This is a genomic window from Macellibacteroides fermentans (genome assembly GCF_013409575.1).
Lineage (GTDB): Bacteria > Bacteroidota > Bacteroidia > Bacteroidales > Tannerellaceae > Macellibacteroides > Macellibacteroides fermentans.
The window spans coordinates 634,387-692,057 of the sequence record NZ_JACCCY010000001.1 but is presented as its reverse complement, the minus strand read 5'-3'; the positions used below and the strand labels follow the sequence as shown (position 1 = coordinate 692,057).

General features: G+C 39.4%; 51 protein-coding genes and 3 pseudogenes (2 of these 54 only partly in view). 31 read left to right on the top strand and 23 right to left on the bottom strand.

All coding sequences use genetic code 11. The features are described 5' to 3' along the window. The 6 genes from F5613_RS02880 to F5613_RS02855 form a co-directional block, all read left to right on the top strand. Window positions 1-1,017, top strand: the 3' portion of a protein-coding gene (locus F5613_RS02880; protein ID WP_179398618.1) for an aminotransferase class V-fold PLP-dependent enzyme. Its footprint begins 111 nt before the window's first position; only the last 1,017 of its 1,128 coding nucleotides appear in the window; its start codon lies off the left edge, out of view; it ends in the stop codon at window positions 1,015-1,017. Continuing rightward, the gene (locus F5613_RS02875) at window positions 1,001-1,231 is read left to right on the top strand and encodes a DUF3343 domain-containing protein (protein WP_079683542.1); all 231 of its coding nucleotides are present in this window, start codon (window positions 1,001-1,003) and stop codon (window positions 1,229-1,231) included. The genes F5613_RS02880 and F5613_RS02875 overlap by 17 nt, the downstream gene beginning before the upstream one ends. Beyond that, window positions 1,212-2,261: a selenide, water dikinase SelD gene (gene selD, locus F5613_RS02870; RefSeq protein WP_179398617.1), complete on the top strand. Its 1,050-nt coding sequence runs from the start codon at window positions 1,212-1,214 to the stop codon at window positions 2,259-2,261. Before F5613_RS02875 ends, selD begins: the two co-directional genes overlap by 20 nt. Window positions 2,262-2,330: 69 nt before the next feature. Then, on the top strand, window positions 2,331-2,726 hold the full coding sequence (locus tag F5613_RS02865; protein WP_179398616.1) for a thiol-disulfide oxidoreductase DCC family protein: 396 nt from the start codon (window positions 2,331-2,333) through the stop codon (window positions 2,724-2,726). A gap of 147 nt (window positions 2,727-2,873) precedes the next feature. Then, on the top strand, window positions 2,874-4,964 hold the full coding sequence (locus F5613_RS02860; RefSeq protein WP_179398615.1) for a KamA family radical SAM protein: 2,091 nt from the start codon (window positions 2,874-2,876) through the stop codon (window positions 4,962-4,964). 46 nt (window positions 4,965-5,010) lie between these two features. Beyond that, window positions 5,011-5,550 carry a ferredoxin domain-containing protein gene (locus tag F5613_RS02855; protein WP_179398614.1) on the top strand — a complete coding sequence of 180 codons (540 nt, stop codon included), beginning with the start codon at window positions 5,011-5,013 and terminating at the stop codon, window positions 5,548-5,550. Window positions 5,551-5,670: 120 nt separating this feature from the next. Here F5613_RS02855 and F5613_RS02850 read toward each other — a convergent pair whose 3' ends face one another. Beyond that, window positions 5,671-6,291 (bottom strand): HU family DNA-binding protein, encoded by a 621-nt coding sequence (locus tag F5613_RS02850; RefSeq protein ID WP_179398613.1) that lies wholly within the window; start codon window positions 6,289-6,291, stop codon window positions 5,671-5,673. Between the two features lie 331 nt (window positions 6,292-6,622). Between F5613_RS02850 and F5613_RS02845 the strand changes: the two genes are divergently transcribed. Then, window positions 6,623-8,656, top strand: a complete 2,034-nt coding sequence (locus tag F5613_RS02845; RefSeq protein ID WP_179398612.1) for a VapE domain-containing protein — start codon at window positions 6,623-6,625, stop codon at window positions 8,654-8,656. 385 nt (window positions 8,657-9,041) lie between these two features. Here F5613_RS02845 and F5613_RS02840 read toward each other — a convergent pair whose 3' ends face one another. Next, a complete protein-coding gene (locus F5613_RS02840; RefSeq protein ID WP_179398611.1) occupies window positions 9,042-10,187 on the bottom strand; it encodes an ATP-binding protein in 1,146 nt (381 codons plus the stop codon). A 253-nt stretch (window positions 10,188-10,440) separates the two neighbouring features. Between F5613_RS02840 and F5613_RS02835 the strand changes: the two genes are divergently transcribed. Together F5613_RS02835 and F5613_RS02830 are read left to right on the top strand one after the other, a co-directional pair. Further along, window positions 10,441-11,010, top strand: a complete 570-nt coding sequence (locus F5613_RS02835) for a plasmid pRiA4b ORF-3 family protein (protein WP_179398610.1) — start codon at window positions 10,441-10,443, stop codon at window positions 11,008-11,010. A gap of 469 nt (window positions 11,011-11,479) precedes the next feature. After that, window positions 11,480-12,496: a 6-bladed beta-propeller gene (locus tag F5613_RS02830; protein ID WP_179398609.1), complete on the top strand. Its 1,017-nt coding sequence runs from the start codon at window positions 11,480-11,482 to the stop codon at window positions 12,494-12,496. Window positions 12,497-12,651: 155 nt separating this feature from the next. On the opposite strand, the pseudogene F5613_RS16480 reads toward F5613_RS02830, so the two are convergent. Beyond that, window positions 12,652-12,765, bottom strand: a pseudogene (locus F5613_RS16480) (IS4 family transposase); the annotation flags it as partial. 34 nt (window positions 12,766-12,799) lie between these two features. Here F5613_RS16480 and F5613_RS02825 point away from each other — a divergent pair. Then, a complete protein-coding gene (locus F5613_RS02825; protein WP_179398608.1) occupies window positions 12,800-13,270 on the top strand; it encodes a DUF3874 domain-containing protein in 471 nt (156 codons plus the stop codon). A 412-nt stretch (window positions 13,271-13,682) separates the two neighbouring features. Then, the gene (locus F5613_RS02820; RefSeq protein ID WP_179398607.1) at window positions 13,683-14,699 is read left to right on the top strand and encodes a 6-bladed beta-propeller; all 1,017 of its coding nucleotides are present in this window, start codon (window positions 13,683-13,685) and stop codon (window positions 14,697-14,699) included. Window positions 14,700-15,095: 396 nt separating this feature from the next. Here the strand turns inward: F5613_RS02820 and F5613_RS02815 are convergent, their stop codons facing one another. Both F5613_RS02815 and F5613_RS02810 read right to left on the bottom strand, forming a co-directional pair. Then, complete coding sequence (locus F5613_RS02815) at window positions 15,096-15,620, bottom strand: hypothetical protein (protein WP_179398606.1); 525 nt, start codon at window positions 15,618-15,620, stop codon at window positions 15,096-15,098. An 11-nt stretch (window positions 15,621-15,631) separates the two neighbouring features. Further along, window positions 15,632-16,030, bottom strand: coding sequence for a hypothetical protein (locus F5613_RS02810; protein WP_179398605.1), 399 nt, complete (start codon window positions 16,028-16,030; stop codon window positions 15,632-15,634). A 90-nt stretch (window positions 16,031-16,120) separates the two neighbouring features. On the opposite strand from F5613_RS02810, the gene F5613_RS02805 reads away from it, so the two are divergent. The 3 genes from F5613_RS02805 to F5613_RS02795 all read left to right on the top strand — a co-directional run bounded on the left by F5613_RS02805 (window position 16,121) and on the right by F5613_RS02795 (window position 18,591). Next, the gene (locus F5613_RS02805) at window positions 16,121-16,315 is read left to right on the top strand and encodes a DUF3874 domain-containing protein (RefSeq protein WP_218858856.1); all 195 of its coding nucleotides are present in this window, start codon (window positions 16,121-16,123) and stop codon (window positions 16,313-16,315) included. A 214-nt stretch (window positions 16,316-16,529) separates the two neighbouring features. Next, on the top strand, window positions 16,530-18,191 hold the full coding sequence (locus F5613_RS02800) for an IS1182 family transposase (protein WP_246303322.1): 1,662 nt from the start codon (window positions 16,530-16,532) through the stop codon (window positions 18,189-18,191). Window positions 18,192-18,420: 229 nt separating this feature from the next. Then, a complete protein-coding gene (locus tag F5613_RS02795) occupies window positions 18,421-18,591 on the top strand; it encodes a hypothetical protein (protein WP_179398603.1) in 171 nt (56 codons plus the stop codon). Between the two features lie 26 nt (window positions 18,592-18,617). Here the strand turns inward: F5613_RS02795 and F5613_RS02790 are convergent, their stop codons facing one another. Beyond that, window positions 18,618-19,211: a DUF3575 domain-containing protein gene (locus F5613_RS02790; protein WP_179398602.1), complete on the bottom strand. Its 594-nt coding sequence runs from the start codon at window positions 19,209-19,211 to the stop codon at window positions 18,618-18,620. A 10-nt stretch (window positions 19,212-19,221) separates the two neighbouring features. Continuing rightward, window positions 19,222-20,277 carry a hypothetical protein gene (locus F5613_RS02785; protein ID WP_179398601.1) on the bottom strand — a complete coding sequence of 352 codons (1,056 nt, stop codon included), beginning with the start codon at window positions 20,275-20,277 and terminating at the stop codon, window positions 19,222-19,224. 785 nt (window positions 20,278-21,062) lie between these two features. On the opposite strand from F5613_RS02785, the gene F5613_RS02780 reads away from it, so the two are divergent. From F5613_RS02780 to F5613_RS02745, 8 genes are all read left to right on the top strand, one after another. After that, on the top strand, window positions 21,063-21,632 hold the full coding sequence (locus F5613_RS02780) for a plasmid pRiA4b ORF-3 family protein (protein ID WP_179398600.1): 570 nt from the start codon (window positions 21,063-21,065) through the stop codon (window positions 21,630-21,632). A 331-nt stretch (window positions 21,633-21,963) separates the two neighbouring features. Continuing rightward, window positions 21,964-23,352 (top strand): Gfo/Idh/MocA family protein, encoded by a 1,389-nt coding sequence (locus tag F5613_RS02775; protein WP_179398599.1) that lies wholly within the window; start codon window positions 21,964-21,966, stop codon window positions 23,350-23,352. Between the two features lie 17 nt (window positions 23,353-23,369). Then, a complete protein-coding gene (locus F5613_RS02770; RefSeq protein WP_179398598.1) occupies window positions 23,370-24,812 on the top strand; it encodes a tagaturonate reductase in 1,443 nt (480 codons plus the stop codon). Continuing rightward, the gene (locus tag F5613_RS02765; protein WP_179398597.1) at window positions 24,809-26,296 is read left to right on the top strand and encodes a UxaA family hydrolase; all 1,488 of its coding nucleotides are present in this window, start codon (window positions 24,809-24,811) and stop codon (window positions 26,294-26,296) included. Before F5613_RS02770 ends, F5613_RS02765 begins: the two co-directional genes overlap by 4 nt. Window positions 26,297-26,800: 504 nt before the next feature. Further along, a complete protein-coding gene (locus F5613_RS02760; RefSeq protein WP_179398596.1) occupies window positions 26,801-28,240 on the top strand; it encodes a DUF5687 family protein in 1,440 nt (479 codons plus the stop codon). A 12-nt stretch (window positions 28,241-28,252) separates the two neighbouring features. Beyond that, complete coding sequence (locus tag F5613_RS02755; protein ID WP_179398595.1) at window positions 28,253-28,954, top strand: ABC transporter ATP-binding protein; 702 nt, start codon at window positions 28,253-28,255, stop codon at window positions 28,952-28,954. A 141-nt stretch (window positions 28,955-29,095) separates the two neighbouring features. Further along, on the top strand, window positions 29,096-29,671 hold the full coding sequence (locus tag F5613_RS02750) for a sugar O-acetyltransferase (protein WP_179398943.1): 576 nt from the start codon (window positions 29,096-29,098) through the stop codon (window positions 29,669-29,671). A gap of 10 nt (window positions 29,672-29,681) precedes the next feature. After that, window positions 29,682-30,230: a GNAT family N-acetyltransferase gene (locus F5613_RS02745; protein ID WP_179398594.1), complete on the top strand. Its 549-nt coding sequence runs from the start codon at window positions 29,682-29,684 to the stop codon at window positions 30,228-30,230. 186 nt (window positions 30,231-30,416) lie between these two features. Here the strand turns inward: F5613_RS02745 and F5613_RS02740 are convergent, their stop codons facing one another. After that, complete coding sequence (locus tag F5613_RS02740; RefSeq protein ID WP_179398593.1) at window positions 30,417-31,079, bottom strand: ATP-binding cassette domain-containing protein; 663 nt, start codon at window positions 31,077-31,079, stop codon at window positions 30,417-30,419. 454 nt (window positions 31,080-31,533) lie between these two features. Here F5613_RS02740 and F5613_RS02735 point away from each other — a divergent pair, with 454 nt between their 5' ends. After that, on the top strand, window positions 31,534-32,511 hold the full coding sequence (locus tag F5613_RS02735; protein ID WP_034753041.1) for an IS982 family transposase: 978 nt from the start codon (window positions 31,534-31,536) through the stop codon (window positions 32,509-32,511). A gap of 26 nt (window positions 32,512-32,537) precedes the next feature. Here F5613_RS02735 and F5613_RS02730 read toward each other — a convergent pair whose 3' ends face one another. Next, window positions 32,538-33,239: a hypothetical protein gene (locus tag F5613_RS02730; RefSeq protein WP_179398592.1), complete on the bottom strand. Its 702-nt coding sequence runs from the start codon at window positions 33,237-33,239 to the stop codon at window positions 32,538-32,540. Between the two features lie 191 nt (window positions 33,240-33,430). Between F5613_RS02730 and F5613_RS02725 the strand changes: the two genes are divergently transcribed. The 4 genes and pseudogenes from F5613_RS02725 to F5613_RS02710 form a co-directional block, all read left to right on the top strand. Beyond that, window positions 33,431-35,188, top strand: a complete 1,758-nt coding sequence (locus F5613_RS02725; RefSeq protein ID WP_179398591.1) for a S41 family peptidase — start codon at window positions 33,431-33,433, stop codon at window positions 35,186-35,188. 97 nt (window positions 35,189-35,285) lie between these two features. Beyond that, entirely contained in the window at window positions 35,286-37,061 is a 1,776-nt protein-coding gene (locus F5613_RS02720) for a right-handed parallel beta-helix repeat-containing protein (RefSeq protein ID WP_179398590.1), read from the top strand. Window positions 37,062-37,320: 259 nt separating this feature from the next. After that, window positions 37,321-37,587 carry an RNA recognition motif domain-containing protein gene (locus F5613_RS02715; RefSeq protein WP_068180992.1) on the top strand — a complete coding sequence of 89 codons (267 nt, stop codon included), beginning with the start codon at window positions 37,321-37,323 and terminating at the stop codon, window positions 37,585-37,587. 262 nt (window positions 37,588-37,849) lie between these two features. Beyond that, window positions 37,850-38,137: pseudogene (locus tag F5613_RS02710) on the top strand (transposase); the annotation flags it as partial. A gap of 97 nt (window positions 38,138-38,234) precedes the next feature. On the opposite strand, the gene istB reads toward F5613_RS02710, so the two are convergent. From istB to F5613_RS16660, 4 genes are all read right to left on the bottom strand, one after another. Continuing rightward, on the bottom strand, window positions 38,235-39,008 hold the full coding sequence (gene istB / locus F5613_RS02705; RefSeq protein ID WP_179398589.1) for an IS21-like element helper ATPase IstB: 774 nt from the start codon (window positions 39,006-39,008) through the stop codon (window positions 38,235-38,237). Between the two features lie 2 nt (window positions 39,009-39,010). Beyond that, the gene (istA, locus tag F5613_RS16475) at window positions 39,011-40,540 is read right to left on the bottom strand and encodes an IS21 family transposase (RefSeq protein ID WP_179398588.1); all 1,530 of its coding nucleotides are present in this window, start codon (window positions 40,538-40,540) and stop codon (window positions 39,011-39,013) included. A gap of 224 nt (window positions 40,541-40,764) precedes the next feature. Continuing rightward, window positions 40,765-42,051 (bottom strand): ISL3 family transposase, encoded by a 1,287-nt coding sequence (locus F5613_RS02695; protein ID WP_179398942.1) that lies wholly within the window; start codon window positions 42,049-42,051, stop codon window positions 40,765-40,767. A gap of 9 nt (window positions 42,052-42,060) precedes the next feature. Then, window positions 42,061-42,486, bottom strand: a complete 426-nt coding sequence (locus F5613_RS16660) for a transposase family protein (protein WP_179398587.1) — start codon at window positions 42,484-42,486, stop codon at window positions 42,061-42,063. A gap of 174 nt (window positions 42,487-42,660) precedes the next feature. Between F5613_RS16660 and F5613_RS02685 the strand changes: the two are divergent. Continuing rightward, window positions 42,661-44,037, top strand: a pseudogene (locus F5613_RS02685) (IS1182 family transposase); the annotation flags it as partial. Window positions 44,038-44,124: 87 nt separating this feature from the next. On the opposite strand, the gene F5613_RS02680 reads toward F5613_RS02685, so the two are convergent. The 10 genes from F5613_RS02680 to F5613_RS02635 form a co-directional block, all read right to left on the bottom strand. Further along, a complete protein-coding gene (locus F5613_RS02680; protein ID WP_179398586.1) occupies window positions 44,125-45,828 on the bottom strand; it encodes an acyl-CoA dehydrogenase family protein in 1,704 nt (567 codons plus the stop codon). Window positions 45,829-45,836: 8 nt separating this feature from the next. After that, on the bottom strand, window positions 45,837-46,856 hold the full coding sequence (locus tag F5613_RS02675; RefSeq protein WP_179398585.1) for an electron transfer flavoprotein subunit alpha/FixB family protein: 1,020 nt from the start codon (window positions 46,854-46,856) through the stop codon (window positions 45,837-45,839). Window positions 46,857-46,881: 25 nt separating this feature from the next. Then, window positions 46,882-47,754: an electron transfer flavoprotein subunit beta/FixA family protein gene (locus tag F5613_RS02670; RefSeq protein WP_179398584.1), complete on the bottom strand. Its 873-nt coding sequence runs from the start codon at window positions 47,752-47,754 to the stop codon at window positions 46,882-46,884. 198 nt (window positions 47,755-47,952) lie between these two features. Next, the gene (locus tag F5613_RS02665; RefSeq protein ID WP_179398583.1) at window positions 47,953-48,492 is read right to left on the bottom strand and encodes a carbonic anhydrase; all 540 of its coding nucleotides are present in this window, start codon (window positions 48,490-48,492) and stop codon (window positions 47,953-47,955) included. Window positions 48,493-48,621: 129 nt separating this feature from the next. After that, entirely contained in the window at window positions 48,622-49,728 is a 1,107-nt protein-coding gene (locus F5613_RS02660; RefSeq protein WP_179398582.1) for a glycoside hydrolase family 10 protein, read from the bottom strand. Between the two features lie 95 nt (window positions 49,729-49,823). After that, the gene (locus F5613_RS02655) at window positions 49,824-50,333 is read right to left on the bottom strand and encodes a ferritin (RefSeq protein ID WP_079684290.1); all 510 of its coding nucleotides are present in this window, start codon (window positions 50,331-50,333) and stop codon (window positions 49,824-49,826) included. A 40-nt stretch (window positions 50,334-50,373) separates the two neighbouring features. Beyond that, the gene (gene gcvP / locus F5613_RS02650; RefSeq protein ID WP_179398581.1) at window positions 50,374-53,226 is read right to left on the bottom strand and encodes an aminomethyl-transferring glycine dehydrogenase; all 2,853 of its coding nucleotides are present in this window, start codon (window positions 53,224-53,226) and stop codon (window positions 50,374-50,376) included. A 30-nt stretch (window positions 53,227-53,256) separates the two neighbouring features. Beyond that, entirely contained in the window at window positions 53,257-53,895 is a 639-nt protein-coding gene (locus F5613_RS02645) for an MBL fold metallo-hydrolase (RefSeq protein ID WP_179398580.1), read from the bottom strand. Then, on the bottom strand, window positions 53,892-54,512 hold the full coding sequence (gene rsmG / locus F5613_RS02640; protein WP_179398579.1) for a 16S rRNA (guanine(527)-N(7))-methyltransferase RsmG: 621 nt from the start codon (window positions 54,510-54,512) through the stop codon (window positions 53,892-53,894). The genes F5613_RS02645 and rsmG overlap by 4 nt, the downstream gene beginning before the upstream one ends. Before the next feature lie 40 nt (window positions 54,513-54,552). Next, complete coding sequence (locus F5613_RS02635) at window positions 54,553-55,398, bottom strand: DUF3298 and DUF4163 domain-containing protein (protein WP_179398578.1); 846 nt, start codon at window positions 55,396-55,398, stop codon at window positions 54,553-54,555. Window positions 55,399-55,564: 166 nt separating this feature from the next. Here F5613_RS02635 and F5613_RS02630 point away from each other — a divergent pair, with 166 nt between their 5' ends. The 3 genes in view from F5613_RS02630 to rimM are tightly spaced (at most 19 nt apart) and all read left to right on the top strand, a layout consistent with a single transcriptional unit that may run on beyond the window. After that, window positions 55,565-56,161: a DUF4290 domain-containing protein gene (locus tag F5613_RS02630; protein WP_179398577.1), complete on the top strand. Its 597-nt coding sequence runs from the start codon at window positions 55,565-55,567 to the stop codon at window positions 56,159-56,161. Window positions 56,162-56,180: 19 nt separating this feature from the next. Further along, the gene (murA, locus tag F5613_RS02625) at window positions 56,181-57,485 is read left to right on the top strand and encodes a UDP-N-acetylglucosamine 1-carboxyvinyltransferase (protein ID WP_179398576.1); all 1,305 of its coding nucleotides are present in this window, start codon (window positions 56,181-56,183) and stop codon (window positions 57,483-57,485) included. 9 nt (window positions 57,486-57,494) lie between these two features. Next, on the top strand, window positions 57,495-57,671 hold the 5' end (the start) of the coding sequence (gene rimM, locus F5613_RS02620; RefSeq protein WP_179398575.1) for a ribosome maturation factor RimM. 342 nt of this gene lie beyond the right edge of the window; the window shows 177 of its 519 coding nt (coding positions 1-177); it begins with the start codon at window positions 57,495-57,497; the stop codon falls past the right edge of the window.

Below are 57,671 nucleotides of genomic sequence, written 5' to 3'. Positions count from 1 at the left end.
TACCAACGGGTTCACGAAGCAACCCGGCAGGTAGAACAATGCCGCGATGCCTTGTCGGCTTTACTCGGTGTGGCTGATCCCGAAAAAATAGCTTTTGCAAGCAATGCCACTAGTGCACTCAATACCCTGTTGCTGGGAATATCCTCGCGACCAACTGTTATATGGGTATCTCCCATGGAGCACAATGCCGTGATGCGTCCTTTATGGCATCTGCACCGCACACTGGGAATCCGCATGGAGGTACTGCCGGCAATGGAAGACGGCTCCATCGACACGGATGCGCTTGGTAAACTGCCGGCGGGAGAAGACAGCCTCTTTGTAATAAACCACCTCAGTAATGTGAACGGGGTAATACAGCCTATGTCCGAAATAAGCAGACTGGCTACCTCCAGGGGATGGAAGATCATACTGGATGCAGCACAGTCGTTGGGCGAAATACCGGTAGAAGCGGTAAACTGGAATATTGATTGTGTTGCTTTTACAGGTCATAAGGCGCTGATGGGACCTACCGGCACAGGTGGATTCTATTGTAAGTCACCCCAGGAACTCACCCTCACGCACTTCGGAGGAACAGGCAGCTTGTCCGATTCCTACGAAATGCCCGCCGAGATGCCGGACCACTTTCAGGCGGGAACACCCAACGTGGCTGGAATAGTGGGGCTGCTTTCTGCCCTTGAGAACAGACCTGCAGCCTGTCACACTCCATCGGATGTACTGGCATGTATGCGTGAGTTGTCCAAACTTCCGGGAATAAAGATTTACGGAGCCAAACAATCCGACCAGCAAGGCGAGCTGTTTTCCTTTACCCATCAAAGTCAGCCGCCCGCAACCATTTCTCAAAAGCTGTTCGAACGGCACGGAATCGAAACCCGGTCGGGATTGCATTGCGCACCGCTTGCCCACCGTACCCTGGGAACCTTTCCGTCGGGTACCGTACGTATCGCCCTGTCGCCCTACCATACGGTAGCCGATTTAGAAAACCTGATTAAAGCAATAGCCGATGTCGCAACCAACTAAGACAGCTGTTTTTAAGACAGCCCGAATGGTAATCAAGGCCGACAATGCCTGCAGGCAGTCCGGATTAGCCGTAAAGGTTATACCGGTACCTCCCTCGGTATCGTCGGATTGTGGTATGTGCCTCGAAATTGCAGCTGCCGAAGTAGAGCCGTTCAAGGCTCTGATGGCATCCCTAAACATTGAAATGAAGATCTATGACAACAACCTCATTTGACTTATTAAGCACCTCCGCCTACGGAGGCTGTTCGGCAAAACTTTCGCCTACAGCACTTTCCGAACTTTTATCGGACATCCCTCTTATAAAGGATGCCCGTATCATGGTGGATATCGAAACGCACGACGATGCCGGAGTCTACAAACTAAACGACGATACCGCACTTATTGTAACCACCGATTTCTTTCCGCCGGTCTGCTCCGATGCCTACACTTTCGGACAGATTGCGGCAGCTAACGCCCTGAGCGATGTGTATGCCATGGGAGGTACCCCTTTGCTGGCTCTCAATATCACCCTCTTTCCATCCAAAGACATACCCCTCGGGGTACTTGGCCGTATTCTGGAAGGCGGTCAGGACAAAATAAACGAATCCGGAGCCTTCACCATGGGAGGACACACCATAGACGACACTCCGCCAAAATACGGACTGGCTGTGGTAGGTACCGTTCATCCCGATAAACTGATAACCAACGCCGGACTTACACCCGGGCAGCTGCTTATCCTGACCAAACCTCTGGGAGTAGGAGTGCTGATGGCGGCACAACGTATGGGCATGGCGGACGAGGAGGCCTATAATGAAGCCATCCGGCAGATGAAACTCCTTAACAAAGCCGGGGCATCCTGTATGCAATTGGCCGGAGTGAAAGGCGCAACTGATGTAACGGGCTTCGGGTTGCTGGGACATGCCCTTAAAATGGCGGAAGCATCCCATGTAACTTTGCAACTGTCGCTGGCTTCGCTTCCTGCAATACCACAGGCACTGTCGCTATTGCAGTCGGGTTGCATCCCCGGAGCCGCCTTCCGTAATGCCGACTTTGTAAAAGAGCATGTCTTTTATGCCCCCTCCTGTACGGTAGAACAAAAGATGCTGGCCTGCGATGCCCAAACCTCCGGCGGATTGCTGATCGGGGTGGATGCTCATAAAGCCGATTGGTTGTTGCAGGAGCTTCAGGCTACTTCGCTTCATCCCCAGGCAGCTATTATTGGAGAAGTGCTTCCCCGCCGCAACAAAGCCATCTATTGTCAGTGATGGATTGAACATATGGCTTTTCCCATCTGTTTTTGAATTACTTGCCATTTCAGGTGGCGACAAAAACATATGGGAATAGTTTTATTTGACGGTGTCTGCAACCTATGCAACGGAGCGGTGCGGTTTATTATTAAACGCGACCGTTTCGGTAAATTCCGTTTCGCCTCTTTACAGTCGGATGCCGGCAGAGCTTTGCTTGAGCGATACGGGGTTACGCATTGGGGAACAGACAGCATCGTGTATATACCACAACAGGGAGATGCGTTCCGCGAATCTTCGGCCGTACTTTATATACTGAAAGAGCTCGGGCGGGGCTGGCAATTGTTCTTTCCGCTCATTCATTTACCCACCTTCCTGCGGGACGGAATCTACCGTTTTATTGCCCGAAACCGCTACAGATGGTTCGGGAAAAAAGAAAAATGCATGCTGCCTTCGGATACCACCCGTTCACGCTTTATTGAGTGATGAAATTACAAAAGGTGACTTTTTCCGCTATTTAATGCCGTTATTATACATTTCTGTTCGGGATTATGCATTATTTTATGTATATTTGTTGACAAACGTGCATTTTGTATGTACATACATCCACAAAACAAATAACAAAAATAGCGTATGACGAAAAAGAATTTGACGACTTCAGACATTACCCGTTTAAAAAAAATGTATGCGAAACACCTCCCGTGGCTGGTAAGTCTGGCGGAAGGATCTGCAGCCTGTAATGATTTTAAAAACCGTTTACAGGCCGCACTGAACACACATCAGACCGATAATGCCGTAGTGCGTACAATTTCACGTCTTATCAGCTACGATGGATCAGTTATAAATGAACTTTCTACCGGACAAGAGATCCGGGTAGAGACCCTTTCTAATCTCTGGCAGTTCCTTAGGGGAGAGATTATCTGTGATACTCATACCGATCTGCTACTTGATCTGTATCACCAGTTTGCAGCTCTTACCGAAAAACCGGAGATTAAGGATGATATAGCCTGGATGAAAAGACAGATGAATCGATGGCAGACGGGCCTCGATAAAGAGGTGCTGGCCATCCGTGTAGCCAACCGCGAACGGATTATTAAGGAGCTTATCAAAAAAATTGAGCGCCAGCATGGAGGAAGTTCCAGGTACCAGTTTGAAGAAAGTTTTAATTTCGAACAAAAGTATGCCAAAGTTTGCGAATGGTGGAAACTAAGTCATTTCCACTTGTCTATGGCTATCAAGTCACCAACGGAACTCAACACCTTTCTTGGCAACTCATTGCCGGAGCATACCATGCGGTTGCTTACCGATGCCCGCAAAAAGAAGATGCCTTTTTTCGTAACACCCTACTACCTCTCGCTGTTGAATCCCACAGACGCAGGCTACGACGATGCCACTATTCGTACCTACATCCTCTATTCGCAGGAGTTGGTGGATACCTACGGAACAATCAAGGCCTGGGAGAAGGAGGATATCGTGGAGGCTGGCAAGCCCAATGCGGCCGGATGGATGCTTCCCGAAGGACATAATATCCACAGACGCTATCCCGAAGTGGCCATTCTGATACCCGACTCCATGGGAAGAGCTTGCGGGGGACTATGTTCCGTTTGTCAGCGGATGTACGATTTCCAGAGCGAGCGGCTCAATTTTGATCTGGAAGCATTAAAACCAAAGGAGAGCTGGGACAAGAAACTTCGTCGCCTTATGCATTATTTTGAGGAAGATTCGCAGTTGCAAGACATCCTGATCACCGGAGGAGACGCCCTGATGAGTCAGAATGCCACCCTGCGCAAAATATTGGATGCCGTATATAAGATGGCCTTACGGAAACGCAAAGCCAACGAAGGCCGGCCCGAAGGCGGGAAATATGCCCAACTGCAGCGGGTACGTCTCGGTTCGCGCCTGCCAGCTTACCTGCCCATGCGTGTAAACGACGAACTGGTCGAGATTTTGCGCGAATTTAAAGAAAAAGCTTCTGTAGCAGGCGTAAGCCAGTTTATTATTCAAACCCATTTTCAGTCGCCGCTGGAGGTAACCCCCGAAGCACGCGAGGCAATCAAAGCTATCCTGTCGGCGGGGTGGACTATCACGAACCAACTGGTATATACTGTTGCAGCTTCCCGTCGCGGTCATACTGCCAAGCTTCGCCAACTGCTCAACACCATGGGAGTGGTTTGCTACTATACCTTCTCCGTAAAAGGATTTCAGGAAAATTATGCCATGTTTACACCCAACTGCCGCTCGTTGCAGGAGAGTGAAGAGGAAAAGATATTCGGACGGATCCCGTCTGAGAAGATTGGCGAACTGAACAACCTGATTAAAGGAACGAAAGATCTGGGCAGGAATCTTACTCATTTCCTGAAAGACAACCACCTGTTGTTTGCCGCGACGGACCGCAGCGTACTTAACCTTCCGGCTATCGGCAAGAGTATGACATTTGTTATGGCAGGCATTACGCCCGACGGCAAACGTATCCTGAAGTTCGAACACGATGCCACCCGCAGGCACAGTCCCATCATCGATCATATGGACCAGGTTTACATTGTAGAGAATAAGTCGGTTGCCGCCTACCTGAGGCAGTTGCAGTCCATGGGCGAAGATCCGGAAGCATACAAGAGCATCTGGTACTATACCGACGGCAAAACGGAGCCCCGATTCCCCCTGTTCGAATACCCGGAATTTTCCTATAAGGCTACCGCTACAGTCACAAACCTGCAGTTGGAGTAAAGCAAATCCGGCAATTTTAGTTAAGTTTGCCGAAAATACAAGAACTATGATTGTAAACGAACGCGAATCGAGGCACGAACATGTGCTGCAGGTAGGTCGTCAGATGATGACGGCTGCCCGCACGGCTCCCAAAGGGAAAGGTATTGATATTATAGAGGTAGGGATGGTGACCGATCAGGATATCGTACGCCTCTCGGAAGAGATGGTACGTTATTCGGATGAATCGGGTATGAAGTTTTTGCTGCGCGATGCAGAGAACCTTCAACAGGCTGAGGCGGTAATCATTATCGGAACTGCCCAGAAAGTACAGGGACTGAACTGTACCCATTGCGGTTATGCCACCTGTGCCGAAAAGCCAGATGCCGTACCTTGTGCCATCAACACCATCGATGTGGGTATTGCCGTGGGATCTGCCTGTGCAACGGCGGCCGACTGCAGAGTGGATAGTCGTGTAATGTTTTCGGCCGGCATGGCGGCACAGCGGCTTGGCTATCTGGGCGATTGTACCTGTGTGATGGCTATTCCCATCAGCGCATCATCCAAAAATCCATTCTTCGACCGCAAACCAAAAACACCGGTTCAATAAAACCGATTTATAGCAAAACAATCTGTCATCCATCATTTTTAGGGAGACTTCCCTTTATGGATGCGGAGTTTGAAGATGACAGATGCAAGGTGACAGATCACCTGCATCTGTCATCTCTCATTATTTTTCGGCGGCTGCCGGTTGTGTTGCCCGTCTGTATTCCGTCTGATTACCTCTGCCCAGCCTTATAAGGACTCCTTGCTCCACATACTCGTTCAGCTGTTGGATAGCCTTATTCTTTAATTGACCGGTAAGTTTGGAATAGTCGGTTCGTTTAATGTACGGATTCTCATCCAGGTACTGTTCCAACAGCTTCCTGCGATAAATAGCTCCGTAGGGTGTCGAATTGTTAAAGCCGGACTCAGATCTTTCCAGATCGAAGTTCAATTGCCTCGATAACCAGGCAGAGCCTTTAAAATTTAGTCCTGATACTGAAATGGACGGCGACCGGATCTCACTTTTTGTCATAACCTGACGTTTGGCCTTTAGCTTAGGCGATAAAGTTCCCAAAGTACCCCATTCCACATTATAACCTTCCGAAACGCGCAAAAGCATCTCCTGGGTATATTCCTCCAGCACACCCTGAATCTCTCCCCGGCTAAAACCTGTTCGCTGGGCAATGGCATCCACTATCTTGTCGGCTTTGATCGTTCCCTTCGATACGGCACGGGGATGAAGTGGTTTTTGGTTTCCATCTTTTTCGGGATTGGGGTTTTCACGCATGTCATAATAGATACTCATAACTTTATACTTGTTTTATTACCTTTTTACTCCAACAATAAGGTCGTTTCATCGGGATGATTAGATGTTAATCAAAGATATATTCTTCGTCTCTCAGCTGAGGGACATTGATCACTCAGTTGGAGGACATTGATCACGCAGCTGTGTGACCATTGTCCCCCAGATGGAAGACGAAGAAGTTCTCACATGCAAATATACTAAACTATTAAGTAAAAACAGCTAATTTAAAAGTAATAATTATTTTGCTCCGGAGAGCTCTTTCGTGCGCATATTATTTGTAAAACCAGGCATACGGGTAGTACCTTCACGAAAACAATTAAAAATTAATTCCATGAATATTAGTTATTTTAAAGAATCTACAGTGAAAAAAAGTATCCGCAACATTTCGTTTGCAGATGTAATGGAGTGTATGCAGGAAGAACCGGGCAGGGCAAAAGCCGGCCTGCTTGCAAAACGACTCAAGGGAGCCAGTCTGCTTTGTACCTCGACATTTGCCTTGAAAGACGGATTGCGGGTGCCGACAAACTACAACGGCGTGGTGGTGCTGCAGGTTAGCAATCTTACCGGTCCGGCCGAGGCAAGTCTGGTTAAACAGACGGCAGCCGAGTTGCCCCAAACCCTGGCGGCCTATGCCGATACCTGCGGTACACGGGTTTATATATTGGTACTCTTTACACGGCCCGACGGTGCACTGCCCCGTACCGAAGAGGAGGTTAAGTTGTTTCATGCCCATGCACACCGCAGGGCTGTCAGGTTGTATCAGGGACAAATCCCTTTTCCCGTTGACACCGGCGGCGATACCCCCGAAGTAAGCTGCCCTTTTGTACACGATGCCACCCGTTACTATGCACCCCAGGCAAAACCTGTGCTGCAAAGTCAGCCCACCGAAATGCCGGGCGAAGCTACCTGGCAGGAAGCTGTGCAGGCCGACAACGATCCGCTCAGGCGGCAGATGCCCGGATACAGCCGTACCGATCAGCTCTCCCTATTATTCGAAACTTCGTTGAAGTCGGCCCTCACCCAATGTGGTCCACCGGAGGATACAAACCTTAAACCCCTGCTGGTTTTGTTGGCAACCAACTGTTTCGGATCCGGCATTCCGGAAGAAGAGGCGGTACAGTCGGCTTTGCTTCACCTGCAACTTAAATTACGTGAAACCGAGGTGCGCACCACCTTTCGGAATGTGTACGGCAAGAACAACGGCTTTGGCGAGAAAATCTGCCTGGCTGCAGAGCAGCTGTTGGCGCTGCAGACCGACGAGTTTATGAAGCGGCGCTACGAACTTCGGTACAACACCCTGAAGGACGAAGTAGAGTGCCGCGAAAGAGGCCTGTACAGCTACGACTTTGTGAAGGTAAATCCCCGACTGTTAAACAGCATTGCCCTGAACGGACAGGAGGAGGGCATCAAGATGTGGGACAGAGATGTGAACCGTTATATTTATTCTGACCGTGTGCCTCGCTTTTCACCCATCGACCATTACCTGTATTCGTTGCCTGAATGGGACGGAAAAGACCGTATCCGCCCTCTGGCCGAAACCATCCCTTGTAACAACCCCCACTGGCGCAACCTTTTCCACCGCTGGTTTCTGGGGATGGTGGCACAATGGCGGGGTATCAATAAGAAACATGCCAACAGCACGGCTCCACTGCTTGTTGGAGCCCAGGGCACAGGTAAATCCACCTTTTGCCTGAACCTGCTCCCTCCGGAGTTACGTGCCTATTATGCCGAAGGGGTAGATGTGGGCAATAAGCGTAACACCGAAATGTACCTTTCGCGTTTCGCCCTGATCAACATGGACGAATTCGATCAGGTAAAGGAGAGTCAGCAGGGCTTCCTGAAGCACGTCATGCAGAAACCCGTTGTAACCATCCGCAAGCCCCATCAGGCTTCGGTGGAATCGTTGCGCCGTTATGCCTCGTTTATCGCCACCAGTAACCACTACGATGTGCTTACCGACACCTCGGGTAGCCGGCGGTTCATCTGTGTCCGCCTTACAGGTCCCATCAGTTACCGTGAGAAGATCAACCACGACCAGTTGTATGCCCAGGCCATGCATGAAATAAAAAGAGGCGAACGCTACTGGTTTGAGGGTCCGGAAGAGGCTATCCTGTCGGAGACCAACAAAGAATTTCAGGTACAGGTCCCTGCAGAGCAACTGTTTCTGCAATTTTTCCGTGCCGCCGAATCCACAGAGAAAGGAGAGAAGCTCCTTGCCGTTGAAATACTGGGCCGCCTGCAAGAGAAAAAACTCTTTAATCTGTCGGCCACCAAAATCATCCATTTCGGCCGCATCCTGCACAAACACCAAATCCCTTCCAAAAGAACCCAAACCGGAACTATATACCATGTAGTAGAGAAATAAGCAATCCCCCTAGCTCGGCATTCAATTGAATGCCGGGATGGGGGGGTACTGTTATAGACGAGAATTAAGAAGCTTTGGTGGGATACAAAGGTCACCATATAAGCCTGAATATGGCTAATTGGATAGAAGAGGGATTGCTCGAATAAGCTGATAAATAAGGAGTGTCCGAGTGACTTTCCAAACAGCGGTACAATTCCGCTGAGGTTAGAAAGTTACTCGGACACGCCACAAGTATAGTAAATACTTTTGAAAATCAAAAGTTGGAGCAAGGGGGTAACTTAGAGTTACATCCTTGTTAAAGTAAAGAGTGTTCTGAGTTCTTTTAATGCTGTCAATTATGAGGTGGTGTAAAGATAAGGATGTAGAAGGAACTGTGTTTTGAATTTTATTTGTTCCACGACATCACCTCTCCATATGAGGTTTTCATTGACTTATCCCCAGCATAAATAGCAAAACATTGTTCGGGTGCTGCACCTGATAGTTTTGCCCATTTGCTGATACCTTTAAAATAGTCGGATGTGTAAGTTGCTCCGGATTTTATTTCGTAGGCATTCTGCTTGCCTGCGATTGTTTGGAGTAAATCAATCTCGTTACCTGTGCTGTCTCGCCAAAAGGTCAAGTTTGATTCTTCTCCTTTATTGAGAGACTCTTTAATAAATTCATTGATAACCAAATTTTCAAATAAGCCTCCTCTTAGAAAGTGAGTTGACACTTGTTCAGCACTCTTTATATCCAATAGTGAGCACGCCAATCCTGTATCATGAAAATAAAGTTTCGGACTTTTAACTAATCGCTTTGCGTAGTTATTATGGTCTGGTTTGAGAAGATATGCGATATAGCTTGCTTCGAGTAACGACATCCATGCTGTTGCTGTCGATACAGATATTCCACATTCATTTGCTAATCCGGACAAATTAAGCAATTGTCCGATACGACCTGCACATAGTTTGATAAAGCGAATAAATTTGCTCAAATCGCCAATATTTTTCATCAGACGAACATCTCGCTCCACATAAGTTTGAATGTAGTACGGATAGTAATCTGTTGGAGTAATATTTTTATCGTAAAGACGAGGATAAGCTCCTTTGTATATCTCTTCATCAATTGTTGGGGGTAGTATATTACCTGTTTGCATTTCGTGATGTGAGAATGGTAACAAGTTCAATATAGCTGTTCTCCCTGCAAGTGATTGATTAATGCTTTCCATTAACAGAAAGTTGTGCGAACCCGCTAATAGATACATTCCTTCCTTATTTTCTTTATCAACGTGAGTTTGTATGTACGAAAACAGTTCAGGAACTCGCTGCACTTCGTCAATAATCGTTTTGTCGGGATAGGTTGCCAAAAAGCCCCGTGGATCTTCTGTCGCAAACAGCCTCATATCCGGGTCTTCGAGCGACACATAGTGATATGTAGGGAATGATGTTTTGAGTAAAGTCGATTTACCCGACTGTCTCGGACCCGTGAGGGTTACAATCGGATACTTGGTTGTCATATCTAACAGCTTGGTTTTTAATACTCTTTCTATCATGGTAATTCTGTTTATTGCAAAGTTGCGATTAAAAAGTGAATTTGCAAATATTTTGCCAAAAAATTAATTATTAGACGAATACAGTATTGTTTTACTTCTATATATAATCACTGTTTTTGAAACTCCTCAAAGGTCTGTTTTAGATAATAGTACGATTGATTCAAAGAAAGGAAATAATATTTATATCTAATATGTGAAAATATCAAGTCTATATTGTATTTTTGAAAGCATAAACTACTCATTTTAGTATTATATGGAATATCAGTTCAAGATTCAGATTAAAGGCATATCCAAACCTCCGGTATGGAGGAAAGTTATTATTCCGGCAAATTTTACGTTTCTGCAGTTTCATAGTGTGATACAAACCGTTTTCGGCTGGGATGATTATCATTTATTTGAGTTTGAGGATAAAGAGTATCAAGGTAGTATTCGCATTGCTATCCCCTCTGAAGATGATTTTGATTTTGGTGTTAAGACTTTGGATGCATCAAAAATTAAGTTGTCCAAAATATTTACAGACGATATTCGTAAACTTTTATATGTATATGATTTTGGAGACAATTGGGTTCATGAAATAACCTTAGAAGCCGTTTCCGACAACAAACGTAAAGAAGCTATTTGTCTTTCGGGTAAGGGTAGCTGTCCGCCCGAAGATTGCGGTGGATGCTATGGGTATGAAGAAATGAAAAATGTTTTCCGAACAATGCCTGACAGTGAAGAAGCTGGAGAATATAGGGACTGGCTGGGATTGGAAAAAGATGAAATCTGGAGTGCCGACACCTTTAATCTCGATGAAATTAACGCAGATTTAAAAGAAGTATAATTCTAAATGAGTCAGATGGAGGGTAAACATTCGGAACCATATACCACGTAGTAGAGAAGTGAAAAATCCCCCCAGTCAGGTATTCATTTGAATGCCAGGAGTTATATGAAACTTTAAGAAGATTATAGGGAGTTAATGAAAAGCGGTTCTCTGACAAGGTGAGTGTTAAATTGTAATTTGCTACATGGAAAGTTATATAAACGTTATTATAAAGAAGAATAGAAAATACGCAGTCAGTAATAGTTTTTTGAGAAATATTGTTTTGCTCAACACTTGAGACATGGATCGGTTTAGAAGTTATTATTATCAAACATCACAAGAATAATAAAAATATTATCAAAATATGTCCTGTCTATTTCATAATAAACAGAACGAATGTTTTATTTTTGTACAAAGCAATATTTTATGAAAGTATCTGATAATGTTGCAAATACTATTAATAAAGACTTGTTGAAAAACATTACAGAATATGAATAAAATATTAGGTATATTTCTAATCATCATCATTTTTGGAGGCTGCTCATCAAGCTCTTCAACTGAAAAAAAACAGAATAAAAGAAATAATATAATTAATGTTCACAACAGAATAAAAGAGATAGTAATAGAAGATCTCCTCATCAATAATAATTCATGGATATTTATTGTTGATAAGTATCTGTTTATACAGGATTACAAATCTGCAAATGAATGTATACAAATCTTCGACAAAGACAATTTCAAGTATTTTACAGGTACAGCACTAAAAGGACTAGGTCCTGGAGAAATTGCACGTATAGGACATATAACAGAAGATAAAAAGAATCGTAAGTTTTACGTAACAGATCATGGTAAGAACAAAATTTTCAGTTATGATTTGGATAGTGTAATTACCGATCCGACATATCTTCCAATTGAAAAAATGAAAATGCGCGAGCAATTACACCCTTGGGACTATGTTTACATTAACGATACACTATCTATTGGCGTAATCGTAGAGCCAATTGGTAATAATGACTTCAAACCTGTTATTGGGAAGTTCAATATGAAAACAGGCGAAATAAAGCATATGAGTTATACTATTCACCCAGAAGTAAAAAAGAAACGTATTTGTTTTGATATATCTTTAGAGTATGGAATTTATGTGGAATGTTATATCCCTCATGATTTAATGACAATATGTAGCCTGAATGGAGATCTAAAATATAATATCTATGGACCTAACTGGGATACGGAAACGCATGGTATTAATCATTATGGTCCTGTGGTATTTTGTGGGAATAGAATAGTTGCTCTCTATTCAGGAGAAAAATCTTTCACAAAAGAAGGAAGATCTAATTGGCCTACTAACTTTTTAATTTTCGACTTGGAAGGTAATTATCTTAAGACCTTAGAAACAGGATATAAAATCGCAAGATTTTGTTATGACAAAGACAATAACAGGATTATTATGAGTATGGATGACGATATACAGTTTGGATATTTGGATATGAAAGAATTTCTTGATTAGAGAACGATGACTATATTATTCGACATATACCCTGCAATCGGACATCTTAACGCGAGTTTCGCTCTTGCCGATAAGTTGTTAAAGGAAAAGCATCGGGTTGTTTATTGTGTCGAAGCCGAGTATTAAAGGATCATATGATGGATGTGTATCGCAGGTTTTTTTGCCCTGATAACGAAGAATGCTCCAATCTGATGAACCTTATACAATGTCTTCAAATTGTTATAAGCCTGGTCAAAGATGTGGTAAGAGCCAGATTCATAAAAAATTTCTTTCATTGCCACAGAATCGTGTCTTACCACTTCGGTGGAATCGTTGCGCCGCTATGCCTCGTTTATCGCCACAAGCAACCACTACGATGTGCTTACCGACACCTCGGGTAGCCGGAGGTTCATCTGTGTACGCCTTACAGGTTCCATCAGTTACAGTGATAAGATTAACCACGACCAGTTGTATGCCCAGGCCATGCATGAAATAAAGAGAGGCGAACGCTACTGGTTTGAGGGTCCGGAAGAGGCTATTCTGTCGGAGACCAACAAAGAATTTCAGGTACAGGTACCTGCAGAGCAACTGTTCCTGCAATTCTTCCGTGCCGCCGAATCCACAGAGAAAGGAGAGAAGCTCCTTGCCGTTGAAATACTGGGCCGCCTGCAGGAGAAAAAACTCTTTAATCTGTCGGCCACCAAAATCATCCATTTCGGCCGCATCCTGCACAAACACCAAATCCCCTCCAAACGAACCCAAACCGGAACCATATACCACGTAGTAGAGAAATAAGCAATCCCCCAACCCGGTATTCAATTGAATGCCGGGCTAGGGGATAGTTATATGAACTTTAAGAAGATTATAGGGAGTTAATGAAAGCAGTTCTCTGACAAGGAGAGTGTTAAATTGTAATTTGGGACATGGAAAGTTATACAAACGTTATTATAAAGATGAATAGAAAATGCGCAGTCAGTAGTAGTTTTTTGAGAAATATTGTTTTGTTCAACACTTGAGACATGGATCGGTTTTGAAGTTATTATTATCAAACATTACAAGAATAATAAAATATTATCAAAATATGTCCTGTCTATTTCATAATAAACAGAACGAATGTTTTATTTTTGTACAAAGCAATATTTTATGATAGTATCTGATATTGTTGCAAATACTATTAATGAAGACTTATTGAAAAACATTACAAAATATGAATAAAATATTAGGTATATTTCTAATCATCATCATTTTTGGAGGCTGTTCATCAAGCTCTTCAACTGAAAAAAAACAGAATAAAAGAAATAATATAATTAATGTTCACAACAGAATAAAAGAGATAGTAATCGAAGATCTCCCCATTAATAATTATTCACTTCCATTAATTGTCGATAATTATTTATTCATCAATGATTACAAATCGGAAAATGAATGTATACATATTTTTGATAAAAACAATTTTAAGTATATTACAAGCACAGCACTTAAAGGACAAGGACCTGGAGAAATTGCGCGCATAGGACATATAGCAGAGGATAAAGTAAATCGTAAGTTTTACGTATCTGATCATGGTAAAAATAAAATTTTCAGTTATGATCTGGATAGCGTAATTACAGATCCGGAATACCTCCCCATAGAAAAAATGAAAATGAATGCAGGGCTATTTCCTAATGACTATATTTATATAAGTGATACATTATCTATTGGTGTAACTATACAACCTCTTGGTAATAGTGATTTCAATCCTGTTGTTGGAAAATTCAATATGAAAACTGGTGAAGTAAAGCATATGAGTTATACTATTCATCCAGAGGTTAAAAAGAAACGTATTTGTTTTGATATATCAATGGAACATGGTATCTATGTAGAGTGTTATGCTCCTCATGACTTAATGACAATATGTAGCCTCAATGGCGATCTAAAATACAATATATATGGGCCTAATTGGGATACAGAAACACATGGTATTTATCATTTTGGACCAGTGAAATTTTGCAATAATAGAATAGTAGTACTCTACTCGGGAGAAAAAATTTTAAATAAAGAAGGAAGATCTAATTTTCCCACCAAATTCTTAGTTTTTGACTTAGATGGTAATTATCTAAAAACTTTGGAAACAGGATATAAAATCGCTAGATTTTGTTATGACAGGGATAACAACCGGATTCTCTTGAGCATGGATGACGATATACAGTTTGGATATTTGGATATGAAAGAATTTCTTGATTAAAGAACGATGACTATCCTATTTGATATATATTCTGCAATCGGACACTTTAACGCAAGTTTTGTACTTAAAATGAATTGCTAAACCGGCAACATCGAATTGTCTATTGCGTAGAACCCGAGTATGAAAAGATTATAACTGATAGAAGGTTTGAAACAAAGCATATTTTTCATGAAGGAATTAAGTAGAAAAACTAATGGACCAGCATTGCTATTTGTTACAAAGCAAAAAGTCCGACTCTCACGAACCGAACTTCCTTATTTTAATTAAAACCTAAACTTGTGAGTGCCCGAAACTATGTTCGGGTTATAATTATGAAAAGATTAGGGCGTTTGTCTAATCACCAAATTAATTTATTATCTTATATAAAATATTTGGTTGATTGGTTGTAAACTGTTATTAATCAACATTTATTGTTGTGTTTCCGGCAACTGTTGCATTGCAAAGTGTTCCTGCAGGAATTTCTGCATTACCTCCTTTAATTAAGAAACCAAACAGACAAAGAAAAGTCAAAACAATTGATAAAGCTACTTGATTGTTTCCTTCATCGTTAAGGCTTGCTCCAGTCAAATAAACGTCAGTTCCATCAACAGCTGTTACGCTTCTGATTACAACTTCGATTTGTCCTTCACTACCCAAAAGTCCGCTTTTCTTAACTCTGGAAATTTGTCCTTTTGCAATTGAACCTGCAGGTATAACAGTCTTGCCTTCGGCTACTACATCTTTAGTTACTTTGAAGTAGATCATTTGACCTGACCGGCAATCTTTACTTGAAATAGTGCTTAGCAGCTCTAAAGGAATAATGGATCCGCTTTTTAAAGTAACCGGTCCTGCTGGCAAAGTAAAGGACATAAACATCATTGCAAACGACAATAACAATGCTGTCGATTTAAGAAAACATTTGTTAGATAATTTTTCAAACATTGTGATAAAATTTAAAAGTTATTAATTTGATTATAATACATAAGTCTGTTAGCTTGTTGTTTAACTTGATATTGATTATATTTCTTGGCACTATTACCTGCCCCAATAATATTCCCGAAATAAAAAGATAATGAAAACACTCCCATTAGTCCTGCCACACCATAATTCTCTGACTTAATACTTGTGTAAGTCGCGTAGGCCAATAATGAGTTTATTATTAAAGAGGTAACAGCATTCTGAGGTTGTTTGGTATAAATATAACCTGCACCTGGTATTATGGATAAAAACCTTGCTACGGCTGGTTTTTTCATTTTGATATCAGAGAGTTGTTTGATTATTTCAATATTTGTGGTTGGTATGGACGGTGTCTGTATACTGTGCTGATTTAATAAATGAACTTTTAGCCTCATTAAACGCATTTGTTCTGATATGTATCATTCTTTCTAACTAATATTTACGAAATAGGCTTTATGGGTTATTCTCTCTACCATTACGGTAGTATGGATTGGATAGCCGAATCCAAAGAGAATGGAGAGAAGCTCCTTGCGGTTGAAATACTTGGCCGCCTGCAGGGGAAAAAACTCTTTAATCTGTCGGCTACCAAAATCATCCATTTCGGCTGCATCCTGCACAAACACCAAATCCCTTCCAAAAGAACCCAAACCGGAACCATATACCACGTAGTGGAGAAATAAGCAATCCCCCAGTCCGGTGTTTAATTGAATGCCGGGCTGGGGGGATTGCTTATTAAATAAAAGAAAGATTTTGCTTAATTATTTTATTGTGTTCATTATGTGAGGGTGTGTCAAAATAGGCACACCCTCGTTTTATGCACAAAGGTCGAACTTTCCCAAGCTCGGCCTTTGCTATTTCCTAGAGTTTTTGTAACTTTAGGTTTTCAAAATTCATATGACAAAGTTACATTTTCGCCCGTATATATCCAACCAAACGCTTCTTTTTCCGAGCCGGATTGATGAAGATATTGCTGAAGATGACCCTGTCCGGGTAGTCAATGCCCTGGTTGACAATCTTGACCTTAATAATATTAAGGCTCTTTATAAAGAATATGGTCGTAGTCCCTATCATCCGCAGATGATGCTCAAGGTGATTATCTACGCCTACATGAACAACGTTTATTCCTGTCGCAAGATTGAGAAGCTGCTTCTTCGCGACATCCATTATATCTGGCTTGCCGGGTATGAAAAACCAGACTTTATTACAATCAACCGTTTTCGTAATCGGGTAAAGCATGAGATTAACCAGATTTTCACCCAACTAGTGCTTCTTCTTGCCGGTAAAGGCTATGTGAGTCTGGATGTGGAATACATTGATGGGACAAAGATTGAATCCAAAGCCAACAAATATACCTTTGTCTGGCGCAAAAGCGTGGAGAAGAACCGGGACAAACTTCTCGATAAAATAAGAATCCTGCTTGAACAGATTGATGAAACGATCGCCCAGGATAAAGCAGCAGAGAATCAATCCGTGGCGTTTACTCCGGCAGCCATCTCCGATCTTGCCCGGGAGTTGAAGGAGGCGCTGGCAGAGCAACCCGCAGCCAGGACCAGGGAAGAAAAGAAAGCCCGTCGGGCAAGGGAGAAAGAGATAAAAGAGTTAGAGAAGCACGGCGATAAGCTTGCCGAATATGACCAGCATCTGCAAACACTCGGGGATCGTAACTCTTATTCCAAAAGTGATCCTTCAGCCACCTTTATGCGCATGAAAGAGGATGCGATGAACAACGGCCAGACCAAACCCGGCTACAACTTACAAATCGGGACAGAGAACCAATTCATCACCGACTTTTCCCTGTTCCCCAACCCTACAGACACATTAACCCTTATACCTTTCCTTAGCTCGTTTTCCGGACGTTACAACCGGCTTCCCGGCAAAGCCGTTGCCGACTCCGGTTATGGATCGGAGGAGAATTATCGTTTTATGGAAGAACATGATATAGAGTGTTTTGTAAAATACAACTGGTTCCACAAAGAGCAGAAGCGTTCGTTTAAGAATAATCCTTTTCTGGTGGATAATTTATATTATAATGCCAAAGATGATTACTATGTTTGCCCCATGGGGCAGCATATGACCTTTGTGGGTAAGACTCATGGAAGGACAGCTAGCGGATATATTACCGAATCACATCGCTACAGGGCAGCAAGATGCGAAGGATGCCCTCTTCGGACCGGATGCTTCAAAGCCAAGGGGAATCGCTCCATCGAAGTTAACCGCAGACTCGTGGAATATAAACGCAAAGCCCGTGAGAAGCTGATCTCGGATGAGGGACTTGAACACCGATCCAAACGACCTATAGAACCAGAAGCCGTTTTCGGACAAATGAAATACAATATGGCATACCGTCGATTCCGTCACTTCGGACTCGACAAAGTCACCATGGACTTTGCCTTCTTTGCCATAGCCTTCAACATAAAAAAGATGTGTGCAAAAGCAGCTAAAGGGATATCAAAGGGCTTTTATAACAGGAAAATTACTCTGAAAACAGCGTTTTATGAGGTGATAAGCGATCAAAATCGAATCGAAAGAAAAATCAATCCAAAATGGGCGGCTTGAAGCTTTTTTGAAAAACGAAACAAAAAAGAAAGAGGATGTGCCAATTACTTTGTTTTGACACACCCTCTTTTAAATGAACAATCTTCATGAAAACAAAAGATGTTCTGTTAGATGAAATAAAGGATAAACTGGTTGAAATACGGGAATTACCATATTCTATTCGGATAGCAAAAGAGAAAGAAACAGAAGCAGTGTTGTCAGGATAAAGGAAGAGCGTTGTGTTGTTGTTGTGAAGCCTGAAATTACTCAAGGAAACAAGGGGATTGTTCTTCAACAATTAAAGGATGCTTCAAGGAAAGAAAATCTTCCTAAAATAGAAGGGTTTGCGAAAAGTAAAGAACAGAATACTTCGTTTTTTAAAGAAAAAGAGCTGACCCAAGCTTGTTGGGCAGCCCTTTAATTAAGTTGTTATTTACTTTATAAGCCTCAAAAGGATAATCCAAAACGAAGTCCGAGCAAATAATCAAGATCATTTGAACTTTGTGTTGGGTAACTATCATGTCTCCATCCCAGACCTGCATTTGCTTCAACAAAAAAATGATTGGTGAAGTAATATTGATATCCAATAATAGGTATTGCTCTTATTGTTGGTGTTTGAAAAATATCTTTGTATGGATTATTTTGAAAAGGGCCTGTTTCTATCGAGAGAGGAAGTCCAGCAAAAAGGTTTCCCCACTTTTGTTGATTGTCCCAAAAGTAAAATCTTGGTTCTACTTTTAGCTCTAACATAGTTTGCCATGATCTTACTTTTTTTCCTCCGTACGTGCTATTTTCAAACCATTTATAGGTAGCATTATGGATTCCTGCCGTTGTTTTTAAACTAATGGAGTTTGAAAAGAAGTGCTCATAATACCCACCAATAAATCCCGAAACCGTAAACATAGGTGTTTGTCTGGAAAAGGTGTCAAAATACCAGGGAATAAAATCTACCTCAGCTCCAAAACGAGATTTGTTTTCTTGTGATGAAATGTTAGATATCGGTATAATTATAAAAAGAAGAAAATAAATGATCTGTTTCATAGCGCTATGATTATTTTGTTATACTTGTGTAGTTATTTGTGTATATACCTGCCCAATCTGTAGGCTGAAACTCACTTTTCTTAGCTTTGAAAGTGATACTCGCTTTTACAGCACTAACACCTCCAGTGTTGCCTAATTTTTGGGCCCAACCACAGAATCTTGCACCTATCGTTCTTGCTTTAAGTCCTGTTGTAAAATAATTTGTTCCTTGCGGTATATCCATTCCTCCTGCTGGAGGCTGATTGTAATGCCACGAACCACTGTTTAAGTGAATTTCGCCCCAAACCATTTCATCGCTAAAAGTAGTGCCCCATATTCCAAATAATTGTTTCTTTTGAGCCCTGCCTTCCATTTCTATTACAATTTCTGTTTGTGCATTGTCTATAACTAAAAGATAAGGATTGAATTTTATATGCTCTCTTCGTTTACTATCATTAGTCGTGATAAAAATGGGGCTTCTTTCATATTCTCCTCCAGATGAGCTTTTGGTGATTAAATCTTCTTGAATAATTAAGGGGTGAATAACTTTTTGATAAGAAATATTTTCTAGATTTGAATACTGTTCTCCTCCTAATAATCTTTTTAGAGTGTTTTCATTCCCGTCATTTATTATATATGCATAATTCCCTTCAAATTTGTATATACGTTTTCCAATTTTAATTACACCTTCTTCATTAAGTAGTTCTGAAAGCGTTACACTTCCTACTCGATTTTCAATAATTTCGACATTTCCAAATTCTTCAGTTGCGTCACTATAGACCTTTGTCTTACTTGATGATACAAGTGGATCGGATTCATTAGCTAGTTTGTATTTATTTTCTAGCGACATAAAGTTATTTAGAGATGGTGACTTTTGGATAGAATATGTATTAGATAGGATCCTATTAAAAATATCTAAAAACGCCTCCTCATTGTTAAATTCTAAATAAGACCCTTTTTGAGTAAATTTGTCTTCTGAAAATTCTGATGCTTCTGTTGATTGTAGTATCTCTTCAGCGCTATTTTGACAAGAAGAAGTGTAAAGTGCTAAAATAGATAAAGATAGCAAAATAAATAATTTTTTCAATTTTTAAAGTTTAAAATTAAGTTAATTAATAAAACAATTGATGGCAAAGATAGTTTCATTTTTGATATAATTAGTAAGTTTATATTTTATAGAGTTTATTTGTTTTATTTTAACATAATTGTGTTTAAGTATATCCAATTAATGATAACTTCCCTATGTTAATTTTTAATTATTATATTTTAAAAGAATATCAATACATAAATATCTTTTCCCTATAAATTAACTTTGTTTCTTTGTGGGGATTAGTTTTCTCATTTAGCAGAAAATATTTAATGGGAAATAGAACCCGTAAAATCGGATTATAATAATGACAGAACGAGAAAAAATGCTTGCCGGAGAGATATACGACTGCGGTGATGAATAATTGATTGAGCGTTGGCATCTAGCCAAGCAGCTTCAAAAAAAGTATTCTGAGACTGACAGCAGATACAGAGACCGGTTTAAAATTTCTTTACATCTATCTGATACAATAACAGTGGGATACGTTTTGATATTCAGATATCCTTTTCCTTTTGAATAAACTATATCAGAAATATTTTGTAAAGATACATTATTTTGATTTACAGAATTCCATGTTCCCAAAATAGCTGACGCAGCACCAGATAGCTCATCATCAGAGACTTCCTCTATTATACTAGTTTCGGAGCTTTAACCTCCTCAAAAGGTCTGTTTTAGATAGCAGTTTGCTTTAATTAAAGAAAGAAGATAATATTTATATCTAATATGTCAAAATATTAAGTCAATATTGTATTTTTGAAAGCATAAACCATTAATTCTGTAAAATTATGGAATATCAGTTTAAGATTCAGATTAAAGGCATATCCAAGCCTCCGGTATGGAGGAAAGTTATTGTTCCGGCAAATTTTACGTTTCTGCAATTTCATAGTGTGATACAAACCGTTTTCGGCTGGGATGATTATCATTTATTTGAGTTTGAGGATAAAGAGTATCAAGGTAGTATTCGTATTGCGATCCCCTCTGAAGATGATTTTGATTTTGGTGTTAAGACTTTGGATGCATCAAAAGTTAAGTTGTCTAAAGTATTTACAGATAATATTCGTAAACTTTTATATGTATATGATTTTGGAGACAATTGGGTTCATGAAATAACCTTAGAAGCCGTTTCCGACAACAAACGTAAAGAAGCTATTTGTCTTTCGGGTAAGGGTAGCTGTCCGCCCGAAGATTGCGGTGGATGCTATGGGTATGAAGAAATGAAAAATGTTTTCCGAACAATGCCTGACAGTGAAGAAGCTGGAGAATATAGGGACTGGCTGGGATTGGAAAAAGATGAAATCTGGAGTGCCAACACCATTAATCTCGATGAAATTAACGTTGAATTAAAAGAAATTTAATTCTAAATAAGTTATATGGAGGGAAACTATTTGGAACCATATAAGACGTAGCAGAGAAATAAGCAATCCTCCCTCAGGAGTTCAATTGAATGCCGGGCTGGGGGGATCTGTATTTAATGAATGAGAGATTTTCTTTATTTTATTATGTTCATTGTATTTGTATGTTCATTGTCAATGAACATACAAATACAATGAACAATCAATCCGGTTGCGCACTTTACTCCAAATGCCTCCCAGAAATTATGAGTAAATACCTTGATTTCCATTTGCTTCGTTATCAAGTAAAACATATATTTGCTATGACTAATATTGAAACTTTTAAATTAATACTATGAATAACACAACTACCAAAATGTCAAGAAGACATTTTATTGCAACAACGGGGACAATTGCCGGAACGGCTCTGCTCAATCCTATTTCTGAATTAAAAGCAGATACAAAAAGCAGTACAGCATTGCCTGATAAAAAAGTTCGTATCGCACTTATTGGTACAGGTATTCGTGGAACATCCATGTGGGGAAGTGATCTGACGAAAAACTATGCTGACTATCTGGAGTTCGTTGGCCTTTGTGATAATAACGAAGGACGTTTAGAAACAGGAAAACGTATCATAGGAACTGATTGTCCAACTTATACCGATTTTGAGAAAATGATGGCTGAAACCAAGCCCGATGTGCTAATTGTAACGACAATAGACAGTACGCACCATCACTTCATTATTCGTGGCATGGAGCTGGGAGCAGATATTATTACTGAAAAACCAATGACGATCGATGAAAAGAAAATTCAGGCGATTCTGGATGCCGAAAAGCGAACTGGCAAAACATGCAGAGTCACATTCAATTACAGGTATTCACCTCACCGGGCAAAAATATGGGAACTACTTCGTGCTGGTGAAATAGGAGATATCACCTCCGTCGATTTTCACTGGTATCTGGATACCTCTCACGGTGCCGACTATTTCCGGCGTTGGCACAGACTGGTGGAATGCAGCGGATCGTTGTGGTTACATAAAGCCAGCCATCATTTTGATCTGTTAAATTGGTGGATAGACAGTGATCCGGAGTCTGTATATGCTGCGGGGGCCCTGGACTTTTATGGAAAGAACGGTTCTATTCGGGCTGAGAACTGTCGTACCTGTAAGCATACAAAAGAATGTCCGTTCTATTTCGATATAATGAGAGATAGAACCATGGTTGATCTTTATGTTGAAAATGAGAAATATGATGGTTATCTGCGTGACGGATGTGTATTTAAAAACGATGTTAATATATTCGACAAAATGGCAGCAACCATAAAATATGCCAATGGGGTACAGGTGGCGTATTCATTGACGGCATATTCTCCTTACGAAGGATACCGAATCGCTTTCAACGGAACTAAAGGACGGATAGATGCCTGGATTGAGGAGTCTAAACCTACATCTGATAAGAACTATGATGAGATTGTATTGTTTAAAAACTTCTCTCGCAGAGAATACATTCATGTCCCATTCGCTGCATCCGGACATGGAGGAGGTGATAAGTTATTGAAAGACCAGATATTCTTACCTGAAATTGGTGATCCGTTTAAACAATTTGCCAATGTCCGTGATGGAGCTTTAGCCTGTTTGGTTGGTATAGCGGCTCGAAATAGTATCGCGTCAAAAGCCCCTGTAAACATTGCTGATCTAACATCTATCAAACCTAAAGCAGTAAAAGAGTATAAAAGAATACTGTGATAAACGAAGCATCTTTCATGAGAGAATTAAATAGAAAAACAGCGTCTGCAAAACAATACACTGAACGTATTATCCAGTTTGGAGAAGGAAATTTCCTTCGCGCCTTTGTGGATTGGATTGTTTGGAATATGAATCAAACAATCGACTTCAACAGTAGTGTAGTGGTGGTTCAGCCTATTGAAAAAGGCATGGTTGATGTACTTAATGGGCAGGATTGTCTTTATCATGTAAACCTACAGGGATTGGATAAAGGTGAACCGGTGAATAGGCTGACTTTGATAGATGTTATCAGCCGTGCTATTAATCCATATTCACGGTTTGACGAATATCTAAAATTAGCAGAACAGCCTGAGATGCGGTTTGTAATATCAAATACAACAGAAGCCGGTATTGTTTTTGATCCAACTTGTAGGTTGACGGACAAACCCTGCTCCTCCTATCCGGGGAAGCTGACTCAGTTACTGTATCATCGTTTTAAAACATTCAACGGAGATTTGAGTAAAGGTTTGATCATATTCCCTTGTGAGTTGATATTCCTGAACGGACATAAGTTGAAAGAAGAAATTTATAAATACATCGATCTATGGGAATTGGGCAATGATTTCAAAAAATGGTTTGAAGAAGCATGCGGTGTTTATGCCACTTTAGTAGATCGTATTGTTCCCGGTTTTCCTCATAAAGATATTGGGGAAATCACAGAGAAATTACAATATAATGATCAGTTACTTGTGCAAGCGGAAATATTCCATTTATGGGTGATCGAAGCTCCACAGGAAGTTGCCCTGGAATTCCCTGCGGACATGGCTGGATTGAATGTTTTGTTTGTTCCCGACGAAAAGCCTTATCATGACAGAAAGGTTGTCTTGTTAAATGGACCGCACACAGTATTATCTCCGGTAGCTTTTCTTTCTGGAATTGATATTGTAAGAGAGGCTTGTCAGGATAAAGTGGTTGGTAAATATATCAATAGGGTGATGTATAATGAGTTGCTTGAAACATTGGATCTTCCTAAAGTGGAGTTGGAACAGTTCGCACGTGATGTTTTGGAACGGTTTAATAATCCCTTTGTAGATCATCAGGTAACCAGTATAATGTTGAACTCATTTCCAAAATATAAAACGCGCGACTTGCCGGGAGTGAAAACTTATTTAAGTAGGAATGGTAAATTACCGGATGGATTGGTTCTTGGTTTGGCTGCCATTATTACTTATTACAAGGGAGGTGTTCGTGAAGATGGTACGGAAATAAAACCAAATGATGCTCCTGAAATAATTGCTCTTCTGGATGAATTATGGAAGACAAATAATACCGGAAAGATTGCTCGTGGAGTATTAGGTGCGGATTTTATTTGGGGAGAAGATTTAAATGAAATTCCTGGTTTGACCGAGCAGATAAAACTATATTTAGATCTGATTCAACAAGAAGGAATGCTTCAGACTGTAAAAAGAATCATCCAATGAATAAGTATATACAAATAAATGCGGCAGATAATGTAGCTGTGGCTATAGTTCCTTTATTGTCAGGAGATAAATTACGTATCGATGATAGAGAGATTACGTTGTTGGAAGATATTCCAGCAGGTCATAAAGTAGCCTTGAAGTCCTTTGCCCGGAATGAGCATATTATAAAATATGGTTTCCCGATCGGACATGCTAGCCAAACAATTCCAGAGGGTACATGGATTAACGAAAAGAATATTAAGAGTAATCTGGAAGGTGTGTTGGATTATACTTATCAAGCGCAAAAAGCTCTGCCCATGACCGAAAAATGTGATATTACTTTTAAGGGTTACCGAAGGAAGAACGACGATGTGGGTATTCGGAATGAGATTTGGATCATTCCAACTGTAGGTTGTGTAAATGGTGTAATTAATCAGTTGGCAGAAGCTTTTCGGAATCAGACTAAAGGAGCTGGTGTAGATGCAATTGTTGCTTTTCCTCATAACTATGGATGCTCACAATTGGGTGATGACCATGAAAATACGAAAAAGATTTTGCGCGGTATGGTTAAACATCCAAATGCTGGTGGCGTATTAGTAGTTGGATTAGGATGCGAAAACAATCAAATAGATGAATTCAGGGAGTTTCTTGGTGAGTATGATGAGGAACGTGTTCGATTTATGGTTACACAGCAAGTTGGAGATGAAATAGAAATAGGAATGCAATTATTGAATGAGCTATATTGTTACGCCTCAAAAGATAAAAGAACTGATATTCCTTTATCGGAACTTAAAGTTGGATTAAAGTGTGGCGGTTCAGATGGCTTTTCCGGCATAACAGCCAATCCTTTATTAGGTGCATTCTCTGACTTTTTAGTAAGTCCAGAGGGTACTACTGTATTAACAGAAGTGCCAGAAATGTTCGGTGCCGAAACTCTTTTAATGAATCGTAGTCTGAATAAAGCTGTATTTGATAAAGTTGTTCATTTGATAAATGATTTTAAAGCCTATTATATTGAGAACAACCAACCTATATACGAGAATCCTTCTCCTGGAAATAGAGCAGGTGGTATATCTACATTGGAAGAAAAGTCGTTAGGGTGTACACAAAAATCAGGCGCATCTCCTGTTCGCGATGTCTTAATGTATGGCGATCAATTGAAAGTTAAAGGCTTGAATCTATTAAGTGCTCCCGGCAACGACTTGATTGCAAGTACTGCTCTTGCTGCATGCGGCTGTCATCTTGTTCTTTTTACTACCGGAAGAGGTACACCTTTTGGTACTTTTGTACCTACTGTAAAAATATCCACAAACAGTAATTTGTTCATCAATAAACCCGGGTGGATTGATTTCAACGCCGGCTCCTTAATAGAAGGAGATGGGATGGATCATTTATCTAAAAGATTTATAGATTATATTATTGAAGTAATAAATGGTAGGCCTGTAAATAATGAAATAAAGAATTATAGAGAAATATCTATATTTAAGACAGGGGTTACATTATAAAAATAGTTTGTCTGTATACCTACTTTCTAGTTAAAGGAACAGCCAGATACCTTAGATCTGGAGAAGAGTATGATATGATGAAAGAATAATTTTCATTAAATCTGGTTACTCACTTTACTCCTGGCGGGAGTGTCAAACAAGTAACTATGGCACATGGTATAGTGCATCTCTTTAAAACTGGGCAAGGGAATGTCAAAACTTAAAATATCAAGCTCTATATAGCGGCGGACCGATGGGTCGAATAATCCTATTATATCTACGTCTTAATTTTATAGATGATAATTAATCAAAAAAGCATGATTTGCAAATAAATGTATTAATTGTTAATATTTAAAGAGCTTTTATGAAAAATGCATGTTTTAGGAAAATGTGTTTGTGTTAAATAATATCTTATATCATAACTATCAATTTATAGGTATTTAATTATTATATTTGCAAATCGCAATGTATTTAACCCGCGAAGTTGTTTTGCTATCTGTCTGTTCAATCTTAAATTTAGATATAATGAATTTCATTTTCCTATTGCGTTTATCATGGAAATCTGCTAGACGCAATAACTCATTTGGTAATGATATCTTAGATTTTTTATTCAAATATATTTATTTAATATCAATTCTGTTTGTTCTTTACATTACGGGTTCATTATTAACAGAATATGGATATGAGTTTTTGTCAAATAAAGCGAATCCCCTGGAGTTTATCTATTTTTATTCTTCAATTGCAATTTTGATAGATTTAATTTTAAAGATTATATTCAAAAGAACATCTTTTAGATTTGCATTCATTCAACAATTACCAAATACAAAAAGAAGTATAAAAGCATATTGGATTTTAAATGAATTGTTTTCTGCATGGAATATTTATTTAATACTATTTTTTTTCTCTTTTATTACTAATCACATCTATCCGAAAGAAGGCATTATTAAAACAATGTTCCTCATTTTAAATTTATTTATCTTGCAGTTGTTGGCTGGACAATTAGCCAGTATAATTCAATATAGAAGAAAAGTTAGTGTTTGCATATTAGCAATAATCGCAACCTGTTTATTGCTACTTATGATTCATTTTTATACAGATTGGGAAATTAAAATGAACGTAATTAACCAAATAGTTTTAGTAATCTCATCTTTTTCTGTTGTAGTTTTATCATTAAATGTTAGCTATAACTACATTAAATACTGTGCTGAAAACACTTATAGTACAAATACTAGATTTAATACTCTAATGGGTGTTTCGCTTAAAGGCAACTTATTTAAGTATAATATACTTTTCTTAAGGATGCTTTTTCGGTCGCCCCGTATGAGGCAAGAATTGATCATTGCTGTATTATTATCAGTGCTATATTTCTTTGTATATACAAAATTTGAAGATCGCGCTATGCTGAGTGTTTTTAGCATGAATGTAATTTTCTCTTCTATCATTTTTATTATATTGTCTTTACTTTTAAATCAATATATATTTTCTGCTGAGGCTTCGTTTTTTGATAAATTATCCCTTTTGCCTGATATGCGTAAATTGTTATTATCCAGATATTTGATTTTTGTTATTTCCTCAGTGTTTATTTATTTAATTTGGTTCTTAATATATTCTGATACTAAGTCAATATTTCAAACAACAGCAATCTACGTATACTCACTGGGGCCAATATTAGTATCAAGTTTTGGAAGTATTTTATTTGCTAACCATAAAATTGATTTGTTTGTTTCAAACATGAAATTGGCTGCTAATTCAGCAACAAGTCAATCTCTTTTTATTATTCTTACTTATTCATTTTGGATAGGGATAATCAATATTTTAAATATTTATTACCCCGTTATTATCTATAAATTTATGTTTATTACTGGATGTTTGTTTATTATACTTTCACCCTATATTCTAAACTATATTTATTTTTTGTTTAACAAGAATAGATATTCTAAGTTAAGTAAATACAGAAAAAAGTAACTCAATTGAAATATGGATATTGAAATTAAAAAGCTAAAAAAACAATACAATAATCAGATCGTTTTAGATATTGATTCACTGTTTATTCCTCGTGGTGAGCTTATTGGTTTGATAGGCAACAATGGAGCTGGAAAAACAACTTTACTAAGATTAATTTCGGATCTTAGTAAAGCAACTTCGGGACGAGTTCTAATAAATGAAAATGATGTAAGTAAATCTGAAGCGTGGAAACAATATACATCATCTTATATCGATAAAAATTTCTTAATTGATTTTTTAACTGCAGAAGAGTACTTTGAATTTATTGCAGCAAGTTATAATATTACTAAACATGAATTAGATATAAGTTTAGCTGGTTTAGCTGATTTTATGAGAGGGGAATTAATGAATAAAAATAAATATATACGCGATCATTCTATTGGAAATCAACAGAAAATAGGTATTATAGCTGCAATTATAAGTAATCCGGATATATTAATATTGGATGAGCCGTTTAATTATTTAGATCCCACTTCACAGCATTTTATTTGTAATTATCTTAAAAACATAAATCAAAATAAAGGAGTAACAATGATTATTTCAAGTCATAATTTAGAGTTAATTTACGATGTATCATCTCGCATAATATTACTTGACAGTGGAAGAATAATAAAAGATGTTGTTGTAAATAATACAGAACAAAGAGATGAGATAAATACTTATTTTAAGTTATAGAAATCAGTATATATAACATTTGCTTCGTTATTAAGTAAGACATATATTTGTTATGACAAATATATTAAAAAGAAGAATGATTCACTGTGTTTGGATAAGACTTCTTTATTGCTGGGTATAGGAAATGTAATTTATATTAAAATAATGACAGAACGAGAAAAAATGCTTGCCGGAGAGATATATGACTGCGGTGACGAACAATTGATTGAGCGTTGGCATCTAGCCAAGCAGCTTCAAAAAAAGTATTCTGAGACTGACAGCAGAGACAGAGATACTCTAAATTCTATTTTGGATGAATTAATTGGCGGTAGGGGTGATAATGTTTGGATAGCTGCTCCATTTTTGGTTGATTATGGTGAGAATATCTTTATAGGAAACAATGTGGAGATAAATATGAACTGTGTCTTTTTGGACTGTAACCGTATATCTATTGGCAGTTATAGCGGTATCGGTCCCGGGGTACATATCTACACTGTTACTCATCCGGTAAATCCGAAGGAACGTCTGCCGGGAAACAGCCAATTTTGGAAATCATATACTGCTCCGGTTACTATTGGTAATAATGTATGGATTGGAGGAGGGGCAATACTATTACCGGGTGTTACAATCGGCGATAACACAACCATCGGAGCCGGTAGCGTAGTTACTAAGTCAATCCCCGATAATTGCATTGCAGCTGGTAACCCTTGCAGAGTAATCCGTAAAATTGATGAATAGAAACAATAGCATGGAACACACTATAAAAACGGATAGATTAATCATACGGATTGCTAGACCAGAAGATGCAGAGGCCATTTTCTCATATCGTTCTGATTGCATCGTAAACCAATATCAAGGATGGATCCCAAATTCCATTGAAGAAGTTCGTAGATGTATTATAAATATGCCCGAAACTATTGATGTCGCTAACTTATACATTCAGTTTGTCGTTTTGAATCTTAAGGAAAACCGATTAATTGGAGACATGGCAATAAGCTTTTCAAACCATGACAATATGCAAGCCGAAATTGGATGTACATTAGACAAAGCTTTCCAGAATAAAGGTTATGCAACAGAGGCGATGAAAGGAATGGTCGATTACCTTTTTTCAACAATGCATAAACATAGAATTGTTGTATCTGTAGATCCGAGAAACACAGCATCTCTTCGATTAATTGAACGAATAGGCTTTAGAAAGGAAGCTCACTTCAAGAAAAGTTACTATTTACGTGGAGAATGGGTTGATGATATAATTTACGCAAAACTAAAAGAAGAGTGGATCATTGAACATTTTTAAATATAGTGGACGATAATATTTTGATCACACCCAGAATCATATTTGCAAATGATCATTTTATTTATTCTATCCTTGATGCAGAATATTTAGATTGGCATAAAAGGCATGAAGAGTTTTTAGATATTCTAGATCCTGTTAAAAATTTTTCGAAACCTCGGATAGGTTGCTATAATTGATGTTTTACTATCACTCGTTTTCATAATATCCAAAAGGGATTAAATCATTTGGCTCCCGTAATTCTTTCAAATAACAATCGTTAAGCAGCATGATGCGGTTTACACATTTGTGTACTTCCCTGAAATTATGATCGGTTAAAATAATTCCTTTGGATTGGGAGGCAATTTTAATATGTTCTCTGATGGATTCAGAAACAATAGGGGAGAGGCCCTGAAACGGTTCATCCAACAAAATAAATGGAGCTTTCCCCCATAGAATAAGCTTAATCTCGGCATATCTTTTTTCGCCACCAGACATTTCTGAAACCTTGGATTTTCTGATTCTGAAAAGGTGTTTGTCGGCAAAGAAGTCTTTTCTATATTCTTTCCCTAAAAGTAATTCTACACATTCAGCCAACGACAAATTATTCGGAAGATAGCCTTCTTGAGGCAGAAAACCAAGTAACCCTGAGCGATAAGCGGCTTGTTTTTGAATTTTACCGTTTATACGAATGCAACTTCGATCTCCTTTTAACGATCCGAATATTATTCTTAGCAGTGTAGATTTCCCAGTTCCATTCCGACCGAATAATCCGATAATATCTCCGGGAACGCACGAAAGATATACATCTGCTAGAATGGTTGTTTCTCCATACATTTTTATTACGCTATCAACCTCAAGCTGCGTGTCCATATTGTAAAGATTAAATTAAAAATAATGTAAATAGAGAATGAAAATATGAAGGATGTTATCCATAACTCAACCTTCGTGATACCTTGGTTATAGAAAAAATAATATTGATCTTTATTGACGATTTCTTCAATCAGAATTTTAAATATCATTCCTATTGGGATAAACAACAGAAGCTTATTGATCATTTGAATAATCGGGGTCTGATATTCCGGATCGATAGACATTTGGGCAATTAAACCAAATAGAATTCCTATTCCTGAAGCTGAAAGTATTCTGCTTTTGAAAAAGACAAAATGAAATTTACTCCTGTTTTTTAGATAAATCATACGGTTGCATTTCCTACAAAAATAATAAATAAATTACGTTAAAGTCTGATTACCAGATAAAAAACGTTAAAGAGGTAAGTCTATTAATATATATAAAGAACCCGTTGGCGGAATTAATTCACTAAAAAATGTCAGGAAATAAGTTGTGCATATCATTGATTATTAGTATTTTAATGGTGATCAAACTATTAATATACAGCTCAATTATGCACAACTTATATGCAATATTCGCTAAATTTCTTGATATATGCAAGATGTTTTCTGCTGATTTAGTAAACGAAAAAGGGAATATACCTCGCAGAGGAGTCGTCCCGAAGTTCTCTGACTTAGAAGTGATCAGTTTAAGCCTTGCTGCCGAATCAATAGGTATAGATAGTGAAAGCTTTTTGTTTTCTAAATTAAATGAATACAAAGATGATTTTTCTTCTCTCATATCCCGTCGTCAATATAATGATCGCAGGAAGCTCACTATCGGCTTATGTAATCAGGTGCGTGAAAGAATTGCATCAAAAGTTGATGGTGGAGAAGCTATTTTCTGTATTGATTCTATGCCAATTGAAGTCTGTCGTCCCATAAGGTCAAAACGTTGTAAAATGGGAAAGAATAATTATGATAAAGCTCCCAATTATGGCTATTGTGCTTCACAGGGTAAACATTATTACGGATATAAATTACATTCTCTCTGTGGGTTGAGCGGTGTCATACACTCTTTTGACCTGACAAAGGCGAGTGTTCACGACATTCATTATTTGAAAGACGTAAAGTGTAACTTTCAGAATTGCACCATCATCGGTGATCGTGGATATATTGGAGCAGCCATACAACTTGATTTATTTGAAAAAGCTAATATCAAGTTGGAAGTTCCATATCGGTCGAATCAAAAAGATTGGAAACCTGTATTTAGTCCATTTGCTAAAGCAAGGAAAAGGGTTGAAACGCTTTTTGCACAATTATGCGATCAATTTATGATAATCAGAAATTACGCAAAACAAACAGAAGGATTGTTTACCAGAATTACGGGGAAAATTAGTGCACTTACAATCCTTCAATATATAAACAAGATTAATAACAAACCCATTGGACAAATTAAATATGCACTAATTTAATTCCGCCAACGGGTATAAAGAATCGTTTATTGTTTATGATGTAGCATTATGGAATTATAAATCTCTAAAGTTTTATTGGGATCCCGAAAGTTTATAATTATATGCCTTTTGTTTTCTGTTTCAATATGTAGAAAAGGCTTTTTATCCTTGTGAACTATTAATTTTATATTCCCCAATGTATCGGTACTAAAATACCCTTTTTTAATTTCCCCTATGGCAATTCCGTTTGTACGTAATTTGATTTTAGGAGTTACTTCAATCAGTTGCACATGTGATATTTGATCTAAAGGAATACTCTCTCCGTATACTCCGGAGATTGTAATGTTTTCTTTGTGAATTATAATGTTGGGCTCGATATACGCTATTGGAATAATTGACATTAAGAGAATTAAAGTTGCAGTTAAAAAGATTATTGCAAAAGTCGAAGTTTTTTGTGTAACGATTTTTCGTTTGATTAAAGCATAAATACCAGCACCGAATGGAACTACAACACTTGTACTAAACAATAATATCTCGCTATTAATTAAAAATGAAACGAATGAAAAAACAATAACAAATATGCCTGCAAATTTGAATGCTTTGGAAATTTCGATTCCATATTGTTCTATAAATTCTGACTTGTAAAGTTTAGGATTTGTGAATTGATCATGAGGATTTCTTTTAATATAATACCCGGTAAATAATAAGCTGGCAGCTCCTATTATATTGAAAATAATTAAGAAAATCATATGCTGTACAAGTTTAATATCATTCAAATTCATTCTATTCAGTCGGACCGATCGACTGGTTAGCGGTGAAGCATGGTGTTCAAAGTTATAAATAATATCTTTATTTACTAATTAAATAAATAGTAGTTCATTACAATAAAACACTAGTGTCCCATTTTTGATGGACACTAGTGTTTTTAATTAAAATAAATATGATAGATTTGAGGAGAATTGATACTGAAATAATCAAATCTTATAACCTTGATACCAAAATGAAAAAGCCTAATTCGAAAAGATTTTATCATTGTGTTAAATCATTATGTCCGATTATCTATTTGGTATGCCTGATTGCGAATTTTTCTTGTAGTAATACTAAGTCTGAAGAGTATTTTGTTAGACAATGTGATTTTGTCTCGGACTATCAGTATAATGATACAACTAAATGGGCAATTACATGTAGAGTTTGGGGCTTGCTAAAATACTATCATCCCAATGTTACTGCAGGAAAATTTGATTGGGATAAGGTCTTATTGGAAAGCTTAGAAGCTATTTCCTATGTTAATACACCCGATGCATTGAATCTTGAACTCAATAAAATGCTGATTTCCGCTGGAGAATACTCCTATAAAGAGGATAAAGAATGGAATGATTCATTAAAAATGAATGTTAACCTTAGCTGGTTGAATAGTTCCTTTATTGATGACTCCTTGAAGATTGAATTAAAGAAAATAGCCTCATTAGAAGTGAAATACCCATCCTTTTACGGTGTAGATTATGAGCATATTGTTCTTCAAAATGAGAAAAACTACGATTTTGAGGTTTCATCATCTCAAAAGTCTGTAAATCTTCGTTTACTATCTTTTTTCAGATATTGGAATGTAATTTATTACTTTTTCCCTCATAAATATTTAATGGACCGATCTTGGGATGTAATTTTATCAGAGTATATTCCCAAGTTTATTGAATCTGTTGATCCCCAATCGTACAATAATACATTTTTGAAATTAGCCGCAACACTCAATGATGGCCATGCTTATCTAATTACTGGTAATGAATCCCCCAAAGACTTTAGAGATATAATTGAGAAAGTGGATGATATAACCATTGTAAGAGGAAATGCTGGCGAATTGCAAAAAGGTGATATAATCAGTTCAATTGGAAAACAGAATATTAAACAAGTTCGCGATAGCCTATCTGTTTTTACGGCTGCTTCAACCCAGGGAAACAAGGACTATAGGATAAATTGTAGTATTGGACAAATGATATTCGGACAGAAGAATTTGGTTAAAGTGTTAAGAGGTGACAAATTGCTGGAAATAAATGTTGTCCCTGTTGATTACAAGAAAGAGAATCTTCAAATATACCGTTGGATTTCAGATGGTATTGGCTACGTAGATTTATCTCAAGTTACAAATAAGGATATTAACCCATTGTTTGAGTATCTTTCTGAGGCAGATGGTATTATTTTTGATTTAAGAAAAGCCGGACCATATAAGATAGAACTCGAACCGTTTGTATGCCACTTGTTCGAAAAAAAGGAGATACAATTGTCTTCGATGGTTTATCCGGACCCAATGCATCCCGGGGCATTTTTATGGAGAAAGAATTTTCAAACAACTATTCCAGATTCATTAACTTGTCCAATTTATAAAGGGAAGATTGTTGTTTTAATAAATGAATCTACCCAAAGCGGTTTAGAAACAATTGCTTTGGAGATACGCAATAATTGTAACTCGACCTTAGTTGGTCGATCAACTTCAGGGGCCTTAGGTAGAGTGACTCTTGTTCCTCTTTTAGGGCGAAAAACTTCCTTTTCTAATTTTGCTCTTTTTTCTGCAGACGGAACAGAGTTACAACGAAAGGGTATTACCCCTGATATCCTTGTATTACCTACAATAGATGCTATTCGGAATGGAAGAGATGAAATATTAAATGCAGGAATCGATTTTATTAAAAAGCAGCAGATGTGAAATTGATATTATATTAGCAGAAGATAAATAGGTTTTATATATTTGTGCAATAAATCACTAAGATGGGTGATAAACACAAATAATTTTAATATTTATCATGAATAAAACGCTATTATTTATTGCGGGTTTGCTCTTTTTTGTTCTTACCAACGAATTGGTTGCTCAGGAGCGTGTTTACAGCATAACGAGTTTCGGATTGAAAGCTGACAGTAAGAAGAATGCTTCTCCTGTTTTAGCCAAGGCTCTGGATAAAATTAAACGAGATTATAAGGACGGAACGAATGTGGTGCTGAAGTTTCCTCGCGGACAATATCATTTTTTTGAATCGGGATCGGCTGTTCGTGAATATTACATTTCAAATCACGATCAGACTAATCCTAAAAAAGTAGGATTAGCGATTGAAGATTTTAAAAATCTTACCATCGACGGACAGGGATCGGAATTTATTTTCCATGGAAGAATGATCCCATTATCCCTTTTACGCTCCGAAAATTGCACGTTGAAGAATTTCAGCATTGATTTTGCTAATCCCCATATTGCCCAGATACAGGTTGTGGAAAATAGTCCAGAGAAAGGAATCACCTTTAAGGTGGCTTCCTGGGTGAATTATCGCATCAGCAAAGATTCTGTTTTTGAAACCTATGGTGAAGGTTGGACTGCACAACCTGCTGGTGGTATTGCCTTCGAAGAGGCAACAAAACGTCTTGTATATAATACGAGTGATATCAGCTGCCCAACAAAAGGCGTTGTAGAGGTATCGCCCCGGTTACTGCATGCCCCAAACTGGAAGAATGCTAAATTAATTCCTGGAACGGTGATTGCCATGCGTACGTGGTTTCGTCCTACCCCTGGTATTTTCTTCTCTCATAACGTGAATTCCGTTTTAGAGAATGTTACCGTGCATTATGCTGAAGGAATGGGATTACTGGCCCAGTTTTGTGAAAATATTACACTTGATCGGTTCAATGTTTGCCTTAAAGGGCCCAACGATCCGCGATATTTTACTACACAGGCTGATGCAACCCACTTTTCAGGCTGTAAAGGTGCAATTATATCGAAGAATGGTTTATATGAGGGTATGATGGATGACGCGATTAATATTCATGGTACTTATTTAAAAGTAATAAGCCGGGTAGATGAAAAAACGGTAATAGCAAGATATATGCATGATCAGTCTTGGGGTTTTGAGTGGGGCAGAACAGCCGATGAAGTGCAGTTTGTACGTTCCGAGACTATGGAACTGCTTGAAGGTACTAACCGTATCGCAGAGATTCGTCCGTATGATAAAAAACAAATTCATGGGGCCCGCGAATTTTACATCAGATTTGATGAACCGATCCATCCGGATATAAATGAGAAAAGTGGTTTTGGCATTGAAAATCTTACTTGGACTCCCGAGGTCATCTTTTCAGGGAATACGGTTCGAAACAACCGTGCTCGCGGGGCTTTATTTAGTACACCCAGAAAAACTGTAGTGGAGGATAACTTGTTTGACCATACTTCGGGTACAGCCATTTTACTTTGCGGAGATTGTAACGGATGGTATGAGACTGGTGCATGCAAAGATGTTGTTATAAGGAGGAATAAATTTGTGAATGCGCTGACTAATATGTTCCAGTTTACCAATGGAGTGATTTCAATTTATCCGGAGATCCCGAACCTGAAAGGGCAGCAAAAGTATTTCCATAGCGGCATTGTAATTGAAGACAATGAATTTGATACATTCGATGCTCCTATACTTTATGCCAAATCGGTGGATGGTCTGATATTCCGAAATAATACGATTAAAAAGAATACGGGTTATGAGCCGTTTCATTGGAACAAAAACCGCTTTTTGCTTGAACGTGTAACCAATGCAAAGATTGAAGAATAACTATATTTTATGTGAAATTGGAGCCCGATTTGTTAAATATTGGGGTTTTTGAAAATAAAATGCTTTTTTATGAAAAATAAATGGCAAAACATAGTTGATTATCAAAAATAATTTCGGTTTTTTGCATCATCAAACAACAGATAGCATAGATTGTTTTATTACAGGTCGCTCTTTTACCAAATAGAGTATTTGATTGATGAAATTTATCTTTTTCCTAACTGAATTGTTTTAATTTATTAAATTATTTTATTGTATTTTTATGAACATTTACATTGGCAATCTTAGCTATTCAGTTAAGGAATCGGATTTGAAGGAAGTTATGGAAGACTACGGTACAGTTGATTCAGTTAAATTGATCATTGACCGTGACACTAGAAGATCAAAAGGTTTTGCATTCGTTGAAATGCCTAATGATCAGGAAGCGAAAAACGCTATCAACGAACTGAATGGCGCAGAATATCAGGGCCGTCAGATGGTATTGAAGGAAGCTACTCCTAAGGAATCAGCTCCTAGAAGATCTTATTAATTATTTTTCTGATAGCTTGCGCTTTCTAAACAAAGAAAGTTCTTGATTTGATCTAATAAAAATAATATAGACAAAACGAAAGAGGGTATCCAAACGGATATCCTCTTCTTTTTATATCTATTGTTGTCCGAATTCTATCAAATAAAAAAGAGGGTGTGTCAAAATAGGCACACCCTCGTTTTATGCACAAAGGTCGAACTTTCCCAATCTCGGCCTTTGCTATTTCCTAGAGTTTTTGTAACTTTAGGTTTTCAAAATTCATATGACAAAGTTACATTTTCGCCCGTATATATCCAACCAAACGCTTCTTTTTCCGAGCCGGATTGATGAAGATATTGCTGAAGATGACCCTGTCCGGGTAGTCAATGCCCTGGTTGACAATCTTGACCTTAATAATATTAAGGCTCTTTATAAAGAATATGGTCGTAGTCCCTATCATCCACAGATGATGCTCAAGGTGATTATCTACGCCTACATGAACAACGTTTATTCCTGTCGCAAGATTGAGAAGCTGCTTCTTCGCGACATCCATTATATCTGGCTTGCCGGGTATTGTATATAACAATTGAAAAGTATACCATATTCCAGTTGAAAAGTATACCAGTGCTCATTGTTTGCGAAGATAAAAAAAGTTATCTAAACGCAGGTTAGATTCTTTTATTTTTGATCCATTTTTGAGTTTCTTTCATTCTAAAAGAATCACCGTTCATATTTATTAGATATGCTTTATGGGTTAATCTATCTACCATTGCGGCCGTGAGGATTGGATCTCCGAAGATTTCTTTCCATCGATCGAAAGCCAGATTGGTAGTAATAATTGTTGCTTTTCGTCCAGTCCTTAAGGAAAGGTGATTGAACAAGGCTTCAGCACCATCTTTGTTAAAGGATACATAACCAAACTCATCACATATTACCAGATCGTATTTAATAAACTTCAACTCCAGCTGGTGCAGCGTTCTGGCCGAACGGCATTCCCGGATCTGAGTAAGCAACTGGGGGATGGAAGTAAACAACACATTATATCCCATTTTACATGCATTAATACCAAGGCCGATGGCGATATGGGTTTTTCCGGTTCCCGGATTGCCGGCAAGGACTATATTCTGAGCGTTTTTAATAAACTCAAGAGTTTCTAATTCAGGCAATACGATTCTTACATCATCGGGCAGTTCTTCCCGGTTCAATTCCTGCAGGTATTTATACTGAGGGAATCCGGCACGTTTAACATGAGCTTTTTTACGATTCTCTTCTCGATGTGCGTCTTCATTCTGAAGCAGGGTGAAGAGGAACTGTTCATAGCTCCAGGAGTGGCAAACAGCTTCCTGTGTGGTATCTTGCAATGTTTTGCGAATGGAAGGCAACTTCAGCGTTTTCGACAAGTCTGTTATTTGCTGCCTTAGGTTGGATTCATTTTCTTTCATTATTATACTATTTTAGAGTTGTTGTTCATCATCATAGACCACATGGATAATTGCTTGATGGCAAAATCTTCTATCTCGTCTTTTTGTTCATGCTTGTAAAGCGGAGGTGTTTGATTGAGCCTGTTATATAGCAAGGTTGTAATATGTGCTGCTGTAACCGTTTTGATACCGGACTGTTCGGCATCTTTGCCAGCAAGAGCGATTTCATCGTAAGAGATTGCACGTTCTTTTGCGAAGATAAGCAGGTCTATAAAAGACTTTCCATTATCCGTAAAGTACTTATAATACAGCTCTTTCATTGATTCCGGAGCTTGAGATAAGGCAACAGAACCACTTAAAGCACCCGGTTTTCGCTTCAGTGTCTGTAGATAATGATTGAGATTGAGCGACCAGGTTGAATAATAAGAACGTTCATGTTCCGCCACAGGGGCATTGTCCATATATATCAGTAACTTTTCACTGAATATTTTAACCTCGACCATTCTGCCTACCAACGTGTCGGGTACAGAGTAATGGGAGGTATTCAATGTGATGGTAGACCATTTATCTACTTTGAGTTCTCGCCTTTCAAAACAACCCATTGGTGTTGTATAGGGTAACAGCGAGTGAAGATCTTCCTCCAGTTTTGGCCTGATATCTTCGGATGCGTTTAGCTTCTTGCAGGTCTGGTGCAGATGCTCCGTTGCCTGTTCTATGGTATCAAAAGTGTCTTTTAGGCAGAAGGCTTTGCGGCGCAAAACCTCCACCGTACGTACCACATGTCCTTTTTCGTTTCCTCGTCTGACATTACAGAACCGGTATTTGAAGCCATAGAATGCCGTCATTCGAAGAAGAGCCTGGGTTGGTTCCTTTTCATTTCCGGCAAAAGAAGCTACGACTACACGCATATTGTCGTATACAACTTCATGGGGAACACCTTTACATTCTTCAAAATAGTTGGCGTGAGATTCCATAAAGGCCAGCGTGTCTTGCCGGTGAAACAGATCCCCCCAACGGCCATTGCTGCTACATAAAGCAAATGCGGACATGTACAGTTTCTGCCAACGACCCGCTATGCAAAGCTTTACTTCCCCCCAATCGAACTCCGCCTTCTCACCCGGGATATAACCCTGTTTGATAAAGCTTTCCTTTTCTTTTTGACTGCTTTGGTTGCTGATATAACCACATACTGTAGAATAGGATATGTCATAACCTTTTTCCACTAGCAACTCATGTATATCTTGTTTGAACATACGCTGCTTATGACGCCCGGACCGTTTCTTAATTTCGTTTTCCTCCAGACAATGGTCTATAATACGGATGATATTCTCGGTAAGACGTCGTTTGGGACGATTTTCTGTTTTATAAATTGGGGGCGTTAATATATACGCCTCTATCCTGGATTTATCCCCTTCCTGTTCCTTCAGGGCTTTGGTATACTCATCCAGGATACGGTGAACCGTAATGCGGCTAAAACCTAGTCTGCGTGAAATTTCCCTTTCACTCAAACCCTCATAATTTCGTAATCTGATAATTTCTGATTTGTCTTTCATGCTAATCATTTTATCTCTGTGCTGGTTTTTACATCACAAAGAAATTAAACGTTATGGAAGTAGTGCTTAATCTTGATTAATAATGTCAGCACTTGATTCCGTTTCGGCTACGCCTGCACTACATCAAGTGCTGACCTGAACCTCTACTTTTTCTGATTAGCTGGTATACTTTTCAATTGGAATGGTGGTATACTTTTGAGGTTCTTCGTCAAATTTGGTGCAGGTTATCCTAAGTTGGAAAGCACGACCTTTCGTCTTAACAGTTCAAATCCAGCCCTGCCATACATCTCTCTTTTCTTGTTTTTTAATCTGTTTACATGACCCTCCACAACTCCATTACTCCAAGGGTATTTAATGGCGTTTTTTACTGCTTCCAAATCATGAATAATGCCATTTATAAAACTTTTAATCCTCCGTATTTGGGTCGACTTATACTTCTCGAGCCATTGGTCTAATCTAAGTTCATCTTTACTGTTCAAAACCTCTCTAAAAGTGTTGTATACCTCTCTCATGCTTTTTAATAACATAGAGGAGTTAATAATATCCTCTGCCAGTATGTGAGACTTGCTACACTCGCCTGTTTCCTTTGAAACACCCCATTCACTATTTGTTAAATGTATAGCAAGTCTGTTGGGTGACATTCCGCTAAATCGAGTTTCTTCATAAACTATCGGAGAGGTATTTAATGCTACTGGTAATCTTTTCTTATTCTGATATTCCGGGAAGTGCCTGTTGAACCACTGATAAAAAGATGTTTGATTACCCTTGAATCCCTGTTTTTTCAGAGACACAAATATATTTCTTACATTTAACCCCTGATTACAACACTCCTTAATCAGATCCATAAAATCTCCATAATTATTATAATAGATGGTTGCTCGTGGCAACAACTCTTCCATTTCAAAATAATATCTTACAGTATTACGGCTAATGTTTAAAGCCTTGGCAATTGCTCTTTGAGAGTAGTTGTTGTTTTTAAGCTCATGAATCCTGTTAAACAACTCCTGTTTTCTATGGTTAACACTATTGGTGTGTTTGTTATATTGTGAATCGCTGGTATTTTCGTTATCTCCACTACTTAAGCAGATGTTATTTTTTTTGCTTTTATAAAGACTCTTCCTGTGAGCCAACCAACTATTTTTAATGGTTTTATACTCCATTCGTATTTCATGTGCTATGTGATCTCCCAGATTTTTCACTAAATGAAACCTGTCTGCTATTTGTGACGCCTTGGATGCCCCAGACTTTATAGCATTAGAGTAGCTGCTTGATCGATCCCTGGTTACATACAGTATGGAGTTATGTCTTATAAGCCAATCTGCAACCTCCTCCTTGTCTCTACTCTTTAGTAGTTCTACGGGACGGTGATTAATCGCATTTACAATAATAGTACCATACGATTTGCCTTTCCTGTATGCCCAGTCATCTATGCCTATGGTAGTTAGTTCCTGAAAATGGGGCATTTCTATAGACTTAACGATTCTAAGACAGGTAGAACTGCTCTGCTTTATTGATAGGAGCTAACTTATATACTCACCTTTACGAGAAGAGACCTCAATGAGCAGTTTTTGCAAAAAGTGACTTGTGCGATCTGTCAGTCGTGAGTGTTTCCGCGTTAAGGGCAGATGTTGCTCAGAGAAAACTGTTTGAGTGCAATTACTGTAACGGCATCTAAACTTTCTGACTTTCAGTATAATTTTAACAGCTCTGCCAACTACAGCTAGATCTGTTAATTTGCGCATATAGGATGAATGGACACTTTTACTCCTTTTACCGCAACAGATACATTTTGCTGTCTTGTCTTTAAGACGGGCAGATAGAAGAATCAAATTATCACTTATAACGGAATCATAGAATACAACACCTGGGATTCCAAAAATAGCTTGGAGCGAATGTTTGTTTATAAAAAAGTTATTATCTTTGGGTTGGCTAGTGTTGTCAATCATCTTTAAATCCTTTAGTGTCAGACCTTTAAAGATAATAAAAATAATTCTATTATACTAGCTTTTTGTTATTTATTTGCCTGTATATCAACACAATAAGTCAATTATACTGGTTGTTTAAGAACCGTTATTTTGCACCAAATTTGACGAAGAACCACTTTTGAACTGTTATTTATAGGGTATGAAAAACCAGACTTTATTACAATCAACCGTTTTCGTAATCGGGTAAAGCATGAGATTAACCAGATTTTCACCCAACTAGTGCTTCTTCTTGCCGGTAAAGGCTATGTGAGTCTGGATGTGGAATACATTGATGGGACAAAGATTGAATCCAAAGCCAACAAATATACCTTCGTCTGGCGCAAAAGCGTGGAGAAGAACCGGGACAAACTTCTCGATAAAATAAGAATCCTACTTGAACAGATTGATGAAACGATCGCCCAGGATAAAGCAGCAGAGAATCAATCCGTGGCGTTTACTCCGGCAGCCATCTCCGATCTTGCCCGGGAGTTGAAGGAGGCGCTGGCAGAGCAACCCGCAGCCAGGACCAGGGAAGAGAAAAAAGCCCGTCGGGCAAGGGAGAAAGAGATAAAAGAGTTAGAGAAGCACGGCGATAAGCTTGCCGAATATGACCAGCATCTGCAAACACTCGGGGATCGTAACTCTTATTCCAAAAGTGATCCTTCAGCCACCTTTATGCGGATGAAAGAGGATGCGATGAACAACGGCCAGACCAAACCCGGCTACAACTTACAAATCGGGACAGAGAACCAATTCATCACCGACTTTTCCCTGTTCCCCAACCCTACAGACACATTAACCCTTATACCTTTCCTTAGCTCGTTTTCCGGACGTTACAACCGGCTTCCCGGCAAAGCCGTTGCCGACTCCGGTTATGGATCGGAGGAGAATTATCGTTTTATGGAAGAACATGATATAGAGTCTTTTGTAAAATACAACTGGTTCCACAAAGAGCAGAAGCGTTCGTTTAAGAATAATCCTTTTCTGGTGGATAATTTATATTATAATGCCAAAGATGATTACTATGTTTGCCCCATGGGGCAGCATATGACCTTTGTGGGTAAGACTCATGGAAGGACAGCTAGCGGATATATTACCGAATCACATCGCTACAGGGCAGCAAGATGCGAAGGATGCCCTCTTCGGACCGGATGCTTCAAAGCCAAGGGGAATCGCTCCATCGAAGTTAACCGCAGACTCGTGGAATATAAACGCAAAGCCCGTGAGAAGCTGATCTCGGATGAGGGACTTGAACACCGATCCAAACGACCTATAGAACCAGAAGCCGTTTTCGGACAAATGAAATACAATATGGCATACCGTCGATTCCGTCACTTCGGACTCGACAAAGTCACCATGGACTTTGCCTTCTTTGCCATAGCCTTCAACATAAAAAAGATGTGTGCAAAAGCAGCTAAAGGGATATCAAAGGGCTTTTATAACAGGAAAATTACTCTGAAAACAGCGTTTTATGAGGTGATAAGCGATCAAAATCGAATCGAAAGAAAAATCAATCCAAAATGGGCGGCTTGAAGCTTTTTTGAAAAACGAAACAAAAAAGAAAGAGGATGTGCCAATTACTTTGTTTTGACACACCCTCTTTTTTTATTTGATTAAATACTATTGTTTATAGTATCCCAGATCTTCCATATCGAAACTGCTGATGTAACCGTTTATTTTGTTTACTTCTGCTTGTCCGTAATTGATATAGACTTCAGCTGAACGACGATAGGTTTCGTCAACGTTTGCATCCTGAAGTAATAAGTAGCCCATAACGCAATGAGCACCGGCTTCAACCAAACGACGAGCCTGAAAGTCAAGATATTCGTTGTCTTTTGTATCAAGAACCATAGCAACAAGCTTTTCGTAGGTTTCTGTCATAGCCATGAGCTTCTTCTTCAGGTCGCCCAACTCTGGTTTGTAGTTAATTGCTTCGTATTCGCGTATGCGACTCAGGTAAGTACCTGTGGTTACGTGGCGAATGGCTGCAACTACCTGTAATTGGGTTGTTCCCTCGTAGATATTGGTGATACGTGCATCACGATAGATACGCTCGCAGGCATAATCTTTCATAAACCCGGAACCTCCGTGTATTTGAATGGCATCATAGGCATTCTGGTTGGCGTATTCGGTAGTCATACCTTTTCCCATAGGGGTGAATGCATCTGCCAGTTTGCTATAATACTTATATTCAGTTCTTTCTTCGGGAGTTAATTTGCGTTCTTTGGCAACATCTTCCATCGCTTTGTACATATCTACAAAACGGGCTGTTTCGTAGAGCATGGAGCGCGAGGCGTCTGCTTTGGCACGCATAAGGGCAATCATTTCATATACTGCGGGGAACTCAATAATTGCCTTGCCAAATTGCTTGCGATCTTTTGCATAAGCAAGTCCTTCACGGTATGCTGCTTCACTGATACCAACAGCTTGTGCCATAATGCCCAGACGAGCACCGTTCATCAAAGCCATTACGTATTTGATAAGACCTAATTTGCGATCTCCACAAAGTTCGGCCTTCGCGTTCTTGTAAACAAGTTCGCAAGTTGGAGAGCCCTTAATACCCATCTTGTTTTCGATACGACGAACATCAACACCTCCGTTTTTCTTGTCGTAAATGAACATCGATAAACCACGACCGTCTTTTGTTCCGTCTTCGCTTCGTGCAAGCACAAGGTGAATGTCTGAATCGCCGTTGGTGATAAAACGTTTAACACCGTTCAGATACCAGCATCCGTCTTTTTCGCTGTAGGTTGCCTTGAGCATTACTGATTGAAGGTCTGATCCTGCATCGGGCTCTGTTAAGTCCATCGACATGGTTTCGCCAGCGCAGATACGTGGAATATACTTTTGTCGTTGCTCTTCGTTTCCGAACTCATATAAGGTTTCGGCACAATCTTGCAATCCCCAAAGATTTTCGAATCCGGCGTCTGCACGCGAAACTAAGTCGGCAGCCATGATGTAGGGCACGATAGGGAAATTCAATCCGTTGTAACGACGTGGCATTGCCACACCCATTAGTCCGGCTTTAACTACGGCGTCCAGGTTTTGCTTTGTTCCTGCGGCATAGGTTACACGACCATCTTTTACAGAAGGGCCTTCGTGGTCTACGCTTTCTGCATTGGGGGCAATAATGTCTCCGCATATTTCGCCAACAATCTCCAGTACTTTTTCGTAGCTGTCCATTGCATCTTCGAAATCGATAGGAGCATAGTCGCAAGTATCTTTATCTCTGTAATTGCGTTCCTTAAGCTCCACAATCCGCTTCATAAGCGGATGATGCAAGTGGTGCTTCATGCTGGGATTATCTAAATAGAAATTAGCCATACTCTAGTTTACTTTGAATTCTTCTTATAATACTTAATCATCTTGGGAATTACTTCCTCTATTGTACCGTTTATTACATAGTCGGCAATGGTATTGATAGGAGCGTTGGGATCATTATTGATAGAAATGATCATGGCGCTTTCCTGCATACCTGCTATGTGCTGAATCTGACCGGAGATACCACAGGCAATGTAAAGTTTAGGACGTACAGTTACTCCAGTCTGTCCGATTTGTCTGTCGTGGTCGGTAAATCCGGCATCGACTGCGGCGCGAGAAGCTCCAACTTCGCCACCCAGAACGGCTGCAAGTTTATGAAGCAGTTCAAAATTCTCTTTGGAACCAACACCATAGCCACCGGCAATAATAATGGGAGATCCTTTGATGTTTGTTTTGCTTTTTTCCATGTGACGCTCAATCACGTTAACAACAAAGTCTGTGTCGTTTACATACTTGTTAACATCGTGCTTGATGGTTTCGCCTTTATAGGAAGGATTCAGAATTTCTTTTTTCATTACACCTTCACGTACTGTTGCCATTTGGGGACGACATTCAGGATTGATAATCCATGCTACGATATTTCCCCCGAAAGCCGGACGGATTTGGTAGAGAAGGTCTTTATATACTTTATTTTCTTTTTTTTCTTCGTGATCGCCGATCTCGAGTGATGTACAGTCGGCTGTAAGTCCGCTGGTAAGGGCCGAAGAAACACGAGGTCCCAGGTCGCGACCAATGCTGGTTGCACCCATCAGGGCAATTTGCGGTTTTTCTTCAGTAAATAGATTTACCAGGATGGAGGTGTGAGGAAGCGATGTGTAAGGAAACAGGCGCGGATCATCAAAAATATGAAGTACGTCTACTCCGTAAGGAAATACCTGTGCACCGATACCATCAAGTTTTGTTCCGGCGGCAATTGCCTCCAGACGACAACCCAGACGGGTTGCAAGCGAGCGGCCTTTGGTAAGTAGCTCCAGACTTACGTCTGCTACAATGCCGTCTTCAATTTCGCAATATACAAATAAATTATTCATCTTTTTTACATTTAAAAGTGAAGCATCAACCGATGGTATGGTTTGCTATTAATTCGATCATCAGTTCTTCAATCTCTGTATCCGACGTACTTAAGGTTTTGCTTTCTTTAGCCTGGAAAACCACGTTTTCAATTTTCTTTACTTTAGTGGGTGATCCGGATAATCCACAGGCTTTAACATCGGCCTTTACGTCGGCTACGCTCCATTCTGTAAGATTCAGATAGGGGCGCATATCAAATAATCCTGTATAATCGTCGTTCAATTCCTGTTTTTCCGTAACAGTTTTAGCATGTTTATATTTCTGCAAAAACTTGGCGTTACGCGGACGGCAATCGGGTGCAGTTCCGTTTACGGTAATAACGATTGGAAGCTGGCCTTCCACAATTTCTACGCCTCGTTCCAGTCGTCTTTTTACGGTTACTTTACCGTTTTCTACTTTTTGTATTTCTTCAGCGTAGGTAATCTGACTTAATCCAAGCTTTTCGGCCACTTGAGGACCAACCTGGGCGGTGTCGCCGTCTATAGCCTGGCGACCACAAAGTATCAGATCGTATTCGTTGATTTTCCGGACAGCCATGGAAAGGGCATAAGAGGTAGCCAATGTGTCGGCTCCGGCAAATGCACGGTCGGTCAACAAATAGCCACCATCGGCTCCGCGGTACAATCCTTCACGGATAATCTCGGCAGCTCGTCCGGGTCCCATGGTGAGGAGTGTAATGGTGGTGCCGGGATAGGCATCTTTCAAGCGCAAGGCTTGCTCCAGCGCATTCAGATCTTCCGGATTAAAAATGGCAGGAAGAGCGGCACGGTTTACTGTACCGTCGGCTTTCATTGCATCTTTACCCACATTTCGGGTATCCGGCACCTGTTTTGCTAATACAATAATTCTTAAACTCATATTACAGCGGTATTAGTTTGTTTTGCTTTTAAGCAAATCTGTTAGATCAATAAGTCATCGGGTGGCAAATTTAGTCAAACATTCTTTATGTCAAAGCACTTTGTCCCGGAAAGTGCACACTTTGTTACCTAATGAGCACCAATTGATCCATTTAAGGCTGTAATGAGACAAAAAAAAATCCGGAAAAGTTCCCGGATATCATTCTGTAATTAAGTATAAATGGTTGTCTTCAACCTTGTAGTACATTGGCACTACCGTGATTTGAGGATATACAGTTCGGAGGCGTTTGGCTTCACTTAAAACAAAGTCTATTTCGTTGCCAATCTCGAACATGGGAGAGTAGTGCTTGAAATGTTCTTCGGCCTTTTCTCTGCTCCAACCTGCTTTCTCAACGAGTCCATCGATAAATTGTGCTTTTTTGGAAACCAGGTTAACCATGCCGCATTTGTTGTGAGCAATGATTGCAATATATTTCACATTGCCTATTGCTACGGCAAAGGAGACTTTAAATTCACTATAGGTGAGGTTGCCTCCTCCCGAACGTAAAATAAATGCGAAATTATCGGGGATGTTAAGGTGCTTTCTGTTATCCATACACATGCTGATAAGCATCTGAGCTTGCGAATAGGTTTCAAATTCACGATTCAGATTGTGATATTCCAAAAGCATGGAAATGGGGGTGTTCCTGTATTGAGGAAAGACATCTTCAGGTTTTGTTATCCGTATAAGTCTATTCATATGATAAATTCTTTATGTTTAGTGAAGAATTCGGTATTTTGATCAGAAGTATCTTCACAAAAAAAAGAACAGTTAAAAGCGATTGTTAGCTGATAGACTGTTCTTTTTTTAATGTTTTTTTAGATTAGATTAACGATATTGTTTATGTATCGCCTTATCAAATGCTTCCCAATGGGCATCGGTCATATTGCCCGGAGTAAACAGACAAACGCCGGCAGCTCCGTTTTCCATGGAAACTCTTACTGCTTCTTCTATTTCAGAAGGGATGAGTCCATGTCCTTCCGGATCCTTGATCTGAGCTTTTTTCTCGTAGTCGCGACAGATGAACAGTCCGCTGTAAACTGGAATTTTGCCATCTACAGAAGTGACCTCTTCTTTTACAACTTTGCCGATCCATGCCGGACCTTCAAGATAAAAATCATTGTAATTCATCGGGAAGAATGCATCCAGGTTCCATTTATTCCATTCCTGACGTACCATCTTCTTTGCGTAGCTGTCTGGTCCGGGGAATACGGCAGCATCGATTTTCTTTCCTTTGGCATGTACAGCTTCGGCTATGTGATTAACCAATTTGGTGATGAGATCGCAACGGAATTGTTTCCATTCTTCAACTGTTGAAGGATCTTCTACTGATTTAATGTCGATACCAGTAGCCGCTTTGAAATCGCTCACGCATTTGTCGCAATAGCAATAATCTGCCACCGGATATTCTTCGTTCATAACCAGTCCGTATTTATCCCATAGTCCGCGTGCAAGAATTACGTCAACAAATCGGATATAGTCCAGATGGATCGCATCAACTTCTGGTATTTCAGCAACTTTTGTATATAAATTTGTGAGATAGTCTGTTACTTCGGTGCGATTTGGACAAAGGAACTTGTAATAGGGTACATAGGCTTGTACGTGAAATGCCGATTCTCCGTTGCGATTTACGGCATACCAGGTTGAATCAATCTCGGGACCGCTTTGAAGCATGGCGGGTATCCACGCATGATATTCCATTCCGTTTGCTTTGGCTGCTTTGGCTGCACGACGGTGTTTTTCTACATCGTGACCAGCATTATAGCACATACCGTCTATACCATGACTTTTCCATTTGCTAAAATCGGACTGAAGTGTCTCTTCAGTTGTGTTTTGTCCTTCACCCTGCCAGGCATAACAGGTTACTTTGGTTGGGGAAGTAGGCGAGCATGCTGTAAAAGCGAATGCTGCAAGTGCAAAAATAAGATTTTTCATTTGAGCGTTTTTGCATTTAGAATTAAGAAAAAACTTTGCTGAAATACAAAAACCGGAACATAGATATTTTCTACGTTCCGGTTATATATTGCTATTTAGGCTGTTGTGACAGGAGAGTAAACACGAGAAGCAAGCTCTTTGTCTAATGTATAAAGACCAAATCCATTATCTTTGATCATCTTTAATGCATCGATAAGGCTTTGAGCTGTTTCTTCTTCTTCAACCTGTTCGTCGATGAACCAACGAAGCATAGACTCTGTTGCATAGTCTTTTTCTTCTACAGCCAAAGAGTTGAGGTTATTGATCATTGCTGTTACTTCACGTTCGTGAGCCAATGTGTCTTCAAATGCATTTAGAGGAGTTGCCCAAGATGTAGTTACTTCCGAAATAGGTTTAAGTTCAACTCTTCCTCCACGAGCGATAACATAGTTCATGAACTTCATGGCATGGTCTTGTTCTTCTCTGAATTGGATGTTCATCCAGTTGGCAAAACCAGGATATCCCTTTGCTGCAAAGTCGGTCGACATGGATAGATATAGGTAAGCCGACCAGAATTCGGCATTGATCTGCTTGTTTAAAGCAGCTTCTAAACTTTTACTTAACATACTTCTACGTTTTTAATTGGATAAATATTATTCAATAAAATTAAATTTCACAGGCGCAGAGGGTCGGAATCAGATTACGGTCGCCATAAGCATTGTCTATGCGCGCCACATTGATCCAAAACTTGCTTTCGTGCAGCCAATCCAACGGATAGGCAGCCTTACTTCGTGAGTAGGAGTGCTTCCATTCGTCTCCAGTAATTTCGTACTCGGGATGTGGAGCATTTTTTAATACATTATCTTCTTTGTCGGCTTCGCCATTTTCAACCTCTTTGATCTCGTTCCAGATACATGCCATAACTTCGGCAAATCTGTCCAATTCTGCAAGACTTTCACTTTCAGTTGGTTCAACCATCAAGGTGCCGTGTACAGGGAATGATAGTGTAGGGGCATGGTAACCAAAGTCCATTAAACGTTTTGCAATATCTCCTTCGTCGATTCCGGAACGCTCTTTTACGCCTCTGCACTCGAGAATAAGTTCGTGACCGACACGGCCTGTAGACCCGGTATACACGATTCCATAAGTGTCTTTGAATTTGGCTGCCAGATAATTGGCATTCAATATCGCTGTTTTTGTTACAGTTGTAAGTCCTTCTGCTCCCAACATACGGATGTATCCGTAGGTAATTGGCAGAACTCCAGCACTTCCGTAGGGTGCTGCCGAAACTGTGTTAAGTTCGCCTTCGGAGATTATCGGATGCGAGGGAAGGAATGGTACAAGATGTTTTGCAACGCAAATAGGACCAACTCCGGGGCCACCACCGCCATGAGGGATTGCGAATGTTTTATGTAGATTGAGGTGGCAAACATCGGCTCCGATTGTGCCTGGATTAGTTAATCCAACCTGGGCGTTCATGTTTGCTCCATCCATATAGACCTGTCCGCCATAACTATGTACAAGCTGGCAAATTTCAATGATGCTGGTCTCAAATATACCATGTGTTGATGGATATGTGATCATCGTAGCAGCCAGATTATCCTTATGGGATTCTGCTTTGCTGCGGAAATCGTCCATATCGATATTTCCTTTCTCGTCACATTTTACTGTAACAGTGGCAAACCCGCATTGAACAGCGCTGGCAGGATTAGTACCATGTGCCGAAGCAGGAAGCAATACGATGTTTCGGGATCCCTGACCAATGCTTTCCAGATAGGAGCGTATCACTTTCAGTCCGGTATATTCGCCGGATGCTCCTGAGTTCGGCTGGAAGCTTACCCCTTTAAAACCGGTAATTTCGGCAAGGTAAGTACTTAGGTTTTCAATCAGTTCAGTATATCCTTCCACCTGCTCGTCTGGTGCGTAGGGGTGTATTCCGCTGAATTCGGGCTTACTTAAAACGAATAATTCGGAGGCAGCATTGAGCTTCATTGTGCATGAGCCCAAAGAGATCATGGAGTGTGCCAGGGAGATATCTCTGCGTTCCAATCGTTTGATATAGCGCATCAACTCTGTTTCGGTATGATATTTTTTAAATACATCCTGTTGCAAGAATGCCGATGTACGCTTAAAAGTATCATCAAAATATTGATTTCTTTCAATGTTCTGGCCCAGCGTATAATCTTTCCCGGCTGCTCCGGAAAAGATATAGAGTAACACTCCGATATCTGTTATTTGGGTGGTTTCATCTAAACTTATCCCAATTTGTCCGTTTCCAAAATATCTTAGATTAACCTTGCATTCAAGAGCAATTTCCCTTAATGCACTTAAAGAGACGTTCGCGGGAAGTTCAACTTTTAGTGTATCAAAGAAGTTCTTATTTAGCTGTTTATATCCCAGCTTTTCCAACTCTCCAGATATGAATCCTGCATAACTATGTATCCTGGATGCGATGTCCTTTAATCCGTCTGCTCCATGATAAACGGCATAAAATCCGGCCATAGTTGCCAGTAAGGCCTGGGCAGTACAAATATTGGAAGTAGCTTTTTCTCTTTTAATGTGTTGTTCGCGGGTCTGTAATGCCAGACGATATGCCGGTTTGCCGTAAGCATCTTTAGATATGCCAATGATCCGTCCTGGAATAGTACGCTTGTATTCATCTTTTGTGGCCATAAAACCAGCAGAAGGTCCTCCAAAATACATGGGAATCCCAAAGCGTTGACTGCTGCCGAAAACAACATCGGCTCCCCATTCTCCCGGAGGTGTAAGCAAAACCAAACTAAGTAGATCGGCTGCAACGGCTACGCGAGTTCCATTATCGTTAGCTTTGCTAACAAAAGACCGGTAATCTTCGATGGAGCCGTTTTTATTGGGATATTGAACTATGGCACCAAATACATCCGGTGTAAATTCAAAGGTTTTATAATCTCCTCTTACTATTTTAATTCCCTGAGGTTTCATCCGGGTATGAAGTACAGCCAGGGTTGATACAAATACATGTTGATCTACAAATAATGTATTAGCTCCCTCCTTGATTTGTGAACGGCTTCTCGCGCCATGCAACATTGTAGCGGCTTCTGCACCGGCTGTGGCCTCGTCCAATAGAGAGCAATTTGTGAGTGGAAGTGCCGTAAGATCGCAAATCATTGTTTGAAAATTAAGAAGAGCTTCCAAACGACCTTGCGATATTTCGGCTTGATAAGGCGTATATGAGGTGTACCAAACCGGGTTTTCCAATACATTGCGTTGGATTGGTGCAGGGGTTACTGTATCGTACCACCCCATCCCTATATAAGAGGTGAAAATTTCATTTTTCGAACCTAATTCGGCAATGTGTTCTGCATATTCGCGCTCAGTCATTGCCTCAGGTAGGTTTAATGATTCTTTTAATCTGATATCGGAGGGGATTGTCTGGTCGATTAGTTCATCCAGAGAATTAACCCCGATTGTGTTGAGCATCCGGGGAATGTCTTCTTCCCTTATGCCAACGTGGCGGTTTACAAATTTATTTGTGTCCATAGATTCTAGGTATTTGATTTATTTTTGAATTTAGATGTACGGATTTTCAAGTTTTTCTTCACGAATGGAAGATTCCGGTCCATGACCGGGATAAATTATAGTGCTGTCCGGCAAGGTAAGGAGCTTGTTTCGGATGGCAGCAAGTAGTATTTCCTGGTTACCGGCCCATAGATCTGTACGCCCGATACCACCGGCAAAGAGAGTATCGCCTGTGATAGCCAGATTGCTTGCTTCGCTATAAAAAACAAGACTTCCGGGAGAATGTCCTGGAACATGTAACGAGATGAGGGAACTTTCTCCAAAGTGGATTGCTTCTCCAACTGTTATAAAATGGCTTACTTGTCCACTTTTGCCTTTCATGGATAGTCCGAATGCCTTGGCTTGTTCTTCGGCAGAAGGAAGTAACTCTGTATCTGCCTTATGAGCTTCTGGTTCCAATCCATAGGTTTGAGTAATAAATGCATTTCCAAACACATGATCGAGATGAAGGTGGGTACATAAAAGTCTTTTCAGCGTAAGTTTGTTTTCATCAATAAAGGCTTTTAATTCCTCTTCCTCCCGCTGATTCATGCAGCCGCAATCAATTAATACAGCCTCGCCTGTCTTATCGTATAACAGATAGGTGTTTACAGAGAAATAATTGAATTCAAAACGTTTTACATGTATCATAATGGCACGTATACAACTTTTTTTGTTTTAAAAAACTCTTCTTTAAAGTAATCCCCTAATTCTAAACTTAATGCCTGATTTCTAAAAGGAAGAATTTCGTGTTGAAGTTCGCCTCCTTTGAGACAAATAAGTCCGTTAGGAAGAGCGTTGTGTTGCTCTTTTTTTATGTTTTTACGTACAAGCTTTACCAAATCAGCCAAAGGCATTACGGCACGGCTTACTACGAAATCATACTTTTCTTTTTCCTCTTCAACCCTGCAATGGCGGAAGGTAATATTTTTTAGTCCGATGGCTTCGGCAACCGCTTGCCCCACTTTTATCTTTTTGCCTATGCTATCCACCAAATGAAATTGAACCTGAGGGAAGAATATGGCTAGTGGAATACCGGGAAATCCCCCGCCTGTACCAACGTCCATTACAGACGACCCATCCTTGAAGCGAAGCATCTTAACTATGCCTAATGAATGTAAAACATGGTGAAGGTAAAGGTTTTCAATATCTTTTCTTGAAATGACATTTATTTTGGCATTCCAATCAGTATATAAATCGTATAGTGCTGCAAGCTGTTGGCACTGTTGTTCGCTTAATTCGGGAAAATAAGTTTGTATAACTTTCATTGTTTTTAAATATTAAAAAAACTGAAACAGGTTCTCGCTATTAAAATACGAGATGAGCAATAGGACTTTCTTTGCGGGCCAAGTGTTTTATTTCTTCGAAAGAGAGATGCACATGTGTTGCCCCCACTACGTAAGCCGCTATTTCATATTCGTTAAATGTATAATTTATACCGGTTTCATCTACGCTGAAGTTCCCATTGGGAAAAATCTCATCTACACTGAAGAAGCCCATATTTTCGAGGGCTTTTACGTCGGTAACCTGATTTTGTTTTGCTATGGCATCAACAAGAATTTTGGCAAGATCGTCTTCATAATTATCAATAAATACCTCTTTCTCTGTAACAGCAGAACCTGTCTTTAAGTTGATGATATGATTGAAATAGGAATGCGATCCATGCGCACCTCCGGTATAATTTTCAAAGTTTACTGTGAAACACAGCAATCCACTTTGATTATAGGTAATTTTGTTTGACGACATTTCGTAATAGGAATACCATGCGCCAATGGGTTCATCTTGCGCCTTTACTGCTTCCGATTTAAAATCAGCTTCCAATGCCTTGTAATTGGTAAGATAGTTTTCTGTATACTTTTCGACAGCTTCCTGTGGAGAATAATCGATGTATGAATCTCCAAAATACGATTGAATAAAGAGCCGTTGTATATTTTTGAGTTGCTGTTTATTATCGACCTGGATTGGGTATGTGAAGTTAATCTGCAGATTGCAATTGGGGTTTTCAGGGTTATCAAGCAAATGGTAACTTTTATCTACCTTGATAGAGTCGAACGTAACTTTATTGCTGTCGGCTTTCTTTGGCGTATTGTTACATCCTACAAGTAGTAGAAGTGAAATTAACACTATAAATTTAGCTTGAAGCTGTGTTGTCATGGCTGTTAAATTTACAATTATATCATGCAAACGTACGAAAATAATTCGATTTCTGCTTCGTAATGGCGAAAAGAAATATATTTGAATGCAAACAGAGCAGCTTCTGATGTTTACTCTTAAGATATTCAATTTATTTGTGTATTTTTGCAGAATAATAAATGTTAGAATGGAATATAATACAGAACTAAAACGTTTGATTCTGCCTGAGTATGGACGCAATATACAGAACATGGTAGATTATTGCCTTACGATTGAAGATAAGGAAGAACGAATGCGGTGCGCCAATTCAATTATCAATATCATGGGGAATATGTTTCCCCACCTGCGTGATGTTAATGACTTTAAACATATTTTATGGGATCACCTGGCTATCATGGCGGATTTTAAACTTGATATTGATTACCCGTATGAAATTGTAAAGAAGGAAGACCTACATAGCCGACCGCCACGTATCCCTTATAATTCGGGTAGAATTCGTTACAGACATTACGGCAAGACATTGGAACGAATGATTTTAAAAGCAAATGAGTTTGAAGAGGGACAAGAAAAGACTTACCTTATTAAACTGTTGGCCAATCAGATGAAAAAGTCGTTTCTAAATTGGAATAAAGAAGCGGTTGATGACCGAAAGATTTTTAAAGATCTGGATGAATTGTCGGAAGGAAGAATTGTGTTGGATGAAGAACAACATAAGCTTACAGAAAGCAAAGATATTTTATCCAGAAAAAATACAAACAAAAACTATACACGTAAAGGTCGTTGACCTTTTGTAAAAAGAGACTATGGCATCATTTGTTATTGAAGGTGGTTGTAGAATGAGCGGAGAAATTGTTCCGCAGGGGGCTAAAAATGAGGCATTACAAGTGATTTGTGCTGTTTTACTTACTCCTGAAAAAGTTACGATAACTAATATACCGGACATCCTGGATGTAAATAATCTTATACAGTTGTTGAGGGATATGCAGGTAAAGGTGGAGCGATTATCGTTAGACACTTATGCATTCCAGGCAGATAATGTGAATCTGGATTATTTAAAAACGGAAGATTTTGTACGGAAAAGTGCTTCGTTGAGAGGATCTGTAATGATTGTCGGTCCTTTGTTGGCCCGTTTCGGAAAAGCTGTTTTGCCTAAACCCGGCGGTGATAAGATCGGACGCAGAAGATTGGATACTCATTTTACTGGTATACAGAAGCTCGGAGCTACTTTTACATACAATCCGGATGCCCAGCTTTATGAAATTGAAGCGAAGCATCTGAAGGGGGCTTATATGCTTTTAGATGAGGCATCTGTTACGGGTACAGCCAATATATTGATGGCTGCTGTAATGGCAGAAGGAATTACAACGATTTACAATGCTGCCTGCGAACCTTATTTGCAGCAACTTTCTAAAATGTTGATTCAGATGGGAGCCGATATTTCGGGTGTAGGGTCTAATTTGCTTACAATTCAAGGTGTGGATTCGCTGAAAGGGACAAATCATAGAATTCTTCCGGATATGATTGAAGTGGGTAGTTTTATTGGAATGGCGGCGATGACCGGCTCCGATATAACTATCAAAAATACCGGCTTCGATATGTTGGGTATTATACCTGAATCATTTAGACGTTTGGGGATTACTGTCGAGCAACAGGGCGACGATATTCATATTCCTACACATGAGTCTTACGAAATAGATACTTTCATCGATGGGTCGATCATGACGATTGCAGATGCTCCCTGGCCTGGTCTTACACCCGACTTGCTCAGTGTGTTTTTAGTTGTAGCAACACAGGCTGTGGGTAGTGTACTGATTCATCAGAAAATGTTTGAAAGCCGCCTTTTCTTTGTAGATAAGCTGATTGATATGGGTGCTCAGATTATCTTATGCGACCCACACAGGGCAACGGTAATCGGCTTGGGAAACCGTTATAAACTTCGTGGAGCAACTATGGTGTCTCCGGATATTCGTGCAGGTATTGCGTTGCTTATTGCTGCAATGAGTGCAGAGGGTACAAGCCGTATTCATAATATCGATCAGATTGACAGGGGGTATCAAAATATAGATAAACGCCTTAATAGCATAGGTGCGCGTATTACACGTCTTTAATACTAAATTATGATAAAGAAAGAAGATGTTTTCAAGATTGGTCAGTTTGCCAAGCCTCATGGAATAAAAGGTGAGATAACGTTGTTGACTACCAGTGATGTATTCGATGACAGTGATGATCCTTTTATTGTTTGCGAATTTGAAGGAATTTTGGTGCCTTTCTTTATTGAGGAATACCGTTATAAG

Excerpts from the sequence above, each read along its gene's own strand:
- F5613_RS16660 (WP_179398587.1), bottom strand. The coding sequence starts at position 42,486 with ATGATTGACAACACTAGCCAACCCAAAGATAATAACTTTTTTATAAAC.
- F5613_RS02740 (WP_179398593.1), bottom strand. The coding sequence starts at position 31,079 with ATGGACACGCAGCTTGAGGTTGATAGCGTAATAAAAATGTATGGAGAA.
- F5613_RS02635 (WP_179398578.1), bottom strand. The coding sequence starts at position 55,398 with ATGACAACACAGCTTCAAGCTAAATTTATAGTGTTAATTTCACTTCTA.
- F5613_RS02835 (WP_179398610.1), top strand. The coding sequence starts at position 10,441 with ATGGAATATCAGTTCAAGATTCAGATTAAAGGCATATCCAAACCTCCG.
- F5613_RS02850 (WP_179398613.1), bottom strand. The coding sequence starts at position 6,291 with ATGAGTATCTATTATGACATGCGTGAAAACCCCAATCCCGAAAAAGAT.
- gcvP (WP_179398581.1), bottom strand. The coding sequence starts at position 53,226 with ATGGACACAAATAAATTTGTAAACCGCCACGTTGGCATAAGGGAAGAA.
- F5613_RS02840 (WP_179398611.1), bottom strand. The coding sequence starts at position 10,187 with ATGATAGAAAGAGTATTAAAAACCAAGCTGTTAGATATGACAACCAAG.
- F5613_RS02860 (WP_179398615.1), top strand. The coding sequence starts at position 2,874 with ATGACGAAAAAGAATTTGACGACTTCAGACATTACCCGTTTAAAAAAA.
- F5613_RS02800 (WP_246303322.1), top strand. The coding sequence starts at position 16,530 with ATGACAAAGTTACATTTTCGCCCGTATATATCCAACCAAACGCTTCTT.
- F5613_RS02680 (WP_179398586.1), bottom strand. The coding sequence starts at position 45,828 with ATGGCTAATTTCTATTTAGATAATCCCAGCATGAAGCACCACTTGCAT.
- F5613_RS02755 (WP_179398595.1), top strand. The coding sequence starts at position 28,253 with ATGGATATTGAAATTAAAAAGCTAAAAAAACAATACAATAATCAGATC.
- selD (WP_179398617.1), top strand. The coding sequence starts at position 1,212 with ATGACAACAACCTCATTTGACTTATTAAGCACCTCCGCCTACGGAGGC.
- F5613_RS02830 (WP_179398609.1), top strand. The coding sequence starts at position 11,480 with ATGAATAAAATATTAGGTATATTTCTAATCATCATCATTTTTGGAGGC.
- F5613_RS02655 (WP_079684290.1), bottom strand. The coding sequence starts at position 50,333 with ATGTTAAGTAAAAGTTTAGAAGCTGCTTTAAACAAGCAGATCAATGCC.
- F5613_RS02865 (WP_179398616.1), top strand. The coding sequence starts at position 2,331 with ATGGGAATAGTTTTATTTGACGGTGTCTGCAACCTATGCAACGGAGCG.
- F5613_RS02780 (WP_179398600.1), top strand. The coding sequence starts at position 21,063 with ATGGAATATCAGTTTAAGATTCAGATTAAAGGCATATCCAAGCCTCCG.
- F5613_RS02855 (WP_179398614.1), top strand. The coding sequence starts at position 5,011 with ATGATTGTAAACGAACGCGAATCGAGGCACGAACATGTGCTGCAGGTA.
- F5613_RS02725 (WP_179398591.1), top strand. The coding sequence starts at position 33,431 with ATGATAGATTTGAGGAGAATTGATACTGAAATAATCAAATCTTATAAC.
- F5613_RS02805 (WP_218858856.1), top strand. The coding sequence starts at position 16,121 with ATGGATTGGATAGCCGAATCCAAAGAGAATGGAGAGAAGCTCCTTGCG.
- murA (WP_179398576.1), top strand. The coding sequence starts at position 56,181 with ATGGCATCATTTGTTATTGAAGGTGGTTGTAGAATGAGCGGAGAAATT.
- F5613_RS02670 (WP_179398584.1), bottom strand. The coding sequence starts at position 47,754 with ATGAGTTTAAGAATTATTGTATTAGCAAAACAGGTGCCGGATACCCGA.
- rsmG (WP_179398579.1), bottom strand. The coding sequence starts at position 54,512 with ATGAAAGTTATACAAACTTATTTTCCCGAATTAAGCGAACAACAGTGC.
- F5613_RS02820 (WP_179398607.1), top strand. The coding sequence starts at position 13,683 with ATGAATAAAATATTAGGTATATTTCTAATCATCATCATTTTTGGAGGC.
- F5613_RS02675 (WP_179398585.1), bottom strand. The coding sequence starts at position 46,856 with ATGAATAATTTATTTGTATATTGCGAAATTGAAGACGGCATTGTAGCA.
- F5613_RS02645 (WP_179398580.1), bottom strand. The coding sequence starts at position 53,895 with ATGATACATGTAAAACGTTTTGAATTCAATTATTTCTCTGTAAACACC.
- istA (WP_179398588.1), bottom strand. The coding sequence starts at position 40,540 with ATGAAAGACAAATCAGAAATTATCAGATTACGAAATTATGAGGGTTTG.
- istB (WP_179398589.1), bottom strand. The coding sequence starts at position 39,008 with ATGAAAGAAAATGAATCCAACCTAAGGCAGCAAATAACAGACTTGTCG.
- F5613_RS02660 (WP_179398582.1), bottom strand. The coding sequence starts at position 49,728 with ATGAAAAATCTTATTTTTGCACTTGCAGCATTCGCTTTTACAGCATGC.
- F5613_RS02790 (WP_179398602.1), bottom strand. The coding sequence starts at position 19,211 with ATGAAACAGATCATTTATTTTCTTCTTTTTATAATTATACCGATATCT.
- F5613_RS02730 (WP_179398592.1), bottom strand. The coding sequence starts at position 33,239 with ATGATTTTCTTAATTATTTTCAATATAATAGGAGCTGCCAGCTTATTA.
- F5613_RS02715 (WP_068180992.1), top strand. The coding sequence starts at position 37,321 with ATGAACATTTACATTGGCAATCTTAGCTATTCAGTTAAGGAATCGGAT.
- F5613_RS02815 (WP_179398606.1), bottom strand. The coding sequence starts at position 15,620 with ATGTTTGAAAAATTATCTAACAAATGTTTTCTTAAATCGACAGCATTG.
- F5613_RS02845 (WP_179398612.1), top strand. The coding sequence starts at position 6,623 with ATGAATATTAGTTATTTTAAAGAATCTACAGTGAAAAAAAGTATCCGC.
- F5613_RS02760 (WP_179398596.1), top strand. The coding sequence starts at position 26,801 with ATGAATTTCATTTTCCTATTGCGTTTATCATGGAAATCTGCTAGACGC.
- F5613_RS02775 (WP_179398599.1), top strand. The coding sequence starts at position 21,964 with ATGAATAACACAACTACCAAAATGTCAAGAAGACATTTTATTGCAACA.
- F5613_RS02735 (WP_034753041.1), top strand. The coding sequence starts at position 31,534 with ATGTCAGGAAATAAGTTGTGCATATCATTGATTATTAGTATTTTAATG.
- F5613_RS02875 (WP_079683542.1), top strand. The coding sequence starts at position 1,001 with ATGTCGCAACCAACTAAGACAGCTGTTTTTAAGACAGCCCGAATGGTA.
- F5613_RS02810 (WP_179398605.1), bottom strand. The coding sequence starts at position 16,030 with ATGAGGCTAAAAGTTCATTTATTAAATCAGCACAGTATACAGACACCG.
- F5613_RS02745 (WP_179398594.1), top strand. The coding sequence starts at position 29,682 with ATGGAACACACTATAAAAACGGATAGATTAATCATACGGATTGCTAGA.
- F5613_RS02665 (WP_179398583.1), bottom strand. The coding sequence starts at position 48,492 with ATGAATAGACTTATACGGATAACAAAACCTGAAGATGTCTTTCCTCAA.
- F5613_RS02765 (WP_179398597.1), top strand. The coding sequence starts at position 24,809 with ATGAATAAGTATATACAAATAAATGCGGCAGATAATGTAGCTGTGGCT.
- F5613_RS02630 (WP_179398577.1), top strand. The coding sequence starts at position 55,565 with ATGGAATATAATACAGAACTAAAACGTTTGATTCTGCCTGAGTATGGA.
- F5613_RS02770 (WP_179398598.1), top strand. The coding sequence starts at position 23,370 with ATGAGAGAATTAAATAGAAAAACAGCGTCTGCAAAACAATACACTGAA.
- F5613_RS02720 (WP_179398590.1), top strand. The coding sequence starts at position 35,286 with ATGAATAAAACGCTATTATTTATTGCGGGTTTGCTCTTTTTTGTTCTT.